General features: G+C 34.3%; 49 protein-coding genes and 2 pseudogenes (1 of these 51 running past the window's edge). 27 read left to right on the top strand and 24 right to left on the bottom strand.

What is annotated here, in order from left to right; translation table 11 throughout:
* From G525_RS0114215 to G525_RS21830, 13 genes and pseudogenes are all read right to left on the bottom strand, one after another.
* Positions 1 to 279, bottom strand: a pseudogene (locus tag G525_RS0114215) (transposase); the annotation flags it as partial.
* A gap of 91 nt (positions 280 to 370) precedes the next feature.
* On the bottom strand, positions 371 to 1,693 hold the full coding sequence (locus tag G525_RS21050; RefSeq protein WP_169514447.1) for a DUF2264 domain-containing protein: 1,323 nt from the start codon (positions 1,691 to 1,693) through the stop codon (positions 371 to 373).
* A 267-nt stretch (positions 1,694 to 1,960) separates the two neighbouring features.
* Positions 1,961 to 2,569 carry a sugar transferase gene (locus G525_RS0114225; RefSeq protein WP_027126757.1) on the bottom strand — a complete coding sequence of 203 codons (609 nt, stop codon included), beginning with the start codon at positions 2,567 to 2,569 and terminating at the stop codon, positions 1,961 to 1,963.
* A 5-nt stretch (positions 2,570 to 2,574) separates the two neighbouring features.
* Complete coding sequence (locus tag G525_RS0114230; protein WP_027126758.1) at positions 2,575 to 3,720, bottom strand: glycosyltransferase family 4 protein; 1,146 nt, start codon at positions 3,718 to 3,720, stop codon at positions 2,575 to 2,577.
* A 2-nt stretch (positions 3,721 to 3,722) separates the two neighbouring features.
* Positions 3,723 to 5,627, bottom strand: a complete 1,905-nt coding sequence (gene asnB / locus G525_RS0114235; RefSeq protein WP_027126759.1) for an asparagine synthase (glutamine-hydrolyzing) — start codon at positions 5,625 to 5,627, stop codon at positions 3,723 to 3,725.
* A 12-nt stretch (positions 5,628 to 5,639) separates the two neighbouring features.
* A complete protein-coding gene (locus G525_RS0114240; protein WP_027126760.1) occupies positions 5,640 to 6,788 on the bottom strand; it encodes a glycosyltransferase in 1,149 nt (382 codons plus the stop codon).
* Positions 6,778 to 7,872 carry a glycosyltransferase gene (locus G525_RS0114245; protein ID WP_027126761.1) on the bottom strand — a complete coding sequence of 365 codons (1,095 nt, stop codon included), beginning with the start codon at positions 7,870 to 7,872 and terminating at the stop codon, positions 6,778 to 6,780. The genes G525_RS0114240 and G525_RS0114245 overlap by 11 nt, the downstream gene beginning before the upstream one ends.
* Complete coding sequence (locus G525_RS0114250; RefSeq protein WP_027126762.1) at positions 7,872 to 8,795, bottom strand: ATP-grasp fold amidoligase family protein; 924 nt, start codon at positions 8,793 to 8,795, stop codon at positions 7,872 to 7,874. The genes G525_RS0114245 and G525_RS0114250 overlap by 1 nt, the downstream gene beginning before the upstream one ends.
* Positions 8,796 to 9,047: 252 nt before the next feature.
* Positions 9,048 to 10,472, bottom strand: a complete 1,425-nt coding sequence (locus G525_RS21060) for a DUF2264 domain-containing protein (RefSeq protein ID WP_211222933.1) — start codon at positions 10,470 to 10,472, stop codon at positions 9,048 to 9,050.
* Between the two features lie 70 nt (positions 10,473 to 10,542).
* Entirely contained in the window at positions 10,543 to 11,730 is a 1,188-nt protein-coding gene (locus G525_RS0114260; RefSeq protein ID WP_027126763.1) for a hypothetical protein, read from the bottom strand.
* Positions 11,731 to 11,780: 50 nt separating this feature from the next.
* Complete coding sequence (locus tag G525_RS0114265; RefSeq protein WP_027126764.1) at positions 11,781 to 12,872, bottom strand: glycosyltransferase family 4 protein; 1,092 nt, start codon at positions 12,870 to 12,872, stop codon at positions 11,781 to 11,783.
* Positions 12,869 to 14,401 carry a polysaccharide biosynthesis protein gene (locus tag G525_RS0114270; RefSeq protein WP_027126765.1) on the bottom strand — a complete coding sequence of 511 codons (1,533 nt, stop codon included), beginning with the start codon at positions 14,399 to 14,401 and terminating at the stop codon, positions 12,869 to 12,871. The genes G525_RS0114265 and G525_RS0114270 overlap by 4 nt, the downstream gene beginning before the upstream one ends.
* Positions 14,394 to 15,383: a glycosyltransferase gene (locus G525_RS21830; protein ID WP_051209955.1), complete on the bottom strand. Its 990-nt coding sequence runs from the start codon at positions 15,381 to 15,383 to the stop codon at positions 14,394 to 14,396. Before G525_RS21830 ends, G525_RS0114270 begins: the two co-directional genes overlap by 8 nt.
* A gap of 511 nt (positions 15,384 to 15,894) precedes the next feature.
* Here G525_RS21830 and G525_RS21835 point away from each other — a divergent pair.
* A complete protein-coding gene (locus G525_RS21835) occupies positions 15,895 to 18,417 on the top strand; it encodes an Ig-like domain-containing protein (RefSeq protein ID WP_051209956.1) in 2,523 nt (840 codons plus the stop codon).
* A 136-nt stretch (positions 18,418 to 18,553) separates the two neighbouring features.
* Here G525_RS21835 and G525_RS22110 read toward each other — a convergent pair.
* Positions 18,554 to 20,074 (bottom strand): annotated as a pseudogene (locus tag G525_RS22110) (IS1182 family transposase).
* An 879-nt stretch (positions 20,075 to 20,953) separates the two neighbouring features.
* Here G525_RS22110 and G525_RS22530 point away from each other — a divergent pair.
* Entirely contained in the window at positions 20,954 to 21,265 is a 312-nt protein-coding gene (locus tag G525_RS22530; RefSeq protein WP_211222934.1) for a DDE-type integrase/transposase/recombinase, read from the top strand.
* Between the two features lie 38 nt (positions 21,266 to 21,303).
* Positions 21,304 to 21,495 (top strand): hypothetical protein, encoded by a 192-nt coding sequence (locus G525_RS22905; RefSeq protein ID WP_425402525.1) that lies wholly within the window; start codon positions 21,304 to 21,306, stop codon positions 21,493 to 21,495.
* 709 nt (positions 21,496 to 22,204) lie between these two features.
* Here the strand turns inward: G525_RS22905 and G525_RS22295 are convergent.
* The gene (locus G525_RS22295; RefSeq protein ID WP_157491948.1) at positions 22,205 to 22,351 is read right to left on the bottom strand and encodes a hypothetical protein; all 147 of its coding nucleotides are present in this window, start codon (positions 22,349 to 22,351) and stop codon (positions 22,205 to 22,207) included.
* Between the two features lie 594 nt (positions 22,352 to 22,945).
* Between G525_RS22295 and G525_RS21865 the strand changes: the two genes are divergently transcribed.
* Positions 22,946 to 26,860: an Ig-like domain-containing protein gene (locus G525_RS21865; protein WP_084647766.1), complete on the top strand. Its 3,915-nt coding sequence runs from the start codon at positions 22,946 to 22,948 to the stop codon at positions 26,858 to 26,860.
* 50 nt (positions 26,861 to 26,910) lie between these two features.
* Here the strand turns inward: G525_RS21865 and G525_RS0114320 are convergent, their stop codons facing one another.
* The 7 genes from G525_RS0114320 to porX all read right to left on the bottom strand — a co-directional run bounded on the left by G525_RS0114320 (position 26,911) and on the right by porX (position 33,688).
* On the bottom strand, positions 26,911 to 27,291 hold the full coding sequence (locus G525_RS0114320; protein WP_027126772.1) for a hypothetical protein: 381 nt from the start codon (positions 27,289 to 27,291) through the stop codon (positions 26,911 to 26,913).
* A 2-nt stretch (positions 27,292 to 27,293) separates the two neighbouring features.
* Entirely contained in the window at positions 27,294 to 28,493 is a 1,200-nt protein-coding gene (locus G525_RS0114325; protein WP_027126773.1) for an alanine dehydrogenase, read from the bottom strand.
* A gap of 141 nt (positions 28,494 to 28,634) precedes the next feature.
* A complete protein-coding gene (locus G525_RS0114330; protein ID WP_157491949.1) occupies positions 28,635 to 29,714 on the bottom strand; it encodes a phenylacetate--CoA ligase family protein in 1,080 nt (359 codons plus the stop codon).
* A gap of 1,079 nt (positions 29,715 to 30,793) precedes the next feature.
* Complete coding sequence (locus G525_RS0114335) at positions 30,794 to 31,315, bottom strand: hypothetical protein (protein ID WP_084647767.1); 522 nt, start codon at positions 31,313 to 31,315, stop codon at positions 30,794 to 30,796.
* A complete protein-coding gene (locus tag G525_RS22400) occupies positions 31,278 to 31,421 on the bottom strand; it encodes a hypothetical protein (RefSeq protein ID WP_169514448.1) in 144 nt (47 codons plus the stop codon). The genes G525_RS0114335 and G525_RS22400 overlap by 38 nt, the downstream gene beginning before the upstream one ends.
* A gap of 166 nt (positions 31,422 to 31,587) precedes the next feature.
* Positions 31,588 to 32,031 carry a tRNA (adenosine(37)-N6)-threonylcarbamoyltransferase complex ATPase subunit type 1 TsaE gene (tsaE, locus tag G525_RS21100; RefSeq protein ID WP_051209958.1) on the bottom strand — a complete coding sequence of 148 codons (444 nt, stop codon included), beginning with the start codon at positions 32,029 to 32,031 and terminating at the stop codon, positions 31,588 to 31,590.
* A 103-nt stretch (positions 32,032 to 32,134) separates the two neighbouring features.
* Positions 32,135 to 33,688, bottom strand: coding sequence for a T9SS response regulator signal transducer PorX (gene porX, locus G525_RS0114345; protein ID WP_027126776.1), 1,554 nt, complete (start codon positions 33,686 to 33,688; stop codon positions 32,135 to 32,137).
* A 19-nt stretch (positions 33,689 to 33,707) separates the two neighbouring features.
* On the opposite strand from porX, the gene G525_RS0114350 reads away from it, so the two are divergent.
* From G525_RS0114350 to G525_RS0114450, 20 genes are all read left to right on the top strand, one after another.
* On the top strand, positions 33,708 to 34,961 hold the full coding sequence (locus G525_RS0114350; RefSeq protein WP_084647768.1) for an HD domain-containing protein: 1,254 nt from the start codon (positions 33,708 to 33,710) through the stop codon (positions 34,959 to 34,961).
* Positions 34,962 to 35,102: 141 nt separating this feature from the next.
* Positions 35,103 to 36,131 (top strand): UDP-3-O-(3-hydroxymyristoyl)glucosamine N-acyltransferase, encoded by a 1,029-nt coding sequence (gene lpxD, locus G525_RS0114355; RefSeq protein WP_027126778.1) that lies wholly within the window; start codon positions 35,103 to 35,105, stop codon positions 36,129 to 36,131.
* Positions 36,118 to 37,524: a bifunctional UDP-3-O-[3-hydroxymyristoyl] N-acetylglucosamine deacetylase/3-hydroxyacyl-ACP dehydratase gene (locus G525_RS0114360; RefSeq protein WP_027126779.1), complete on the top strand. Its 1,407-nt coding sequence runs from the start codon at positions 36,118 to 36,120 to the stop codon at positions 37,522 to 37,524. Before lpxD ends, G525_RS0114360 begins: the two co-directional genes overlap by 14 nt.
* 85 nt (positions 37,525 to 37,609) lie before the next feature.
* Positions 37,610 to 38,395: an acyl-ACP--UDP-N-acetylglucosamine O-acyltransferase gene (gene lpxA / locus G525_RS0114365; RefSeq protein ID WP_027126780.1), complete on the top strand. Its 786-nt coding sequence runs from the start codon at positions 37,610 to 37,612 to the stop codon at positions 38,393 to 38,395.
* A 41-nt stretch (positions 38,396 to 38,436) separates the two neighbouring features.
* Entirely contained in the window at positions 38,437 to 39,003 is a 567-nt protein-coding gene (gene efp / locus G525_RS0114370) for an elongation factor P (RefSeq protein WP_027126781.1), read from the top strand.
* Between the two features lie 70 nt (positions 39,004 to 39,073).
* Entirely contained in the window at positions 39,074 to 40,009 is a 936-nt protein-coding gene (locus tag G525_RS0114375; protein WP_027126782.1) for a UDP-3-O-(3-hydroxymyristoyl)glucosamine N-acyltransferase, read from the top strand.
* Positions 40,009 to 40,416 carry a nuclear transport factor 2-like protein gene (locus tag G525_RS0114380; protein ID WP_027126783.1) on the top strand — a complete coding sequence of 136 codons (408 nt, stop codon included), beginning with the start codon at positions 40,009 to 40,011 and terminating at the stop codon, positions 40,414 to 40,416. Before G525_RS0114375 ends, G525_RS0114380 begins: the two co-directional genes overlap by 1 nt.
* 69 nt (positions 40,417 to 40,485) lie before the next feature.
* The gene (sucD, locus tag G525_RS0114385; protein ID WP_027126784.1) at positions 40,486 to 41,358 is read left to right on the top strand and encodes a succinate--CoA ligase subunit alpha; all 873 of its coding nucleotides are present in this window, start codon (positions 40,486 to 40,488) and stop codon (positions 41,356 to 41,358) included.
* A 240-nt stretch (positions 41,359 to 41,598) separates the two neighbouring features.
* Positions 41,599 to 42,345: a 3-oxoacyl-[acyl-carrier-protein] reductase gene (fabG, locus tag G525_RS0114390; RefSeq protein ID WP_027126785.1), complete on the top strand. Its 747-nt coding sequence runs from the start codon at positions 41,599 to 41,601 to the stop codon at positions 42,343 to 42,345.
* A gap of 46 nt (positions 42,346 to 42,391) precedes the next feature.
* Positions 42,392 to 44,425: a hypothetical protein gene (locus tag G525_RS0114395; RefSeq protein ID WP_027126786.1), complete on the top strand. Its 2,034-nt coding sequence runs from the start codon at positions 42,392 to 42,394 to the stop codon at positions 44,423 to 44,425.
* A gap of 13 nt (positions 44,426 to 44,438) precedes the next feature.
* Positions 44,439 to 45,254 (top strand): prohibitin family protein, encoded by an 816-nt coding sequence (locus G525_RS0114400; RefSeq protein ID WP_027126787.1) that lies wholly within the window; start codon positions 44,439 to 44,441, stop codon positions 45,252 to 45,254.
* Between the two features lie 296 nt (positions 45,255 to 45,550).
* Entirely contained in the window at positions 45,551 to 46,408 is an 858-nt protein-coding gene (gene hisG / locus G525_RS0114410) for an ATP phosphoribosyltransferase (protein ID WP_027126788.1), read from the top strand.
* A gap of 42 nt (positions 46,409 to 46,450) precedes the next feature.
* The gene (gene hisD, locus G525_RS0114415; protein WP_027126789.1) at positions 46,451 to 47,737 is read left to right on the top strand and encodes a histidinol dehydrogenase; all 1,287 of its coding nucleotides are present in this window, start codon (positions 46,451 to 46,453) and stop codon (positions 47,735 to 47,737) included.
* Positions 47,734 to 48,771: a histidinol-phosphate transaminase gene (gene hisC / locus G525_RS0114420; protein WP_027126790.1), complete on the top strand. Its 1,038-nt coding sequence runs from the start codon at positions 47,734 to 47,736 to the stop codon at positions 48,769 to 48,771. The genes hisD and hisC overlap by 4 nt, the downstream gene beginning before the upstream one ends.
* 12 nt (positions 48,772 to 48,783) lie before the next feature.
* The gene (gene hisB, locus G525_RS0114425) at positions 48,784 to 49,905 is read left to right on the top strand and encodes a bifunctional histidinol-phosphatase/imidazoleglycerol-phosphate dehydratase HisB (RefSeq protein ID WP_027126791.1); all 1,122 of its coding nucleotides are present in this window, start codon (positions 48,784 to 48,786) and stop codon (positions 49,903 to 49,905) included.
* A gap of 78 nt (positions 49,906 to 49,983) precedes the next feature.
* Positions 49,984 to 50,580 (top strand): imidazole glycerol phosphate synthase subunit HisH, encoded by a 597-nt coding sequence (gene hisH / locus G525_RS0114430; protein ID WP_027126792.1) that lies wholly within the window; start codon positions 49,984 to 49,986, stop codon positions 50,578 to 50,580.
* Positions 50,581 to 50,600: 20 nt separating this feature from the next.
* Positions 50,601 to 51,335: a 1-(5-phosphoribosyl)-5-[(5-phosphoribosylamino)methylideneamino]imidazole-4-carboxamide isomerase gene (gene hisA, locus G525_RS0114435; RefSeq protein WP_027126793.1), complete on the top strand. Its 735-nt coding sequence runs from the start codon at positions 50,601 to 50,603 to the stop codon at positions 51,333 to 51,335.
* An 83-nt stretch (positions 51,336 to 51,418) separates the two neighbouring features.
* The gene (gene hisF, locus G525_RS0114440; protein WP_027126794.1) at positions 51,419 to 52,174 is read left to right on the top strand and encodes an imidazole glycerol phosphate synthase subunit HisF; all 756 of its coding nucleotides are present in this window, start codon (positions 51,419 to 51,421) and stop codon (positions 52,172 to 52,174) included.
* A gap of 113 nt (positions 52,175 to 52,287) precedes the next feature.
* Entirely contained in the window at positions 52,288 to 52,890 is a 603-nt protein-coding gene (hisIE, locus tag G525_RS0114445; protein ID WP_281170405.1) for a bifunctional phosphoribosyl-AMP cyclohydrolase/phosphoribosyl-ATP diphosphatase HisIE, read from the top strand.
* Between the two features lie 123 nt (positions 52,891 to 53,013).
* Complete coding sequence (locus G525_RS0114450) at positions 53,014 to 53,796, top strand: tRNA pseudouridine synthase A (RefSeq protein ID WP_035479774.1); 783 nt, start codon at positions 53,014 to 53,016, stop codon at positions 53,794 to 53,796.
* 25 nt (positions 53,797 to 53,821) lie between these two features.
* Here the strand turns inward: G525_RS0114450 and G525_RS0114455 are convergent, their stop codons facing one another.
* On the bottom strand, positions 53,822 to 54,241 hold the full coding sequence (locus tag G525_RS0114455) for a hypothetical protein (RefSeq protein ID WP_027126797.1): 420 nt from the start codon (positions 54,239 to 54,241) through the stop codon (positions 53,822 to 53,824).
* A gap of 99 nt (positions 54,242 to 54,340) precedes the next feature.
* Positions 54,341 to 54,565, bottom strand: a complete 225-nt coding sequence (locus G525_RS0114460; RefSeq protein WP_027126798.1) for a hypothetical protein — start codon at positions 54,563 to 54,565, stop codon at positions 54,341 to 54,343.
* 206 nt (positions 54,566 to 54,771) lie between these two features.
* On the opposite strand from G525_RS0114460, the gene corA reads away from it, so the two are divergent.
* From corA to G525_RS0114475, 3 genes are all read left to right on the top strand, one after another.
* Complete coding sequence (gene corA, locus G525_RS0114465; protein ID WP_027126799.1) at positions 54,772 to 55,842, top strand: magnesium/cobalt transporter CorA; 1,071 nt, start codon at positions 54,772 to 54,774, stop codon at positions 55,840 to 55,842.
* A 348-nt stretch (positions 55,843 to 56,190) separates the two neighbouring features.
* A complete protein-coding gene (locus tag G525_RS0114470; RefSeq protein ID WP_027126800.1) occupies positions 56,191 to 57,084 on the top strand; it encodes a mechanosensitive ion channel family protein in 894 nt (297 codons plus the stop codon).
* 97 nt (positions 57,085 to 57,181) lie between these two features.
* Positions 57,182 to 57,671: the 5' portion of a DUF2461 domain-containing protein gene (locus tag G525_RS0114475; RefSeq protein ID WP_027126801.1), read on the top strand. Its footprint extends 194 nt past the window's final position; the window shows 490 of its 684 coding nt (coding positions 1-490); it begins with the start codon at positions 57,182 to 57,184; the stop codon falls past the right edge of the window.

Consider the following 57,671-nt stretch of genomic DNA (forward strand, 5'->3'; position numbering starts at 1 on the left):
TAAGGCAGGGCTTCAAAGCTTTTTTTCAATGATCTCCTTGGCCATTTGATGGTCTAGTGCTAGTGTGGCATACATCTGTTTGAGCCGACGGTTCTCCTCTTCAAGCTCCTTGAGCCTCTTTAGTTCTTTGGAGTCCATGCCGGCATACTTGGAACGCCACTTGTAAAAAGCCGCAACGCTCACGCCGTGCTCACGACTGATCTCGTCTACGCTCTTTCCGTTGTCGAACTCCTTTAGGATCTTTGCGATCTGCTGTGGTGAAAATTTACTCTTTCTCATAATACTGTTTAAAATTAAGATAATTATTCTACTTTTAAACAGTTCGGTTTTAAGGGGAGCTTACACACTTACTAAAATAACTTAAATTTTATTACTGAAATAATAGATTTTCATTTGAGTAAAATCTATTTTCATATAGCGCTTTATGATTATTTGGCCTGGAGGGACGTCTTAAAATTAATTCTTTAAGTTCATTTTTAACTCCATATTTTATTAAGGGATATATTGTATCTAAATCATTATTATCAATCTCCAGCTCAATTGTTCCAGCATCTTTGTTTCCCATAATTGTCCAACCAATTGTTTTATTTGAGACTTGATAATCTGATATATCAATTGGTAATGGTTGACTATTACTTTCGAACAATGATATTTTTGAATCCGCATAAAAGGATACTATCAATGAACGTAAAGACCATAGACAACTACCCGCTCCGGAGTATCCGTCCAACAAACTTAAATCATCTTCAAAAAAACCCTGAGTAACTTTCCCTTGCTTGATCGCATTATTTTCAATAAAATATTTCCAAGTAGAATCTAATGCATTTAAAGCAAGACCAGGAGGTATAACTTCGGGAGATAATATTGCGCCTGCAACGATAGGTGCAGGTGCAGCAGCTCTATAGCAAACACTACGTCCCATCATAGGAAATCCATTTCTGCTAAACAAATATTTATAAAATTCAACGAATTCCCTATTAGAATCTCTTATAAAACCTGGATCAAAATCTGGATCAATTTGATTTAACCAGAACAAACTGTAGTGAATTGCCCAACCATTATAGTAATCAAAACCACTTGGTGCGTCAAAGAACCATCCCTTTCCTTTATATGTGTTTGATTTATATCTCTCATATAATCCCACTGAATACTCAATATTATCGGGAATATTTGCCCCAAGCCCTTCCATTACTTTAAAAATCATAATTGGAAAAAGATTCCAATTATTATCAACAAATTGTTTGCCTTCAGCTTCTATGAACCAATTAAATAATTGTTTCTTTTCTTCTCTATTAAATTTTTCCCAAACATAGTCCCTGCTCAGCCATAATCCTAAAGCAACGTCAGCTGCTTCAACCATTCTCTGATCTTTGTCGCCTATTTTGCCCCAATATTCAGGGTGGCTAGGATTAGTTCCACTAACAACTGCGTTTTTAAAAAGGCTTGAAAGTTTGTAATTATTTCCTTCGATATTTACAGATAGGTCGTTCGTTGATGACATATATGATGCTGCCAAAGGAAAAAAACGAGCAAAACCTTCCAAAGCATTCATCCTTGCACCATACCAACTATTTTCTCCGGGATAAAAAACCAAAGCGCCATCATTAGATTGGTATTCTAAATATCCCTTGAAGAAATATTTGAAAAGAGCTTCATAACGCTCAGAATAATTATTGTTATTACTTTCGGCCAAGAAAAGTTTTTTAATTTCTCATCATCCGCTTCATATTCGCTATATGGTTGAATATTGTTATCCCAATCTTCTACACTAAATCTTAAAACATAATAGTAGTAGCCTGAAATTACTAAACTGAGTGAAAGTGTCAGAAAGGCAATCCAAAAATATTTATTCTTAAAAATATTCATTTTACAAAATTAGTTTTTAATGTTTATAAGTTTCTACCACAATTTTATATTTTGAACGTTTCAGATTTTGATTTCTTTTAAAATTATTATTCTGCTATTCTTTGGAGCCTAAAAATTCCGGCATATCTAAAGTTTCTGAATTATTGATGTCTTTTCTGTTTAAAACCTTGTCTATGGTCTTTAATACAATTTTTAAATCCAAAGAAAACGATAGATGTTCTACATAGTAAACATCATATTCAAACTTCTGCTCCCAGCTTATCGTGTTTCTTCCATTTACTTGTGCCCAACCAGTGATTCCGGGAAGAACGTCGTGTCTTTTGTTTTGTCTTTCATTATAATACTTCAAATATTGTGGTAAAAGTGGGCGAGGTCCTATTAGACTCATATCACCTTTGAAAATATTCAATAATTGGGGCAGCTCGTCCAGTGAAAATTTTCTACAAAAATTTCCAATTTTAGTCACGCGCTCCAATGCAGGTAATAATTCTCCATTTTGGTCTTTTTTATCATTCATTGTTTTGAACTTAATGATAGTAAATAGAGAACCTTTTTTTCCGGTACGAGTCTGATAAAAAAAAGGTTTTCCATTATTAACTATAAAAAGAAGTATAATTAGAAGAATAAATATTGGGGAAATAATTATTAATCCAAAAAAAGCGGCCAAAAAGTCAAAAAGTCGTTTTAAAATTTTCTTATATATCATCTTTAGTGCAGATTATTGTAAAGATCTAATAATTCATTCCAAACTATATCTCTTTTGTATTTTTTAATAATATTTGGTCTAGCATTTTTTGCCAACATCATAGTCTTATCAGGATTGTTATATAATTCTAACATGGCATCCTTTAAGGCATTACTATTCTTTGCTGGTATGATCAATCCATTAAAATTATGCTCAATAATTTCATTGCATCCATTAATATCAGTCACAATACATGGCTTTTCCATACAACTGGCCTGTAAGACAACATTAGGAAATCCTTCTCTATAGGATGGGAATGTTAAAATATGGCTTAAAGCAACATAAGGTCTTATGTCTTCAATATTACCTACTTCGTGTATTTTGCCATTATTTTTGATTAATAACTCACTTTTCGGACTGATGGGATCTAATTCTTCCTCTTTATACCCCACCAAAATTAATTGGACATTGGAATGGGATTCAGAAATATTATTAAATGCTTCAACTAACTCATCAATCCCTTTATCTCTCACAATCCGTCCAATAAAGAGGAACACTGTGTCATTGTGATGAATATTAAGTTTGTCTTTGATTTCGTCTACACTCTCTTTGGACACATTCATTTGGTTATAATGTTCTGTATCAATGCCATTGGAACTTCCATTAGCTATGACACGCAACTTTTTTTCTTTGCAAAATTTTTCTTGAATTATAATATCCTTTAAAGCAAAAGAGTTAGGTAGAACTAGTGTAGAAGAGGAGTAGGTTATTTTTTCAACACTATTTAGCAGTTGACGTTTTAAACCTGTAGCTTCTAGTAACGGGAGTCCGGCTACTGTATGTATTCTATGGGGCACACCAGCTAATTTTGCCGCCAACATTGCCAATGTTCCCGCCTTTGGGGTATGTGAATGCACGATAAATGGCTTTTCCTTCCTGAAAATTCGGAACAACTGATAGAGTCCCTTCAAATCTTGAAAAGGAGTAATACTTCGCGTCATCTCTACAGGGATCGCTCTAATTCCTTCATTGTCATGAAGTCTATTGAAATCGCTATTATTACTTGATATGCCGATAACTTCGTAATAGTCACTCATAAAACGTAATTGTCCCTTTAATAATGCCCATAAAGATCCTGGAATAGTGGAAACGCGTATAATTTTTTTCATTCTTAATTAAGCATTAAATAGGTGTTTAAATACCATTTTTGAAAGGTGTAGAAGCACCATGCCTGCATACTCTTATCTTCTTTACCCGAAATATGATTATTAATTAAATTGCAAATATAATCATCATTAAAAATACCTTGAGACTCTAAGAATGCCGGGTCAATGTACGATTCAAGTTCTGCTCTCAGGCTTCCTCTTAACCAATCTCCAACTGGAACTCCAAACCCTTGTTTGGACTTCTCTAAAAACGAGGAAGGGAATTTATCGGCAAAAGCTTCTTTAAGAATGTATTTTTTATTCCACCCTTTTAAAAGATAGCTTTCAGGTAATGAATTCGCTAAATTCCATATTGTTTTATTAAGAAAAGGAGCTCTACATTCAAGAGAGTTAAGCATACTTGTTCGATCAACTTTTACCAACATATCACCTTCCAAACTAATGTTCTTATCTACCATTCTAAAATCGGTTAAGGTTTTAGGATTTTGTTGATTATATTTTTCCTTCAATTCAAAAAAAGTATCCTCAATATTAGTATTAGATTTTAGTAGTAGAGTTTTTTCTTGCTCTGTAAAAGCCAGTGAGATTATATTCCAATATTGATTGCCGTCATAATTGAATGCCTTTAACAACCGGTTCAATCTGAAGCGTTTACCTCTGTTGTCATCTTTAGTATTCAATAGTTGAGAAGATAATCTTAAAATTTGTTTATGTACCGCTTTTGGAACAATAGAGGTGTATTTATTGTTCAATCTCCCCATATAGTATTTATTATAGCCTCCAAACACTTCATCACCGCCGTCTCCAGTTAAGGCCACTTTAACATAATCACTTGCGTGTTTAGATACCAAATATGTCGGGAGCGCAGATGAGTCGGCAAATGGCTCATCAAAATTTAACAAAATCTCATCTATTCCATTTTTAAAATCACCTTCTTTAATAATAAATTCATGATGATTGCTATTAACAATTTTCGCTACAATCTTTGATTTGTCAGTTTCGTCATAATCTTTTCTGTCAAAACCAATTGAGAAAGTTTCTATTTTTTCATTGGAAATTTCAGCTAGACAATGAGTTACTACTGAAGAATCTACACCACCAGACAAAAATGTTCCTAAAGATACATCAGCAACAGATCTGCTCTCAACACTTTCCATAACTTTTGCATAAACTTCTTTTTTTGCAGCATCAAATGAAATGTCTTTTTTCTCAATGTGTGTTTGTTTTTCAATCTCATGGATTGAAAAATTATTAGAATTGAGATCAAAATCAATATAATGATTACTAGATAATTTAAACACCTCCTGATATATTGAATAGGGAGCTGGAATGTAAGTTAACCTAAAATAAACATTTAAAGCTTCTTTAGAAATATCTGGTTTGTATGGGAGATAGCTTAATATAGACTTTAATTCAGATGCATAAATAAAGTCAGTTTTTGTCTTTGCATAATACAAAGGTTTCTCTCCGAAGAAATCCCTTGCAATGAAAACTTTGTTTTTGGCCTTGTCATGAATACTAAAAGCAAACATACCATCCAATTCCTTAAAAGCATCTACACCTTTTTGTTCATAAAGTTTTAGAATGACTTCAGTATCACTTGTTGTTCTAAATGTAACACCTGCATTTTCTAAGTTTTGCTTCAAAGCTCTATAGTTATATATTTCGCCATTAAAAACAATTCCAATTTTATTATCATTGGTGTACATGGGTTGTTTTCCTGTATTTAAATCTATAATAGACAAACGACGCATCGCCATAGCAACAGATGTTGATCCAGTAGAATCCATATAAAAGCCATCATCATCTGGTCCACGATGGAAAATGAGATTATTCATTTTGTATAATTCACTTTTAAGTAACCCTTTATCCTTATTACTGTTATTTATAATTCCGTTTATTCCGCACATAAAAGAGTTGAATTAATTTTTTATAAATTGGTTAAAAATAGAATAGACATTATCAATTTGGTAGTCTTTCGATCTTTTTAAGCTTAATCTACTGTACTTTTCCCGTTGTTCAGGATGATTTCTGTAATATTCTAGAGCTTTATGAAGACCTAAGTGATCATCGTTATTTACTAGAAGACCATATTTTGCAATGTAGAATTCTCCATTTTTAATTTCAATATCTTCATTTTCATTTAACAATTCTAGCGGACCAGACAGACAATTAGTTGAAATACAAGGAAGACCAACAGCCATAGCTTCTAACAATGCGTTTGGAAATCCTTCTGTGAAAGATGATAGGACAAAACAGTTGCTGTTTCTAAAATAATCATCTACATTCTTGACCTTCCCTCCAAGATTTATTTGTTCTATTAAGTCATGTTTAATGATTTCTTTTTCTAAATATTCGTGTAATTCACCTTCACCAAGAATAATTAAATGAACATTATTACGTAGGTTTTTTAAAGCACGAATAATCATAACGTGATTTTTTCTCTTATTTAAGGTGCCAGCCGTAACAATCCTTAAATATTTTTCGTTTTCGTTTAAAGCCTCTGGTGATATTGTCTTTGAAGGGATCTCAATAGGATTATATATAACATCCATTGGTATAGTAATTCCGAAATTGTTTTTTAAATCTTCATTAATATGCGTTGAGTTTGAAAATAAAGCATCGCATCTATTGTAGAGAAGTGGATAAAACACCTTTGAAATAGATAATGATAACTTACTAGTGGTATTGTCAGATGGGAACCCGCGCTCACTAATGATAGTTTTTACTTTTTTATTAAGTATTGAAATGATCCCGTTTAATAGGTTTGGAAATGCAAGGAAAGAAATAGAAATACTTGTTTTGTTATTCTTTATGAATTGATAGTACTTTTTTAAGAATATAAAAAAATCAAAAAACCTTAAATAATATGGTCTGTCGGTTCCATTTTTGGAGAGTAGAATGACATTGACTTCCTTTGGAATAGGAAAATGAATGACATTATAAAAAAGCACCAAACTTACGTCATAATCGTTTTTTAATTTCTTAAGCAATAAGCTCACTACCTTTTCTGCACCACCGCTACCAAATGAAATCATAAGTATGCAAAGGTTTAAATTTTTATTTTTCAAGTCGCTGTTGTTTTAAAATATTGATGAACAATTGTTCATATTCTGAAATAATTTTCTCTTTATTAAATTTTTTATAAACAGAATCAGAAATAATTTTTGGATCCCACTTTTTGTCACCATTAAGTCTTTCCAGAAATTCTTCTTCAGAATTTACTAAAAATCCATTAACTCCATTTTCTATAATTTCTCTTGTACCTCCAGGTGCATTAAAGGCTATTACTGGGATGCCCAAGACACAACTTTCAAGCAATGCATTGGGAAAACCTTCGGAATGGGAACCTTGCAAAAATATATCATTATTTAAAATGATTTCATTTACGTTATCCGAGTAAGATATATGCTTGATTTGAGCTGTGAGTCCTAGAAAATCGGCTTTTTCCAAAATTTTATTTTTTAAAGGACCATCGCCAACTACAGTATAGATAAAAGGAAAATTCAGTTTTGAAAGTATATTCAAGATTCTTAAATGACCTTTAATTTCAGTTAACCTACCAATTGTCAAAAACATTGTAGGTTTGTGTTCATTGATATTTTTATATTTTTCAAAACTTGATTGAGTGATTGGATTATGTATAATTTGTATTCTTTTTTTATCATATTTATAGCAATCTAAAAAATCATTTTTCATATCTATAGACTGACAAATTATATAATCTAATCTAGTAATTCCATAATCACTCAATATAGTCAATTTATGGAAAATTGATTTTGTTTTTTTTGTATTAATCTTAGATGATATTTTATTGATTGCGGATACTCTTCCTACGAATTGGATTTTCGGGAATGCCACGGATATTAGTCCCATTAAGGCATTCATATGACTTATGGAACTTACAACAATATCAGGTTTTTCATGCATTAAAATTCTACAAATCGCAAGAATTGCTTTTAGAATACGATTTTTGTTCAAATAAATAATATCACCGTTTTCGACACTAAATTTGCTATCCTTTTTATAGCCAATTACGATTAATTTAGTAATAAATCTATCTTTGTTAAGATTTTGTGATACGAAAGAAATAACCCTTTCTGCTCCACCAGCATATAGAGTAGGGAGGATGAAGAAAATTTTTTTTTTTGGCATTACTTTTTCTCAATATTTAGTGAATTACCGAATTTTAAATCATATTCTGATGGGGTAAATTTACCATGTCCAGATTCACTATGGAATGTTAATTCTCCAAAATATATTAAATTATTGACAGAATAGAAATCAACTCTTACATAAATAAAGTCCTTCGCAATTGTTTCTGCCAAATTTCTCATTTTTTCAAATGATTCTGGTTTTTCTTCTTTTTTACCATTTTTATATTTCCATACGCATGGTATAAAATTCCAATTTGGATCATATAAATTTCTTTTATGTTCTATATGACGATCAATATCCACTTGAATAAAAGCAAGTTCACCGTTAAAACAATGAAATTTATAATCAGAAGGAATACTTCCATCATCATAAGTCAGTAGTTTTTCAACAATAATTCGAGGTTCAATATTTTTATATTGCCACTCTCTTGAGCTGTAAAAGTAATTTTCTTTTAGTAATCTACTAAATCTTTTGCGTGCTTGCGGCCAATTTATAGACTTTTTATCTTTTACTATAATTCCTCCAGAACTGTCATGGTTTGTTTTTATTATAAAGCTTGTATTCGGTAAATTATCTGGTTTAATATCTTTTGGATCTTTAGTTTGAAAGATTAATGGTATCAAATATTCTGCCCCAATTGTATTTTCAATATAGGATCTCACTTTAAATTTATCTGCTACAGTAGTGTGTAAATCTTTTCTATCGTAAAGTTTGAGCCAATTTATTTTCTCATTTAGAGTTTTAGGATTTTTTAAATCTAAATCGTAGCCCATTTTTTTTCTAAATCTTCTTTTTATTATATATTCATCTGATATGTGTTTTAGAACAAATTCATATATTTTATAAATAGGTCTAACAGCATAATATCCAAATTCTGAATTTCTATAAATTCTAGCTACTTTATAATTAACACTTTTCATTTTGATTAGAATTTAATTTGGGTTAATGATTTCTTTATTATATAATTTAGTCAAAACACTTAAAAATTGAAAGAAAGAAAATTTAATTTAATTAAATTGTTTGAGTATTAGATTGAACAACAATAATTACGTCAATCGTTCTAGAAGCAAATGACAAGATAATATTTCACTATAATACTAACTTTCGACTTCTTGTTTTGAATATTTAAAATTTCACTTTATATTAAAAATTAAGTTTTTCTTAATACGAGATTATTTAATAATAAATAATTCAGCATCGGTAGAGTAAATATTATTTTCATACAATGCTTTGGTATTATCTGGTCTCCATGGTCTCTTTGTTATAAGTTCTTTAAATTTATTTTTAAATGAATACTCTAATAATTCATATGACTTTAGAGAATCATTTTTATTTAACCTTAATGATATTTTATGGTTTGATTTATCGCCAATAATAGTCCAACCTACAGTTTTGTTGGTGATTTCAAAATTTGATACTTCTACAGGTAATAATTGCTCATCTGCTTTGAATAGTGGTCTGGATCTATCAACGTAAAATGCAACAATTAACGACCTCAATGACCATAAACAGCTTCCTGTACCACTATAATTATCTAAGATACGGAGATCGTCATCATAATATCCTTGAGTCATTATTCCATCTTGAAGTGCGTTGTTTTCAATAAAGTGAATCCACGTTAAATCCAATGTTCGCATTGCAAAACCAAGAGAAATTTCGTTAGGTGATAATATTGTGGCGGAAATGATTGGCGATGGAGCAGCCAATCTGTAACATACACTTCTTCCCATCATTGGGAAACCATTTTTACCAAAAAAAAATTTATAAAACTTCACAAATTCAGAATGTGTGCTTTTTATAAAGTCATGATCGAAATTTGGATCTATCTGATCTAACCAAAAAAGAGCATAGTGAATGGACCACGCATTATAGTAATCGATTCCTTTTGGAGGGTCATCATACCACCCTTCTCCTAAATAATGCTTGTTTTTATAAGTTTCGAATAGCTCATTAGCATATTTTAAGTCTTTTTTATTCGAAGCTCCTAAAGATTCAAGTACTTTGATTATAGTAACAGGAAAAAGTTTCCAATTATTATCGCCAACCTTTTTATTGATCGACAGCTCTAACCACCTTACTATTCTATATCTTTCGTCACTTGTAAGATTAACCCATATTTGATCTTTACTAATCCATAATGACAATGCAATATCCGCAGCCTCTACAATACGTTGGTCGTAATCGCTAACATCTCCCCAATATTCTAGGCAAATTGGATCCGTACCGTTCAACAGCCCTTTTTTTAGAATGTTAACAAGATTATAGGAGGTGTCATTCAAAATTACATTTTCTGAACGATTGGAAGATAGCCAAGATGCTGCCAAAGGAAAGAATCTTGCAAAACCTTCTAAGCCATTAATTTTTCTTCCTCTACCGCTAATTTCTCCCGGATAATTAACATAAGCACCTTTAGGAGATTGATATTTTATATGCCCGTAGGCGAAGTATTTAAAAAGTTCTTCATATCGATATTCAGTAGTATTTTTCTTATTTAAAAATGTTTGCTTAAATGCAGAGTCAATATTTTTGGAATTTTCATAGGCTGTTATGCTCTCAGACCAGCCCTCAACAGCCATCGTAGAAATCTTTCCCTTCAAATAAAAGAATATTATGGCGATTAAACATACAAGTATTACTGATACTAGTCGTTTATGATTATTTATGGTCCTAAACTTTTCTATCATTATCTATCTTAAATCTTTTATTTTTTATAAAACTTAACTGGTGAGAAGATTCTTTGCTGTTATCGATAATATAGCCTACAAAAGCAAACAATACAACAAGATAAGGTTGATTTATTACTGTTTGGAGGCTTAGCATTGAAATATACAAAGCTATCAAAAGTGACATTGAAAATAATTTAAGATGTAACTCTAAAGTAAAAGTTTTAACCATATAAAAAGACAAAACAAAAATGAAATATAAAAATGTGAATAATCCTGCATCCACCCAAACCCCAAGGTAAGTGTTGTGTCCACTCGCTTTTGAGGCAAAACTTAAACCGTTGCCAAGTAGTGGATTTTTATAAAGATAGTACATTAAGTTTTCGAGTAGATATCCTCTTCCCGAGCTATCCACCTTTTCGACATTTAAGGTTAAAACATTAATAATATTATCAACTTTAACGATTTGGGCCTGCGATAAATTTAATTCCTTCGTTTGAGATTTTATACTAAATATCCCTAAGTAGAACAGAACAATTCCCAGTCCCAATAGAATAATCCTCATACCTGTGAAAAATTTATAATTGAGTATGAAAAATATAACGATGAAAGCTAATAGTCCTGTTGTAGAGAATGTAATAAATATACTATAAAAAATAGCTATCAAAATCAAAATCTTGACAGCCTTAAAAATATTGTAAGGAGGGGTATAAAATTTATTAAAAAGAATGTAGGCTATTATGCTTGCTAAGGCAGCGTTATTAGCATCTCCGTATAGACCCTCTGCGCGATCTATATCTCTTCCAACCACACCTGCTATATCGTAATTAAAATTTATTTTATAAAAATAAATTGTAAAAAAGGAAGATATAACCATGGAGATAGTTAAAATCTTATAAAATATCTTGAGCTGATCGGGATTACTTAATAAATAGTAAAAACCTATAAAATACATTGGAGCAACTAGTGTTGACAGTATATTTGAGTCAAACCCATAAATTCCTGAAGCTAAAATCGCAAATGAATAGTATACAAGATAGAATGTCAGCCATAATTGGTTTGTTTTTGAGAGACGACCAGTATTTACTTTTAAAATCACAACACCCAAAGTAATCAAAAGAATATTAAAATATGCCAGGTTTTGAGCGATACTAACCGATAAAAATTTAGTTACAAAGCCCTGAATATTCAAACAGCTACTTATTAATGGGAAATAAAAACATATGTAAATAATAAACTTATTCATGATTCATAAACTAATTTATTTAATAAAGACTCGTAGCGCTCAGTAATTACGTCAATATTAAATTTATCCATAGATTTTATGCCTTCATTACTCAATTTATTTCTCAATTCTTCGTTTTCAATAAGTTTCAGCAAACCTTGTTGCATCTTTTCAGTATTTTGATTTTCAATCAGTAAGCCATTTTTATTATTCTCAATAATATCCGATGGACCTGTTAAGCAATTGTAAGCTATGCATGCCATTCCTTGAGACATTGCCTCCAATAGTGCCATTGGTAAACCTTCATATTTAGAGGATAATATAAAAATGGAAGATTCATTCATAACATCAGAAATATTATCTATGAAACCGGTAAAAATCACTTTATCCAATACTTTTGCTCTTTTTGCAAGTTGAGTGAGGTGATTTAATCCTTCCTCTCCCGATCCAGCAATCTTTAAGCGCCAATCAGGATGATTTTTGAATATTGGAACCATTAGTCTTATTAAATTGTCAAAACCTTTTCCATCATATCGATTTAAATTACCAGCCGCCAAAATGATTTTCTTTCTTAAGTGGTTGTTTTCAGTAATAGGTTTAAAACTACAAGGATTTGGCATAACGTAAACTTCAACACCTAATTTTTTGTAATGCGGCACATCCAAATAAGTCAAAACAGTTAATAAATTGGCTAATCTATAAAGATGTTTTCTTGTTATAGTTGTAATAGAACTTCTCTTTTTGTCATATCCTAAATAAGAAGTATGCTCTTGCGCAATTATTTTTATCGAATAGAATTTAGCAACAAGTATTGTAATAAAGTTGGTTGAGGTCGAAAATGAAAGTATAAGATCTGGTCTTTGGGATTTGCTCTTATAATGTCCTAATAAATAAATCATGCTATTTAAAGTATGATTTTTTATTAATTTATTAGATTTTAATTGTACTCTTTTAATATTTGGTGTCAGTTCATAAGCCTCATTTCCTTTGTAGAAGGTTATGAGTGATATGTCATATCTTCTGTTTTTTGCTAAACTATTTACTATTAGTGCCAAGACCCGTTCGGCGCCACCACCACCTAAGGATCCGATTATAAAATCTATTTTCATATCTTTATTTTTATGAGACTTAATAATCGTTTTGAAACATTTCTGAACCCTAAACTTGATAGATAAATTACAGGCGTATATATTAAGACGACTAATACTAAAATTTTTAGAGAATAAATTACTATGTTAACAAAATTGATATTACCCAAATATATAAACTTCTGAAGTTTATAAGTTGTAATCAAGGTAAAAATAAAAGATAATATTAAAATCAAAAAATGTCTCCAATATTCCCAAAGGTTTGCTTTAAATCCATATTTATATAAATAGTAGGGCCGCCAGAGTAAGATGACGATTGTAAAAGCTATTGTCGTTCCCAATAAAACCCCAGCTAAATCGAAATATTGAAGTAGAATTAGCGAGGTTCCAAGATTAATAATACTTTGAATTACAGGAGCCCAAATATCTTGATACAAACCATGGGCATCTTTAAAATGATCTACTGGAATTCTAATTTGCATTATAAACATATTTAACAGAAATAGCAGTAGTACATATTTGCTTAAAACATATTTTTCGCCAAGCCAATACAAAATAAAAGGTTCTGTCACATAATAGAGAACAATTACAGACACACCTCCAATATAAAAACGTAATGCCATCATTTCCCAGAATACTTTATTTATGTTTTTTTTGTTATTTTCTGCAACGAGATTTCCTATTCCCGCCGCTGTTCCCGAAAATGCCGTGTTAACCAATTGTAAGAGTCGGCTAAATATCATTTGATAATTGCCAAAAAAAGCAACTGTTTCAATACTTATGAATGCAAAAATTAAAATTTGGTCCGTACCACCTGTAACAAATGCACCTAATTTATGAAATGATACCTGCTTAACTTTCTTAATGATTACTGGGTTATCCTTGAGTATCGAATTTGTTGTTTTTTGATTCAAATTTAACCATGGATATATTTGTTTTATTTTCTTGCGTAATACATAACTATTAACTACGTAGTAAGCTAATTCTAAAGAGACCCATCCATAAACACTCTCAAAATAGTAAACTATGAAACACTGGATAAAAATTTTTATAAGATTAATAGATTGTGAATATGAAGTTATTATATAATCTTTTTGATCTGCTTGAAGTAGGATGGTATGATAGTTGAAAAAGAAGTTTAAGCCCATTCCAAATAGAAAAGTGTAATAAGTATAATAAACAACAGCTAAAGGGGCTCCAAGCGAACTAAATATTATAGGAAAAAATAGCGATAATAAAAATCCTCCAATTATAATGAATAACCCGATTTTTTTATAAAGATGGCCAAACAAACTTATCAGTTCATTTATACGCTCATTCTCTTTGTCAAATATCGGTTTGTATAAACTAAAACCAACTGCCGCTCCGATGCCTAATTCTGCTAAATTTAAAAAGCCTAAAAAACTACGGAGTGTTTCAGATAAGCCCATGAATTCATCTCCTAAATTATCTAAGAATAATTTTCTTGAGACGAATTGTAAAACCAAAAATATTAAGTAGAAAAACATGCTAAATTTCATGTTTTTCAATGCATGATTGACTCTAGACATTTTTAAATACTTGAAGGATTTCTCTTTGAATCTTAATTCTCTTTTTATTTGTTAAAAGGAATATTCGATAAATAATGGGAGGCAGGTTAATAATAGCATATGGATAAACATTAAATTTTGATGAATCGTAATTTTTTTTCATTATTTTCCTGATATTTTTACGATGCTTACCCGCCTTATCTAATTCGTTATTTCTGGTCAAACCGTCATAATGGTAAGTTAAAAACTCTAATAAGTATTGTTTAGCTAAATCTTGTATTTCATCATTGTATTGAAGTGTATTTTCTACGACATAACTTCCCGCATTTATGGAATTTAATTTTTTTATTGAATAGTTACTCCTTATAACACTTGTTAGGTTTTGATCATTATAAACATATAATGGAATTTCAATATATCCCAGATAAGAAATCTCATTTAAAATATCTATTGTGTAGTAAACGTCTTGATGAAGAACATTTTCTATAAAAAAACGATTTTTCAAGATTGAACGATGATATAGCCTCCGCCAAACAGAAAATCCGGTATTACTAATTATTCTTTTTAAAGCTATAATCCTTTCTTCAATTCTTCCTCCGACAGGATTTTCAGGAATTGAGTTTTCCTCTGTTATATGTGAGGTCGTAAAATTGGTTTCGACTACTTTTAAATCGTTTTCTAAAGCAAATTTGAGTAGCTCATTAAACATATTAGGTTTTACCCAATCATCACTATCTACAAACCCAATATATTCTCCGCGACTTTTTTTAAGCCCTAAATTTCTAGCTATGCTCGATCCCCCATTTACAATGTGGTAAACTACTACACGATTATCTTTTAAAGCGTATTGATCACAAATTGACCCACTCTCGTCAGTGGAACCATCGTTTATTAAAATTATTTCAAGGTTTTTATAAGTTTGATTCAGAATTGACTGTATACATCTGTCTATAAATTTTTCAACATTATAAACAGGAACAATAATAGAAATTAAAATGTTCATTTTTCAGTTTGGGTTATAATCATAAGTCAATTTTTAAAACGCGTTAAAGGCTTAGAAATAAGAGCTTACAAAATTTAATATTAACCATGAATTTTTTCGGGTGGAGGATTTTCTTGGTTATTAAACTTAATAAGAGGGTTAAGTTAATTTTGGCAAATATCAATATTTTTTTTAAAAGATTAATGATAAACTTGAAAAGTAAAGGTTTTTAACGATGTAGCGCTAGTTCATTAATGAAGGTAGGAACTTTGTAGGATTTCTCTTTGTTTTGTTAAAGTTTAGAAGTAGAGATCCAATTTTCAATATTGCGCGTACTTATAACAGATTATTATGCTGTTAGTCGGAAATTTCTTTTTTATTAAACCTTAATTCAAATTTTTTAAAATTTAAGAAATTATATAGGTTTTATAATTTTATAAACGTTCCAAATATAATTAGATAACAAATATGTACATTTTTACCTTTTATTTTTTTAATTAATCAACATCCCATTACTGTAATTCTTTATTTTATGAAATTCTCTATTAAGCTCACTAATGCTTCTATTAGTATTATTTTCTTTTTTTTAACGATATTTTCCTCTCAAATAATATCAGCTCAAAAACTAGCATTTCCAACTGCTCGCGGTGCAGGTGCCTATGTAAATGGAGGTAGGGGACTAGAAGTCTACCACGTAACTAACCTAAATAACAGTGGTAAAGGTTCTCTTCGAGATGCATTGTCTGAGGGCAATAGAACAATCGTATTTGACGTAAGTGGCGTTATACGTCTCACAAGTCCATTAAATTTACAGAATAAATCGAATATCACTATTGCTGGACAAACTGCACCGTTAGGAGGTGTTACGATTGATGGTGATTTGGTTCATTTTTCTGGTGCGGAAAATATAATAGTTAGACACATTAGATTTAAAGGAGGGATTGATTCTAAAGCCTATGAAAGAGGACCTACCAATAGCTTTCAATCCAAAGGGAGTAGTTTGAATCAAATTTTTGATCATTGTTCTTTTGCATTTGGTTTTTTTCAAGCAGCCTCTTGGTATGAAGGTGGAGGAAATTATGAAGTTGATAATGTAACAGTGCAGAGAAGTTTTTTTGCTGAGAGTTCAAGAGGTGTTATGGCAGGGACTATTTCAGGTGGTAAAACGAGAACTGGGAAATTTTCATTTCTTTCAAATGCTTTTTATAATATAAGTCATAGAGTACCCAACATCTCGGGAGATAACGGAAGAATTGATGTCATTAACAACATTGTGTGGTATGTAAAGCATAGATTGATGCAAGCTAATGGTAGTATAGTTTTAAATCATTTAGGGAATTATTATAATTATAATGATACACCAGCTACGAATTATATGTTTCATAATTTTGGTTCAAATACAAATGTGCTACCGAAGATATATACTAATGGTAACACATATGTTGCAAAAAACACTTTAAGACCAATCTCAAATTCAATTTCTCAAATAAATTCTAACAATTCATTAGCGTTTAAATACTTTGTTGGTAAAAATTACGGAGATCAACTTCCAACATCATATTTCACTAACAGACAACATGTTTTAAATGGAGAGCCTTTTAAAGTGTTATCTGGAGACGAAGCTTATATAGACGTTAAAAATAATGTAGGCTGCAATGCCAGACTTAATGAAGATGGAAGTGTGAGTGATAATTTAGATGTTTTAGATGTTGAATGGCTCAATAATATAAAAAATGGTATCCATTCTAAAAAACCATTAAGTCAAAGTCAATGGAAGGTTCCTAAAATAAACTCTATAAAAAGGCCAGGTGATTTTTACAGTTCAAATCCACACATACCAGAAACATTTTTCAAGGCCCACGTTCCTAAAGGTCAAAATCACAATGATATAGCCCCGAGTGGTTATACTTGGTTAGAAGAGTATTTGAATAGAGTAGATGGACATAACTTCGTTATGAGCAGCCAAAAGGTGGCAATAATACCAAGTTCCGGAGAAATTAAAATTTCTGATGAAATACAGTTAACCGTAAAAATTACACCTACAAATGTTGAAAATAAAACTGGAAAATGGCACAGTAGTGATTCTAGGGTAGCTACAGTTGATGCTACTGGATTAGTCACAGCAATTTCTGAAGGTAACGCGAACATTACATTCAAGATAAATGAAAGTAATATGATGGCTACGGCTGAAGTAAGCGTTTTGCCACAACCGGAAGAAGAATCATCAAAAGTAGATGCAGGGCAAGACCAGAGCATATGCATTAGAACTACTGGTGCCACATTAACAGCTACTGGGGGTGCAACATATATTTGGAGTACGGGAAATAAAACCGCAAGTATTAAAGTTTTTCCAAATAAGACTACAACTTATTCAGTAACTGCGTTTGACAGCAATGGAAAAAAAATTGGAATGGATAATGTTGTAGTAAAAGTTAACCAAAGGCCTTATGTAAGAGCTGGAAAAAATGTAACAATAAATCAAGGAGAAAGTACTACATTAACCGCCACTGGTGCAAGTACTTATTTATGGAGTAATGGAGCAACTACCGCAAGTATTACTGTGAGTCCTGATAGAACGACCTTCTATTCTGTCGTGGGGACGTCTGCAGAGGGATGTGTGAATGATGATAGACTTCTGGTCATGGTAAAAAACACAACCTACTATGTGGATAAAAATAATGGGGTTGTTTCCTATAAAGCGCCATCGGGAGGAAGTAATTCTTCACCTAGGCCATCTATGACATCAGTCTCGGTAGGCGCCTCTGGAAAGCTTGGTAAAATTAACGGAGCAGGAAATACAGATGCTTTTGACTTTTTAGTTCATCCGAATCCTACTAATGGAGAACTTCACATTAATATTTCTGGTTTGACTCATATTTCCAATATTGAATTATATGATCTTTCGGGCAAATCTTTTTATAACGAAGTTATTTACGACATTGATCAAAAAAATTATATTAAAACATTAGATTTATCTGACTACACATCTGGAATTTACTTATTACGTTTGGTAGATAATGAAAGATCAATTATTAAAAAGATTATTTTGAATTAGCGTAACTTTATTTTGAATATAAGATTTAGGTCGTCTAAAAAGAAATTTTTAGGCGATTTTTATTTTTGGTTCAATTTAACTTTGTATGATTGTTAAAATAGCGTCAATGTAAAATTGAAAAAGTTGGCTTACATGGTTAATCTATACTTTTTAAAGTTGTGGGCCATTGTGCAATTATACCTATTTCGACATTTACTTTGTCGATTCCTCTTAACATAAATTGCTTAAAGTTCATGTTCTGTTTTATATTGCCAAAAACAGCTTCCACATCCCAATAACGTTGTTTTCTTTTAGCAATGCCCTGTTCACTTGTTAAAAGTGTCCTCGCTTGGGATTTCAATCGTATCAGGTTATGATTACATTCGATAATTCGATTATATTTGGATTTATGGCAAAGACTTCTTAATGGGCATCCATTACAGTTTTGGGCTTGATGCCTATGAAGTTCTTGCTCAAAACCAATTTTTGTTTTCTTTTTATAACTGCCAATATTGGCCATCGCTTTTCTTATGGGGGCAATAATAGGTGTTCGTTTCTATGTAGTATTGGAATTGGTCTGAATGTAAAGGGTTGATTTTCCCTTTCTTTTTGTCCTGCTGTTCATTATGGAAGTAATTATATTTTACATAAGCTGTTATTTAACTGTCTTCCAGACCCGGTATAGTTTTCTTCGCTTCCATAGCCTGCGTCAGCTGTAGGTGTATCTGGTTTTTCGCTGTAGTTCTCAATATGGCTATTGAGGTGGCTTTTTAATGTTACATTGTCTGCCGCGGTCCGTGCCAAGGTATAATTGGTGATGTACTGATTGTTTGTGGAAGCTTGAATGTTATAAGCTGACTTGAGCTGTCCGTTCTGCAAGTAATCATCTTTCATGCGCATAAAAGTGGCATCCGGATCTGTTTTACTGTAGCTGTTCCTTTCTTTCAAAATGGCTTCCTGTTTTTCATATTTGGCCAATTTTTTTTCGCGTAATTTAGCTTTTGTTCTACTTTTTTGTCTATCTTCTTGCCTTGCAGGGCATCGTTTATTTGGATAATGGTCTCTTATATTTTATCAACATTGATAGCTTCAAAGTCTGGTGTGTCCGTGATGTATTGCTCGTCTTTGTAAACCTTTTCCACATAAGACCATAACTCTTTTAACTGCTTTTTGATGCGTTCTTTACTTGTTTTATGGACTTGCCACCAAACAAATGTATAACGATTGGCATTGGCCTCAATCATGGTGCCATCTACAAAGATATTTTTTAGGACCACAACGCCATGTTCTGCCAAAAGCAATACGACCTGATGGAATCTTCTTTAGATGCCCTTGTAGGCGTTTCCCTCTAAAATCATTTATGGTATTATGGTCGGGCCTGCTTTGTCCACTGAGCCACATAAAGTGAATATTCTCGTGCAAAACCTGTTCTATTATTTCGCGAAGAATAAAAGTTACGTAAATACGCATAAATAATAATTTTGAGTAACATGCGTGGATGGTAACTGGATGTCCCACCACCTTTATAGCTCTTTTCGGTTCACTCATATCTACTTGGTCAATAATCATATTTTGAATGCGAACCAGGATGATTGATGGGAACTAGATCATCATAACTTGGTGGTAAAAGACTTAATTGGTCATGGTCATAGATCTTGAAAACTCTTTTTCTGCTAATTCTTAAAGTTAAGAATTTACTAGAAAGACTGCAAAAAATGAACTACCTTTTCAAACAGTCTCTTTTGTTTATATATTCTTGTCCCGTCCTGAAATAGCGATACACTAAAACCTTAGTGTAATGAAAACATCAGAAAACGTTGGGTATACGAGACGTACCCAAAAAGTCTACCCACTTTCTTTTAAGCTCCAGTTAGTTGAAGAAATAGAACAAGGTCTTCTTACAACAAGCCAAGCAAAGACCAAGTATGGTATTCAAGGAGATTCGACCGTAACAAAATGGTTACAGAAATATGGTAACTTTGATTGGGAAAACCAAGTTCCGATAACAATGTCACCCCCACCCCCCCCCGCCCCCCGAACAAAGAATACTAGAACTCGAGGCCAAGGTCAAGCTGCTTGAAAAGTAGAAGGCCAGGGCCGAACATCTAGCTGAACGTTCTGATAAGAAAGCAATTATATTTGATATGCTGGTAGATCTGGCTGAAAAGGAATATCAAATAGATATCAGAAAAAATTACACACCCGAGTTATCGACCTCTTCAAGGAAGAGCACAAAGAAACAGTAGTTTCTACCTGTGATTTGCTCGGGGTAAATAGGCAGGTATATTATAGATCAAAAAAGGCTAGGCACCATAAACAATCTATCGCCCAAAAGGTAATAGCGATGGTGGGGAAGATCCGTATCATTATGCTCAGATTGGGAGGTAAAAAACTATATTTTTTACTAAAAGATCAATTGTCTCCCCTAGAAGTGGGAAGGGACAAGCTCTTTAGAATATTACGAGCCAATCATATGCTGATAACACCCAAAAAACGATAGCATATTACAACAGACTCCCACCATCGGTTTGGGAAACATAAAAATCTTGTAAGTGCCTTGGACATAGAAAGGCCGGACTCTGTATGGGTAAGCGATATAACATATGTAGGAACCAGAACAAATCCATCGTATCTGGCATTGGTTACGGATGCATATTCAAAAAAAATTGTGGGCTATAATGTATCGACCTCCCTTTCTGTGGATGGTTCATTAAAAGCCCTGAAAATGGCTCTGAACAATCGAAAACAAAGACAGTACCCTTTGATACACCACTCTGACAGAGGATTGCAATATTGTTCTAATGACTATCAAAAACTCTTGAACGATAATGATATCACTCCAAGTAGGACCCCTACGAAAATACAATAGCAGAGCGGATAAATGGCGTTTTAAAACAAGAGTTTGACATAGCAAAAAACGTTAAGGACTTTGGTTTAAAGCAGAAACTTATTGCAAGTGCAATAAAAATATATAATCTTGTAAGGCCACACTTGTCCCATTACATGTTAACCCCGATGCAAATGCACCAACAAAACAAATTGAAAAGAAAACAATACAAATCAAAAAAGCTGAACAATGACGTCATTGTTCAGCTTTAATTAATAAATTTAATCCTTTATTAATCTGTATCGGTTATTTAGGACAAGACATATTCTACTTAATTACTTGTGGCGACAGTGTCTTTCAAGAGTTCGATACACCACTTATTATCCATAGAATTTGAGATACTCCAATTAAGGATTTTTCTACTATATACGGCAATTATTGCATTCATATATATAACCCGCGAAACATAGGAATATAATTGATGTCGGTCTGCCATAGCTGATTGGTACGATCTATTTTAAGTTCTCTTAGCAGATCAGGGAACTTATAGCCTTTATGGTCTCAGATGTTGGTTCTAAGCTTTCTGTAGATGGCTTGTAGTCCCATGACCATGTACCGACGTCTTATTCTTGTGACGTCCGAGATGAAAACTCAGGTAGTCGATAATGTTCTCTACCCCATAGTAAGGGTGCTCCAAAAACCAGGCATCTATTTCCTTCACTATTCTTAAATTGAGCAGACTCTCGCTCTTGGGCTTATAATAAAGATTGGAGCGATGATTATTATGAATATTACATTGTTGAATAAGACTCAGCCTTGGATGGGTTTTTACTAATTTTTGTCTTCTTTTAGTAGTACTCATTTGTCCAGGACATTGTTTTAAAAATGGTTTTTCTATTGTAAGTGACGTATTTTACTGTGAAGGGGATCCGATTCGAATCCTCTTTTTCAGATTTGGATACAAAGACCAGATCGGCATTTTTAAAAACTCCCGCTTCCAACTGGATATTTGTGTAGGGTGCAGTTAAAATTTGGCAGCAAGTTCTTCCAGCCTTGTTGTTCTTTGATCGCTTCAACAGCTACTTTGACCTTGAAAGACGTACTGAGTTTTCTTCTTGATGTTTTCATATTGACAGGGTTAAATTACAACTTAATGTCCTGTCCTATATTTGGGGAGTATTATAAAATCCTTTGTACGAGAGATTGTGTTTAACTTCATTTAATGATAATTAATCAAATTGGATTATATATTTATGAAAGGGCTACTTACTTATCTATAAAAATATCATATTTATTCTCAAGTGATTAAGATTTAATCCTTCCCTTAGTATAACAGTTCAGTATATAATGTCTGTAAAGTGTTTAGAGATGCTTATTCCATTTTTTTTAAAGTTTGAAATGTGAATAGTATATATATATAACTTTTTCTTAATTAAAGAAAAAACTATCATAACTCATTAGATATAGAGGTGTTTTGTAGGTTTTTTCTCTTAGGTGTTAAAATGTATAATATAAAATCCGAGACATTCTTTTGAACGTATATATAATTCATTTCATCGTTAATATATTTAAAATATAAGATTAATCTTACCATAATGATCATTAAATCGAATATTTGGGTATTTTGACTTTATTTAATTTTTTATTTTTTTACTTGCTTAAAATTATTGAATTAAAACAATTGAAAGTTCAATAAAACTAAACTTTATTAACCCCAGAGCCATGAAATTCCCAAACTACCTAACAGGTTACATTCGTAACAAAACCACCTTATGCTTATTTTTTATGTTTATCTTTTTATCGGAATATTCTAATTCACAACAATTGGCATTTCCTTCAGCTTATGGATCGGGGGCGTACGTCACCGGTGGTAGAGGAAAAGATGTGTATCATGTGACAAATTTAAATGATAGTGGTTATGGTTCTTTAAGAGATGCACTATCTCAAAGTAATCGTACGATTGTATTTGATGTAAGCGGTGTTATTAAATTGAAAAGTAGACTGGTTGTGGAAGATAAATCGAATATAACTATTGCTGGTCAAACTGCCCCTGAAGGAGGCATCACAATTGATGGAGAGGTATTTAGATTTCAACGAGTAACAAATTTAATTGTGAGGTATATTAGATTTAAAGGAGGTATTCGTTCTACAAATTATGAAGGAGGAGCTACCAACAGTTTCCAGTCAAAAGAGGGGAGTAAAAACCAAATATATGATCATTGTACATTTTCTTTTGGTTTTTTTCAAGGAGGTTCATGGTATGACGCTGGAGGATTATATTCAAGTGAAAATTTAACGGTACAAAGATGTTTCTTTCCTGAAAATGACAGAGGAGCATTAGTTGGAGCACTGACTGGAACAACTTCTACCACAAAAGGTGCCTCATTTTTATTTAATTGTTTTTATCATGTTAGTCATAGAACCCCAAACATTAATGGTGACCTGGCCAGATTTGATGTTATCAATAATGTAGTATGGTACGTAAGGCATAGGCTAATGCAGCCAGGAGGTAGTCAAAGATTAAACCATATTGGTAACTATTATCATTATAATAACACAAAAATAAGTAAGGATAGATTACAAATGTTCGCAAACTCGGATTCTAATCTCCCCGAAATATATACAAATGGAAATATGTATGTTGCACCCCAAGGAATTGAAGGGCCTGGTGTAGAGAGTGTTACTGAACTAAATTCTGATAATCGATTATCTTTTAAAGGATTTTATAACGGAGGACTACAAGTTCCCATGAACCATTTCGTATCAAAAATGCATCCTTTAAACGGAGAACCCTTTAAAATTTTATCTGCTGAAGAAGCTTTTATAAATGTTATTAATAATGTTGGGTGTAACGCTAGACTAAACTCAGATGGTAGTGTAAGTGATAATACTGACATTTTGGATAAAAGATATATTCATAACATGAAAAACAATGTGATGTTACCGCCTAAATTATCATCAGATATGCAAAATTGGATAGTTCCACCTATTCCCTCAGTAGTACGTGGAGCAGAATTTTACGGTACAAATTCCCATATACCAGAGATATGGTTTTCCATCAATGTTCCAAAAGGCCAAGATCACAATGATATTGCGCCAAGTGGATATACGTGGCTAGAAGAGTATTTGAATCAGGTAGATCGTCCAAATAATGTAATTGATGTTCGTGATGTTGCCATTATACCTTATGAAGTAAATGTCCAACTTGCAAAAACACACCAATTAAATCCAATTTTCACTCCAGCAAATGCTACTATTAAAGATGGGAAATGGAATTCAGATAACGTTCATATTGCTACAGTAGATACTAATGGTGTGGTAACAGCCATTTCAACAGGTACTGCTACAATTACTTTTATGAGTGCAGATGGAGGTTTCAAAGCTACTTCCCTTATAACGGTTTTTCCTCCAGCGCTCCAGGCGAGCGCAGGTATTGACCAACGGATGTGTAATGGCGAAAGTATTACTCTTACTGCAACAGGAGGTGCTTCCTATAAATGGAATACAGGAGAGACTGCAGCAAGCATTACTGTTAATCCAAAAGCTACAACCACATATACAGTAACTGCCTATGATAGCACAGGGACCAATTCTGATTCTGATGACGTTAAGGTTACGGTAAATCCACTTCCTAAAGTAAATGCTGGGAATGACATCACTATAAAATTAGGGGAAAGTACAACATTGACCGCAACTGGAGCAACCACTTATAGCTGGAATACCAAAGCCTCTGGTGAGAGCATTACAGTAAGTCCTAAGGCAACTACTACCTATACTGTAACAGGTATATCAAACGGCTGTGAGGCGACGGACAGTGTAAAAGTTATCGTTATAGACACTGTGGAATTAATTGCAAATGCCGGTACAGACCAAAAAATCTGTGCAGGCACAAGCGCAACCTTGACTGCAACGGGAGGTACTACATATAATTGGAATACCGGCGAGACTACAGCAAGCATCACTGTAAATCCAAATGAGACTACCACTTATAAAGTGACAGCATTTGACAGCACAGGAAACAAATCTGATTCTGATGACGTAAAGGTTACGGTAAATCCGCTTCCAAAAGTAGATGCGGGGAGGGATATTACAATCACATTGGGAGAAAGTACGACATTGACCGCTATTGGAGCAACTACTTACAAATGGGATACAGGCGACACAACTGCAAGCGTCACCGTAAATCCTAAATCAACTAGAACATATTCTGTGATAGGAACGTCCAACGGCTGTGAGGCTACGGACAAGGTAAAGGTTACTGTACTTAATCCAATCAAGGTTGTTGCCGACGCCGGTGCTGACCAAAACATCTGTGCAGGAACCACTGCAACCTTGACGGCAACGGGAGGGACTACTTATAAATGGAATACCGGCGAGACTAGCGCAAGCATTACGGTAAATCCCAAAACCACTACCACCTACAGTGTCACTGCCTATGATAACTCAGGCAAGAATTCTGATAAAGATGAAGTGGTCATAACGCTCAATCCTCTTCCTAAAGTGGATGCAGGTAAGGATATTACTATTGCTCTTGGAGAAAGTGCAACTTTAACTGCAACTGGGGCCACCACTTACAGATGGAGTACTAAAGCCTCTGGTGCGAGTATTACTATAAACCCTAAAGAAACCACTACCTACACTGTAGTAGGGAAAACAAATGATTGCGAATCTAGGGATACAATTATTGTAACGGTTGTGCAACCAGAAACAGCCGTTGTAGCCGATGCGGGAGCTAATAAGGTGATTTGTCCGGGCTCTATTGCCACATTGACGGCAACAGGTGGAGATCGTTACTTGTGGAGTACAGGTGAGAAGACTGCAAGCATTGATGTGAGTCCGACTTCTACTACCAAATATTCGGTTACGGCTTACATTGCAGATGCATCCAATAGAGATGAAGTTACAGTTTTTGTAGGCCCAAGTCCTAATGTTAGTATTACAAACGGGAGTGAAGCAACCATACTTGAAGGCGAATTTATAACCTTATCTGCTACCGGAGCCAATACTTATAAATGGAGTAATGGTGCGACCCAGCCCAATATTGCTGTAAGGCCCAATGTCAGTGAAACCTATGATGTGGTCGGATATATTAATGATTGTTCTTCACAAAAATCAATTACCGTAAACGTCTTTGAGAAAGTGGTAGCCAATGCCGGAGAAGATGTAGCTATTTGTCTTACCGAAAATACTGTTCTAACTGCAGATGGTCCGGCTAATAGTGAGTATTTGTGGAGCACGGGAGAGACAAGTAAGAGCATTACTGTAGAGCCTTCAGAAGATACGGAGTATTCTGTAATGGTGTATCATGCCTTGGATTCTGATACAGACAGCGTCATGGTTATGGTGAATAATTGTAATGCTCATCAAATTGTTGAAGATACTCAGGAATTAGAGTTTTTGATCCACCCAAACCCAACCAATGGCGAACTTCACATAAACATTTCAGGGTTGACTAGTTTCTCAAGTATCAATTTGTATGATCTCTCAGGTAAATCTCTCTACAATGAAATCATCAATGAAGGTGATCAACAGAAGTATATTAAAACGTTAAACCTATCCAATTATGCATCTGGTATTTATCTGCTTCAATTGGTCGATAACCAAAAAGTAATCACTAAAAAAGTGGTGTTGAGATAACGCCACTTTATAAAATAATTAAGATTTGAGCCACGGTTAACTACTGTGGCTCACTTGTTTTTATTGGGAACGATCACTTCTATGGTTGCTAAAGAATCACAGTTTTTTATTTGTAATTTAAACTCCTGCTCTTTATAGCTGTTTTCGATAATGTAGGTTTTACAAGCTTCACTTTTGGTGTCGCTCTCTGAAAAATTGACTGAGCCGTGTCTGATCATATCAGAAACTATGGTGGTGTCCATTTCAAAAGATCGCATGACAGATAATGCGTCCTCAGTATAATGTTTTTGTTTGTGGGAAATGTTTTTTGTGGTTCTTGAATTAGGACTATAGTCACAAGAGGTTTTTTTTCCACTTAAGAAAAATGCTAAAATAATTAGACCTATGGAAAAACCTCCCAAATAATAACCTACTCTATGGATAAATTTCATTCTTAAAAAATTAATAGATTGACGTCGCTGTATTTTAAATCAAACCAATCGGCAACCGATTTATTTGTCAAAATACCGTGGTAAAAGTACAATCCATTTTTTAAACCGCGATCGAAACGGAGCGCATTTTCAATGCCGCCGTCATCTCCAATTTTTAAAAGGTAAGGAGTAAACATGTTACTTATTGATACCGAGGCTGATCGGGAATAGCGTGCCGGAATATTAGGGACACAATAATGTACAATCCCATTGCGTTCAAATGTTGGTTGGTCATGTGTCGTGACCTCACTTGTCTCAAAACAGCCGCCCATATCAATACTGACATCAATAATAACCGCTCCCGTTTTCATGCAATTCACCATGGCTTCCGTGACCACAATGGGCGCTCTGTTAGCGCCTCGTACTGCGCCAATAGCCACATCACAACGTTTTAAAGCCTTGATCAGATTTTTTGGCTGTAAGGTTGAGGTGTAAAGTGTTCTGCCTAAATTGGACTGTAAAGCCCTTAGTTTTGTAATTGAATTGTCGAAAACTTTCACATTGGCGCCTAAACCTATTGCAGAGCGTGCAGCAAATTCGCCAACGGTCCCAGCTCCAATAATAACAACCTCAGTGGGTGGCACCCCGCTGATGTTTCCAAACATCAATCCGTTGCCTCCATTTATATTTGACAACATTTCCGCTGCAATTAGAATCGATGCTGTACCGGCTATCTCGCTTAAAGAGCGGACGGCAGGGTAGGAGCCATCATCGTCCTTAATGAATTCGAAGGCCAACGCGGTAATACGCTTTGTAGCCAAGGTTTCAAAATATTTTTTGCTCTGTGTTTTTAATTGAAGTGCTGAAATCAGCAAAGTCTGAGGATTGATCAACTTAATTTCATCTATCGAAGGAGGTTCCACCTTTAAAATGATAGGACAGGAATACACTTTGGCAGCATCTTTGGTGATTTCTGCTCCAGCTTCGCTATAGGCTCTGTCCTTAAAATTGGCACCATTTCCTGCACCGGACTCGAGCATGACCCTATGCCCGTTGGTAACCAGCGCGGACACGGCATCAGGGGTCAAACACACCCTTTTTTCTTGAAAATAAGTTTCTTTTGGGATGCCTATAAATAGATTTCCTTTCTTCTTAAAAATTTCTAGGGTTTCTTCCTGAGGAAGTAATTGTGCTCTGGTGAAGGGGGAAAGGATTTTGCTCATTTGAGTTCGAAATAAGAAGTCAAATTACAAATATTTTTTTGATTGTAAAGATTGAATTTTAACTATTGTTCTAGGAGATTATTATAACTGTGGTTTATTTATAACCCAGAGAGATGTTGCTGAGTTATTTTTTTTCTTTTTTTACACATCTAGCTCTGAATATACGTACATGATTTTTCCGGTTGCTGTTAAATTTATTTGATCCTTGAATTCAATATGAATTTTAACGTCTCCCAGCTCATTCTCAATTTTTTCGACTATTTCATTGAGTTGCAACATTGAATATTTAGAAGATTTCACAATTTTAATCTCTATAACCTCCATGGATTTTTGAATAATTTGAAAATTTTTAATTCCATCTTTATTGAAAAATAAAGATGTAAAAAACTGACCGTCAACTCGTGTTTTATCTCTTTTATGAATGACTCCTAAGGTTCTGCCTGTAACGTTGTCAAGTTTTAAAGTTCCAAACTCACAATCGTCACCTTTTATTCCACGATCTCCTATCTTATAGCGAATTAGAGGCATATAGAAATTGTTCAAAGTGGTGATGACAATATTCCCTTCTACTCCTTGATCAACAGGAACGTCATTATCATCTAGAATTTCTACAAATACATTGTTGTAAAATACAAAAAGACCTTCTAAATCATATATTTCTGAAGCAATTGCTGATCCTTCGCGTGAGCCATAAAAGTTGTAAACATGCGCATCATTAAAAGCTTTTTTAATTTCAGTTCTTATTTCTGGATATAATGGGCCAGTTGTAGTTTGAACCACTGGTGTAAAGTTAATCTTGATTTTATTTTTATTTATGAATTTTGCAATGGCGTAAATAGAATGAACATAGGCTTTTATATATTTTGGTCTAATTTTGTTTAAATTTTGTATGTAATTTTCAATTATATCATCACTTAAAATGAAAGTATTTAGAACTGTGGAATTTTTTACAAAGAATTTAAAGCTGAATGTACTTTTCATCTCATGCATGTCTCTTAAGGCTCCCCATAGATCGACCGAACTTTCATAAATATTTATTTTATTCAAATACATAGAATATAGATAAGATCCCATTCCGTTGTTAGATTGATCTTTGGTTTGGTAAAATTCTAACGGTTCCCCTGTTGACCCTCCTGATGAGTTTTTATAAACATCAGACATTTTTTTATAATTTGGGTTAACAAGAAAATGTGAATTTTCTCTAATAATATCCTTTGACATAATTGGAACTTTTTGAAATTCCGAATAAGTCAATTGCTTTAAGTTTATAAAATGTAATCCTTTGTAATATTCGATGTCTCTAAAAGCTGTTTCTAACACTTTAACAAGCTTGGACTTTTGATACTTATTGTTTTCTACGAAATTAGATATATCTCTAGACTTTAGCTCGTTATGAATGAGCACTTGCTTTTTGTTGAAAGTGTTTTTATATAAAAAAACCAGAGTCTTTCTAAAAAAATTGTCCATAACCGAATGCTGTAATTAAATAATCAAACTCTGTTCTTTTAAACTAGAGTGACAAAGTTAAAACAAATAATTACTAATTCTACACTAATTAATGGAATAAGGCCTGACTTTTTTGTTGATTTATCACATGAAACTTTTCATTTAAAACTATCACATTTTAACAGCCATATCGATTTTAAACTCCTATAATTAGCTGTAAATAATAGAACAGAAAATTATATTGTGAGTTAAACCTGTAGATATAGAAAAGACCAAAATGTAAATTTATGTAATTTCGATGCCACAGAAGTAACTGAGGCGATCAAGTAAAAAAAAGTTTTTTAGCTCTTGATGCAAAAAAAATCTAATTGGAAGAGTTGATTTATTAATTGTTGATTTGAGCTTTGAATCTATAGCTCCTTAGAAATTTTCGAATACCTAGCATAATTGCTTTAAATTAAATCGGTGAGTGAAAATTGAGAAAAAAGAAAGGTCTGGGGTAAATGTTGCCTGCTGAAACTACTCAAAAGGCATTAAAACTTCATTCCAAGACTGAGTTCTGTGAAAATTTTTAATATCCAATAACTACCGTCTTTATTTTAGCTATAGAGCAAGAGCTTGCTCGCTATGGGAGTTATGAAAGATAACTAAATTTATTAGAGAATACATTGAATACTGATAGAAGGAGAAGATATTAATAAGAAAAACGTAACTTCTCAATTTACGACTTGATATCATATTTTTAAATTATACTATAAATTTTTTAAACTGTCACATTGTTATTTTGAAGTCTAAAAGTAATGAGATTTTATTTTAAATAGTTTTCCGGTATTAACCAAATAAGACGGTGTCGATTAAAAATACTCTTTGATTTTCCCATAAAATCCTTTAGGTTTAATTTTAAATTCATCTTCCAGATCCTGCATGGTCTTGCCAGCATCGTTAATTTTGTTAAACATTTTTGCCCTAATCAGATAAATTGAAGGGACAATTATTGCCATGATGGGAATTAAAAATAGAATTTGCTTGCTGTCAACATAACTCAAATCTTCATTAAAAATGGTGAATATTTGGTAAGCAAACATTGCTATCGGAACTAGTAGTACATGGTACCACCAATGTCGGCAAGTAAAAAACCATATTAATAATAAAAAAAGTGGTATAAACTTGTTGGATAGTGTCCAGGCTAAAACAAACACACTGCCATAATGTTTACTATCATATGTAAATAAAAAAGTGTCCCAGACTTGTTGGTCTGGAACACTTTCATATAAATAAAACAAATAAGGTGTAGCAGCGATTAACGTAGCTGTAATACTACCTAAAATAAAACTCTTTTTATCCGTGTTTCGGAACGATAATTCTATTTCTTTCAATTTGTGTTGTTGTTTGTTCATTTAAATCAATAAGATTTGAAGCTTGTGCAGTGAACAATGCACCTCCGAAAATTGCTAAGGCAATCATGTACTTTTTTGTTTTCATAATTCAAGGGATTTAATTAATTATTTGATTCAAAATTAGGTTTAACATGGCATAAAAACTGTTAAACAAATGTTAAAACAAATCGCTCAAGTCCCTTGAACGTTACGGTTTTACCGTACTTTTCAAAATTGGCGCGGGGTGTAGTTGCAAGATTTTTTCACTTTATTTACTGCATTTTCACTTTTTCTTGGTTTAAGTTAGTTTGGGTAGTTAGTTTTAGAGTTCTTGAACCATCTATATTTACTAAAAGTTCAATTTTATTGGAATTTTCAGGGATCAAATTACCCAATTTTTCTGGCCATTCAACAAAAATCCATTGATCAGAATATAAATACTCTTCTATGCCAAAATTTAGAGCTTCTTCTTCATTTTTAATCCTGTATAAATCAAAATGATAAATTAAACCTTTATCTATTTCATAGTCATTGACAATTGAAAATGTTGGACTACTGACGCTAGAAATACTTCCTAATTGTTTTGAGAGTACTTTGATCAACGTCGTTTTTCCGACGCCCATATCGCCATAAAATAAAAGCGTTTTGGAAGTCATGTTTTTTAAAACGCCTTCAGCCACTTTTTCAATATCTTCAATACGATAGTTGAACTCCATGTTTTCTACTTCTGAAATTGGTTTATTAAGCAATATTAATAATTAATTATGACAAAAACTAATGAAATAAGTAGTTCATCGGGTTTTTGTGTATTACATGGATTTATTTAGGGTTCAAAACTACAAAGGGAATAATCATTTCTTCTAGGGATACGCCACCATGCTGGTAAGTATTTCTAAAATAACTCACATAATGATTATAGTTATTGGGGTAAGCCAAAAACAGATCACCTTTGGCAAAGATAAAGGAGCTGCTCATGGTTATAGCAGGTAATAACACAGATTTAGGGTCTTTTATAACGAAGACATCCTTAGACTCGTACGTCAAACTTCTTCCAGTTTTATATCGCAAATTCAAACTCGTGTCTCTATCGCCAATAACTTTAGACGGATTTTTAACATTAATGGTACCATGATCTGTAGTTAAAATTAATTTAAAGCCCATTTGTTGTGCTTTTTGAATCATTTCCAATAATGGTGAGTTTTTGAACCAACTTAAGGTAAGAGATCGATAAGCCTTGTCATTGGAAGCTAATTCTTTAACGACATCCATTTCGGTTTTGGAATGCGAGAGCATGTCCACAAAATTATAGACAATAACGGATAGGTCATTGTTTTTTAGGGATTTGAAATTATCAACCAATTTTTTTCCTGATTGGAGGTTGGTGATTTTATGATATTCCGTTTTTAAATTCTGAAGTCCCAACCGTTTCATTTGCGCTTCTAAGAACTCAGCTTCGTAAAGATTTTTACCACCATCGTCCACATCATTTTTCCAATATTCAGGATGTCGTTTTTCCATTTCGCTGGGCATCAATCCTGAGAAAATAGCATTCCTAGCGTATTGGGTGGCCGTTGGTAGAATGCTGTAAAAAGAGCTTTCAGACGTCTTTTTGTAATAATTGCTCACATTAGGCTCAAATGCCTTCCATTGATCATAGCGTAAATTGTCAATCACAATTAGTAATGTCGGCTGTTTGTCACTCAATTCTGGTGCTATTTTGTCTTTGAACAAAGTATGAGACATCACTGGGGCATCGGTATTTTTTTCGAACCAATCCGTGTAATTTTTTTCTATAAACTTTCCAAATTGTGCATTAGCTTCGGTCTTTTGAGATTCTAGAATCTCTGTCATTCCTACATCTTCAATATCTTCAAGTTGTAGTTCCCAGTAAATCAATTTCTGATATAAATCAACCCACTCCTCATAACTATTGACCATAGACATGTCCATGGCAATTTTTCTGAATTCCTGTTGATAATTGGATGTTGTTTTTTCTGAAATCAATCTCGAATGGTCCAAATTCTTTTTTAAACTCAACAGAATTTGATTGGGATTCACCGGTTTAATAAGATAATCTGCAATCTTATTTCCTATGGCTTCTTCCATTATATACTCTTCTTCACTTTTGGTAATCATCACTACAGGAAGATTGGCGCGACGTTCTTTGATCTCATTCAGTGTTTCTAAACCCGTAAGTCCTGGCATGTTCTCGTCTAAAAAGACAATGTCAAAGTTGGTGTCGTCAATAATCTCCAATGCTTCGGTTCCACTTTTACAAGTAGTGATATTATAGTTCTTTTTTTCTAAAAAAAGGATGTGGGGTTTTAGTAAATCAATTTCATCATCTACCCAAAGAATATTTATATGGTTCATGTATATTTGTTTATAATTAATGATTAAACTCTCAAGTTTGGATAAAGTAAACAAACTCAAAATATTTAACGACCCAATTTACGGATTTATTACGATACCAAATTCGTTGATCTTCGATTTGATTGCCCATAAATATTTTCAAAGACTGCGACGCATTTCTCAAATGGGAATGTCTTATTTAGTGTATCCGGGAGCACATCATACAAGATTCCATCATGCTATGGGATGTATGCATTTAATGCAGAAGGCGATCAATGTACTTCGTTTTAAGGGTGTTGAAATTTCTGAAGAAGAAGAAAATGGATTATTGATTGCAATTCTTTTACATGATATTGGCCATGGTCCTTTTAGTCATGCCATGGAACATAGCATAGTAACCGGTGTTTCTCATGAAGCAATTTCCCTTCTTTTTATGGAGCGTTTGAATATAGAATTTAACGGAAGTTTAACTCTGGCCATTCAAATCTTTAAAGGAGAATACCACAGAAACTTCATGTGCCAACTTATCTCGGGACAATTGGATATGGATAGGACAGATTACTTAAAACGCGATAGTTTCTATACAGGTGTTGCTGAAGGTAATATAAATGCCGAACGTTTGATTGCGATGCTCAACGTTGTGGAAGACGAATTGGTGGTGGAAGAAAAAGGCATTTATAGCGTTGAGAAATTTTTGGTGGCCAGAAGACTCATGTACTGGCAAGTCTATTTGCATAAAACAAGTGTTGCTGCTGAGCAGTTGCTGATGCGTGTTTTGAAACGCGCAAAGGAATTAACCGATAGAGGTTTTGATCTGAAAGCGAGCAGGGCTTTGGATTACTTTCTGAAAAACGAAATCAATAACTCCAACTTTTCTACAGAAACTCTTGATGTTTTTGCGCAATTAGATGATTATGATATTGTTTCAGCAATGAAGGAATGGCAGCATCATGAAGATTTTGTATTGAAGAATCTTTGTGATATGATCATCAATAGAGATTTGTTAAAGGTAAAATTAAAGAATAAGAAACGCAAGATTGAAGGTGTAAAAGTACACAAAGATAAATTAATGAAGCGTTACAATATAAGCGCAGAAGAAGCAGATTATTTTGTATTTACAGGCCAAATTACCAATCAGGCATACGAATTAAAATCTCAGAACATCAATATTTTGCACAAATCAGGCAAAATTCAGGATATCGTAAAAGCGTCAGATCAATTGAATTTAAAGGCGCTCTCTAAGCCAGTAACCAAATACTATATGTGCTATCCTAAGCCAGAATCCATTTCATAAATAATTTTAATAAAGTCGATTTTAAAGGAACAATATGGATCTTATGGAATGATTAGATTTTTAAAACCGTTAATAACTCCATAATAAACAACTTTACAACAAAGAACATTATATGGTACATTTTTTCTATTTTTGCGGTTGATGAAATTTACAGCATTACAAATAGCAGGAATATTAGAAGGCGATATCGTGGGCAATCCGGATGTTGAAGTTTCTAAACTCTCAAAAATAGAAGAGGGTGTTGAGGGGTCATTGACTTTTTTGGCCAATCCAAAATACAAATCTTATATCTATTCCACAAAGGCATCCATAACCATAGTAAATAAAACCTTTGAACCTGAAGGCGCTATTACGACAACACTCGTAAAGGTTGAAGATGCCTACAAATCATTTTCAAAATTATTGGAGTACTATAATCAAGTAAAACTTAATAAATTTGGCATTGAACAACCTACTCATATTGCTGAAAGCACGGTGTATGGAAAGGATGTCTATATTGGAGCTTTTACCTATATTGGAGAAAATGTCACCATAGGGAATAATGTCAAAATATTTCCTAACTCATATATTGGTGACAACGTCAAAATTGATGATAACTCTGTATTGTTTGCTGGAGCTAAGGTGTATTCTGATTGTATTATCGGAAAAAACTGTGTGATCAATTCAGGTGTAATTATTGGTGCTGATGGATTTGGATTTGCTCCAAATGAGAATGGTGAATACACAAAAGTACCCCAAACCGGGAATGTGATTTTAGAAGATTTTGTGGATGTGGGTGCTGCTACAACTATTGATAGAGCAACCTTAGGATCAACAATAATTAGAAAAGGTGTAAAACTCGACAATCAAATCCAAATAGCACATAATGTTGAAATTGGCAGAAATACGGTTATCGCTGCCCAAACGGGAGTGGCAGGGTCTACCAAAATCGGAGAAAATTGTATCATTGGAGGTCAGGTAGGTATTGTGGGACATATAATTATTGGAAATAATGTGAAAATACAGGCCCAATCAGGGATTGGAAGAAATGTTAAGGATGATGAACTTCTTCAAGGTTCTCCAGCATTTTCTTACGCCGACTATAATAAATCTTACGTGTATTTTAAAAACTTGCCTAAAATCATCAAAGAAATTAATGAAAATGATAAAAAAGTAAATGGGAATAGTTAAGACAGAAATTAAGCAAAAATCAATCCAGAATAGAGTCTCCCTTTCGGGCGTTGGATTGCATACAGGGAAAGATGTAACCCTGACGTTTTCACCTGCACCAGTTAATTCTGGTTTTTCATTTAAGCGCCTTGATCTCGAGGGCACACCAGTTATTGAGGCCGATGCTAGTTTTGTGACCAATACACAACGCGGTACATGCTTAGAAAAAAACGGCGTTGTTATTCAAACTTCAGAGCATGTTTTGGCAGCTTTAGTGGGAATGGACCTCGATAACGTGTTGATAGAATTAAGTTCTTCAGAACCACCCATTATGGATGGCTCTTCAAAGTTTTTCGTAGAAGCACTTGAAAAAGCAGGAATTGTCGAACAAGATGACTTTAGGGAAGAATACGTCGTGACTGACGTAGTTTCTTATATTGACGAAGAATCTGGAAGTGAAATCATCATCATGCCTGCCAAGGAGTACCAAGTGACCACTATGGTCGATTTTGGCACTAAAGTCTTGGGAACCCAAAATGCAACCTTAAATAATATCCAAGATTTTAAAGAAGATATTTCAAATGCAAGGACTTTTAGTTTCTTACATGAAATTGAAATGCTTTTAGAGAATGGTTTAATAAAAGGAGGCGATTTAAACAATGCCATTGTTTATGTGGACAAGGAATTATCCCCTAAAACAATGGAAAAATTGAAAGTTGCTTTCAAAAAAGACTCTATTGCCGTAAAACCAAATGGCATTCTGGATAATTTGACTCTGCATCATCCAAATGAAGCGGCGCGACATAAATTATTGGATGTAATTGGAGATCTGGCACTCATTGGGATTCCATTAAGAGGCAAAGTCATTGCTAATAAACCTGGACACTTTATCAACACCCAGTTTGCTAAAAAAATGACCAAAATGATAAGAATTGAGAGAAGGAGCAATGTTCCTACAATCGATTTGAATCAGGAGCCATTGATGGATATCAACCAAATTATGGACATGTTGCCACATAGGCAACCGTTTTTGTTGATTGATAAAATTTTTGAGCTTACCGACACTGGCGTTATCGGAATGAAAAACGTCACGATGAATGAGCCGTTCTTTGCAGGCCATTTTCCTGGAGCTCCAGTAATGCCAGGGGTTCTTATTGTTGAAGCAATGGCGCAAACCGGAGGAATTCTAGTCTTAAGTACTGTGCCTGATCCAGAAAACTACTTAACTTTTTTCATGAAAATTGACAAGGTTAAGTTCAAGCAAAAAGTGGTTCCCGGTGATACTTTAGTTTTTAAATGCGATCTCATTACGCCTATCAGAAGAGGTATTTGTCACATGCAAGGCTATGCCTATGCTAATGGAAAACTTTGTGCTGAAGCAGAATTGATGGCGCAGATTTCTAAAATTAAATAATGTGAATAACCCTTTAAATTATTCAATTAAAACGAGATAGTTGCTGAGTCAATTAAAAGAACATAAAAAAATTAAAAAGAAGGAAATGAATCAACCACTAGCATATGTACACCCTGGAGCCAAAATAGCAAAGAATGTTGTGATTGATCCTTTTACAACGATACATAATAATGTGATTATTGGTGAAGGCACCTGGATAGGGAGTAACGTAACCATTATGGAAGGTGCTCGCATTGGAAAAAATTGTAATATTTTTCCGGGAGCAGTGATTTCGGCAGTTCCTCAAGATTTGAAATTTCAAGATGAAGACACCATCACTCAAATTGGAAACAATGTTACTATAAGAGAATGTGTGACCATCAATCGAGGCACTACTGACCGAATGAAAACCGTGATTGGTGATAATTGTCTCATTATGGCTTATTGTCATATTGCCCATGATTGCATTGTGGGTAATAATTGCATTTTTTCAAATAACAGTACACTTGCCGGACATATTACAGTTGGAGATTATGTGGTTTTGGCAGGAATGACTGCTGTGCATCAGTTTTGTTCCATAGGAAATCACGCTTTTGTTACTGGAGGTTCTTTGGTGCGTAAAGATGTCCCTCCATTTGTTAAAGCAGCGCGAGAGCCGTTATCTTACGTAGGAATCAATTCAGTAGGCTTAAGAAGAAGAGGTTTTACTGCGGATAAAATTAGAGAAGTACAGAATATATACCGTATTCTTTACCAAAAGCACTACAACAATACCCAAGCTTCAGAAATTATAGAAGCTGAAATGGAAGCCACGCCAGAACGTGATGAAATATTGCAGTTCATCAAAAATTCTCACCGCGGCATCATGAAAGGATATTTTAAATCAAACTAGTTATTAATTATTAAAATAAACCCGCTTTGGTGGGCAATATTATGGCAACTACATCAGATATAAGAAATGGATTGTGCATCAGGTACAATAATGACATTTATAAAATTACAGAGTTTTTACACGTAAAACCAGGAAAGGGTCCAGCGTTTGTTAGAACAAAGATGAAAAGTGTAACCAATGGTAAAGTTTTGGAAAACACGTTTTCAGCAGGACATAAAATTGACGAAGTAAGAGTTGAAACGCACAAGTTTCAGTATTTGTATAACGATGGTGAATTTTACCATTTTATGAATCAAGAAGATTATTCGCAAATCAGATTGTTAGAAGCTGCTTTAGATAGAGCGGATTTGATGAAAGAAGGCGAGGTGGTCACTATTCAAATCAATACTGAGGATAATATGCCCCTCTCTGTAGAGATGCCCGCAACAGTTATCCTAGAGGTTACTGCAACGGAACCTGGTATTAAAGGAAATACGGCAACTAACGCTACAAAGCCTGCTACGGTTGAAACTGGTGCTGAAGTAAACGTACCTTTATTTATTAATGAAGGTGATAAAATTAAAGTTGAAACTGAAAAAGGAACTTATAAGGAGCGTATTAAAGAGTAGTTGTCGGTTGTCCGTTTTAGGTTAGCAGGCATAATCAGTGATTCACTACAACAATTAAATATTAAAAAGGATGAAGTTCCCAAAAACACATACGTTAAAGCAAATTTCAGAAATCATCAATAGCAGTTATGTTGGCGATGACAATTTTCCTGTGTTGGGAATGAATGAAATCCACGTGGTGGAACCTGGTGATATCGTATTCGTGGACCATCCTAAATATTATGATAAAGCTCTGAAATCTGCTGCTACTATTGTGTTGATCAATAAAGAAGTAGATTGCCCTAAAGGCAAAGCACTTCTTATCAGTGACGATCCTTTTAGGGATTTCAATAAATTGACCCAACATTTTAAACCTTTCCAAAGTGCTTATAAAAGTATTTCTGATTCGGCGAAAATCGGAGAAAATACGATTATACAACCAAATTGCTTTATTGGCCATAATGTAATTATTGGTGACCATTGCTTGATACATCCTAATGTTATCATTTATGATGACACGATCATCGGTAACAATGTGACCATCCATGCCGGAACAGTTTTAGGAGCAAGTGCTTTCTACTACAAAAATCGTCCAGAAGGTTTTGATCAATTAATTTCAGGCGGACGCGTAGTTGTAAAGGATAACGTCCATATTGGAGCGCTTTGTACTATTGATAGAGGCGTAACAGGAGACACTGTTATTGGTGAAGGATCTAAGCTCGATAACCAAATTCAGATTGGTCATGACACATCCATCGGAAAAAAATGCTTGATTGCTTCTCAAGTAGGAATAGCTGGTTGCGTCATTATAGAAGATGAAGTGACTATTTGGGGTCAAGTAGGTAGCACAAGTGGTATTACGATAGGAAGTAAAGCTATTGTTCATGCCCAAGCAGGAATCAGTAAATCTTTGGAAGGTGGTAAAACCTACTGGGGTAGACCGGCACAAGAGGCTAAAGCTGAATTAAAAGATAAAGTTTATATAAAGAGAATTCCAGAGATTCTAGAACAGTTAAAACATATATAATGTCACCAAAGGAAATTGTCAAATCATTTTATGAATCAGATTTTGCCAACGATCAAAATTTGCTCTCAAAATACATTCATAAAGATTGCCAGTTGCATTGGAACAGCAGCACCGGCTACAGGGTCTTAGATTATAAGGGGTTAGATCTGTTTTTTAAAAATATCGTTTCATCCTATCATTCCATAAATTCCCAGATCAGTCATTTATTGCAGGATAATGAGCAGGTAACCATCCGGTATACTATGTTCGTAAATACCATTGAAGATCCTGAAAATGAGCAACCTTTGGCAAATTTTATCAGTATTTGGGAAGTGAAGGACGGAAAGCTTTATAGAGGCTATGAAATAAGTCAAGCAGCGGATGACAACTTAGAAAGTTACAAATCATATTCAGAAATAAAAGTTTAACAAAGGCTTCATAAATGCTGCCAAATAGATTACTTTTGCGTAGTCTTAAAAATTTAAAATATAATATAAATGAGCGTTTTAGTAAATAAAGATTCGAAGATAATAGTTCAAGGTTTTACAGGCAGTGAAGGGACTTTTCACGCTGAACAAATGATAGAATACGGAACTAACGTAGTTGGTGGTGTGACTCCTGGTAAAGGCGGTCAAACCCATTTGGACAGACCTGTTTTCAATACTGTCGAAGACGCAGTTAAGGAAGCTAAGGCAGATACTTCAATTATATTTGTTCCACCTGCTTTTGCTGCAGATGCCATTATGGAAGCGGCTGACGCTGGTATTAAAGTCATTATCTGTATCACTGAAGGAATTCCTGTTGCTGATATGATAAAGGTCGCAAGCTATATTAAAACTAAAGAGTGTCGTTTAATCGGTCCAAATTGTCCTGGTGTTATTACTCCAGGTGAAGCAAAAGTTGGTATTATGCCAGGTTTTGTATTCAAAAAAGGTAAAGTAGGGATTGTTTCTAAATCAGGAACTTTAACTTATGAAGCAGCTGACCAAGTTGTAAAACAAGGTTTAGGGATTACAACGGCTATTGGTATTGGTGGAGATCCTATCATTGGAACAACTACTAAAGAGGCTGTAGAATTATTGATCAATGATCCAGAAACAGAATGTGTGGTAATGATTGGGGAAATTGGCGGACAATTGGAAGCGGATGCCGCTCATTGGTATAAGGAAAGTGGTAGTAAAAAACCAATTATCGGGTTTATTGCTGGAGAAACTGCACCTGCAGGACGTACTATGGGACACGCTGGAGCAATTGTTGGAGGAAGTGATGATACGGCCCAAGCTAAAAAGAAAATTATGAGAGCATGCGGAATTCATGTAGTGGATTCTCCTGCTGAAATTGGTAAGAAAGTAGCCGAAGTTATGGCATAACCATCAGATACAATTTATTAAGAACCTCACATTTTTGTGGGGTTTTTTTATTTGGAACAGCTTCTTATCCTTATATTTGAAAAGAGAATGATCAATCTAAGGAGCGTGCTACAAGTCAAATGAATAGTGCATTCTCTACTAAATTTATAATTATGAAATGAGCATGACAAAAATTCGATCACTAAAGAATGAAGAGTTGCGAATTACATATAACCACTAAAAAGCAATAAATATCTATATATGAAATTATTAGAAGGAAAAACAGCAATTATTACAGGAGCCAGTAGGGGAATAGGAAAAGGCATTGCCCAAGCGTTCGCGGAACAAGGTGCCAACGTGGCGTTTACATACAGTTCTTCAGTTGAGTCAGCAAACGCCCTTGAAGATGAATTAAATCAATTAGGCGTTAAAGCTAAAGGGTACCAAAGCAATGCGGCCAATTTTAATGAATCTCAAAAATTGGCGGATGAGGTGTTGGCTGAATTTGGAAGTATTGACATTTTGGTAAACAATGCAGGTATCACCAAGGATAACTTATTGATGCGTATGGGTGAAGAAGATTTTGATAAAGTTATTGAAGTCAATCTGAAATCAGTTTTTAATATGACCAAAGCTGTTCAGCGTACCATGTTAAAGCAGCGCAAAGGGTCTATCATTAATATGAGCTCAGTAGTTGGGGTTAAAGGAAATGCTGGTCAGACCAACTATGCAGCTTCAAAAGCTGGTATTATTGGGTTTTCTAAATCGGTAGCTCTAGAGTTGGGGTCTCGTAATATCAGAAGTAATGTCGTTGCGCCAGGGTTTATAGAAACTGAAATGACCGCCAAATTAGATGAAGAAACAGTAAAAGGGTGGAGACAGGCTATTCCATTGAAACGCGGTGGAACTCCAGAAGATATCGCCAATGTGTGCGTGTTCTTAGCGAGTGACATGAGCGCTTATATCACCGGACAGACCATCAATGTTGATGGTGGCATGCTGACTTAGCAATTTTCCACGGAAGTGGAAACTCGAGATTTCAACCTCTTATTTAATGACTACAGAAACCCTACTATACATCATATTAGCTGGAATTATAGCGCTTTCATTAGCGCTTTTTCAGTATGGTTATAAGTTAAAGAAGCGCACAAGGGTTACCACATTTTTAACGTTTTTACGATTTGTAACATTATTTTCTGTTCTTCTGCTATTGATCAATCCAAAATTCGATAAAACGACGTATTATACTGAAAAACCAAACTTGATTGTTGCTTTGGATAATTCAGAATCGGTTAAATTTTTGGGTCAAGATCAAAACACAACGGACTTTGTTTCTCGGCTTAAAGCTGATGTTGCGTTGAACGACCGTTTCAATCTAGAGTTTTTTAGTTTCGGAAAAACCATCCATCACTTGGCAGACCTGACGTTTGACGAAAAACAAACCAATCCAACGCTATTGTTTGATCGTTTTTCTCAAGTTTATGGAAACTCTATCGCGCCATTGTTAATGGTTACAGATGGGAATCAAACCTATGGCAACGATTATGAATTTATGGCCAAAAATTATAAGCAAGTCATATTTCCTGTTATTTTGGGAGACACAACGCGTTATACTGATTTAAAAATTGAACAGCTTAACGTTAATAAGTATGCGTATTTAAAAAATAAATTTCCTGTAGAAATTATTGGAGTTTATAATGGGGAGGATGAAGTGCGTACGCAGCTAATAATATCTTCCGGCAATACGACGGTCTATACTGAGAATTTAATCTTTAACAAAGAGCAGTCAAGCCGCCTTATCAATCTAAGTTTACCGGCAAACAATTCAGGCGTCCACAGTTATAAGGCCGAGTTAATAGCGCTTCCCAATGAAAGGAATACGGTCAATAATATTAAGAATTTTGCCGTGGAAGTGATCGATAGAAAAACGAAGGTCGCGATTATTTCTGATATCATCCACCCAGATTTAGGCGCTTTAAAAAAAGCGATGGAAAGTAATGAACAGAGACAAGCTTCTATTTTGAAACCTTTGGAATTTATGAATTTATCTGATGATTTTCAGCAAGCTATCATCTATCAGCCAAACCAAAATTTTAAATCGGTGTATGAGGAAATCGAAACACTCAATATCAATACGTTCACTATTCTAGGAACAAAAACAAATTGGTCAGAGCTTAATAAATTGCAACCTTACATTCAACAAAAGGTCACCAATCAATACGAGGATTTTCAAGCTGCCTTAAATTCCAATTACAATGTTTTTATTGTTGATGATTTAAAATTTTCAGATTTTCCACCGTTACAAACGGAGTTTGGTGCGACAGTTATTTCTGTACCTACAGAAGTTATTTTATATAAATCGGTTAATGGCATCCAATTAAACGAGCCCATGTTGTTGACTTATGAGGTCAATCAAAAAAGAACCGCGGTTTTAAATGGCGAAGGCATTTGGCGATGGAGGGCGCAAAGTTACTTAGGTGATAAAGCCTTTACCAATTTTGATAATTTCATTGGAAAAATCATTCAATATCTTGATTCAAACCAAAAGCGCTCTCGGTTAAATGTCTCTTATGAATCGTTCTATGAAGGTAATGACAATGTGATCTTGACAGCTCAATTTTTCAACAAAACCTATGAGTTTGACAACTCAGCAAATCTTGAAATTACCGTTAAGAACAAGGAGGATGAACACTCTCAAACGGTGCCATTCATTCTGAAACAATCTAACTATCAAGTGGATTTAAGTGGCTTGAAGGCTGGTGATTATACATTTTCTGTAGAGACACAAAATGAGAACATGTCTAAATCAGGCGAGTTCAAAATTTTAGATTATAATGTTGAACAGCAATTCTTGAATGCAAATGTCTCAAAACTTCAAAACTTGGCAACAACTAATCAGGGATTTTCATCTTTTATTAACGATACAGATGCGCTCGTTGAGCAGCTCTTAAAGGACGAAAGGTTTGCCACGGTCCAAAAAAGCATCAAAAATGTTGTACCTTTGATCGATTGGAAATTTCTACTGGCGATCATCGCGTTAAGCCTTTCTTTGGAATGGTTTGTTAGAAAATACAACGGCTTAATTTAATTAAAAACTATTTATGGAAAGATTACCTAAAATTGCAATACCTGCAATTATTGCTGCAATTGTATTAATTATAATACTTGCAAAATCTGCTGTTACTGTTACTTCAGGACAAGCAGGCGTTTTATATAAAACCTTTGGCGGTGGTGTTGTAACAGATGAACCAGCTCTTGGAGAAGGTTTTCACTTGATAGCCCCTTGGAATAACGTCTTTATCTACGAGGTTAGGCAACAAGAGATTCTTGATAAAATGAGTGTACTATCTTCAAATGGATTGGACATAAAATTAGAGGCCTCAGTTTGGTTTCAACCAGCATACGAAAGTCTTGGTAAATTACACCAAGAAAAAGGTGAAATGTATAAAGAGCGGATTCTGCTACCAGCTATACGTTCAGCAGCAAGAAGTGTTGTAGGTCGTTATACGCCAGAGCAATTGTACTCTAGCAAGCGTGATGCCATTCAACAAGAGATTTTTGAGGAGACTCAGAAATTTGTAAAAGATCAATACATTCAGTTGAACGAAGTTTTAGTACGTGATGTCACTTTACCTTCAACAATAAAAGATGCCATAGAGCGCAAATTGAGACAAGAGCAAGAATCTTTGGAATATGAATTTAGACTGGTAACCGCTTCTAAAGAAGCAGAAAAGGTTATTATTGAGGCTCAAGGAAAGGCAGATGCCAATAGAATCTTAAGTGCATCATTGACCGATAAGATCCTTCAGGATAAAGGTATTGAAGCTACAGTTAAACTCTCAGAATCCAATAATAGTAAAGTTATTGTAATTGGTTCTGGAGATTCTGGTCTGCCTATTATTTTAGGAAACCAATAATAAATTATAAAATATTTATCTGTATTTTCTTAAAAAGTATTAGGATGGTAAGATATATTTTTAAATATTTGTAAAACATAAAAATGAACATGACATTTATTCAATCACATCATCACCATCATCATATTTGCACTCAAGCGAAATGAAGATGTATTGAATAAAATCAACATATTTAAAACCGTTTGAGTAATCAAACGGTTTTTTTATTCTTGCCAAGGCCGGAAACTTGCCCTAAAGATTTACTCAAACAACACTTAAGTTTAATATAAAAAATACCCGCTTTGGTGGGCAACACGATGAGTAAATTAAAAATAGCAGTTCAAAAATCGGGACGTTTACACGACGATTCCATGAAAATCCTTAATGACGTAGGTATTTCCATAGACAATGGCAAAGATCAGCTTAAAGCTTCAGCCAAAAATTTTCCTTTAGAGGTGTTCTATCTTCGCAACGGTGATATTCCACAATATCTTCGGGATGGTGTGGTGGACGCCGCCATCATCGGTGAAAATATTCTGCTTGAAAAAGGTGCAGATGTATCAGTCATCGAAAAACTTGGATTCTCAACCTGTAAAGTGTCAATCGCAGTTCCTAAATCTTTTAAATACAAAGACATAAAAGATTTGGAAGGCAAACGCATTGCGACTTCCTATCCTAATACAGTACAACAGTTTCTTGATAAAAATAATATCAACGCACAACTACATATTATCAACGGTTCGGTTGAAATAGCACCAAATATAGGTCTTGCAGATGCTATTGTAGATATAGTTTCAAGTGGAAGTACACTCTTTAAGAACAATCTAAAAGAGGTAGAAGTCTTATTGAAATCGGAAGCTGTTCTAGCGGCATCCCCACTGATTTCTGATGAGAACGCCGCGATCCTTAAAAAACTACGATTTAGGTTTCAATCTGTTTTGAAAGGTCGCCAGTCAAAATATGTGCTTTTAAATGCACCAAATGAAAAACTCGAAAAAATTATCAGTGTACTTCCAGGAATGCGAAGTCCTACAGTACTTCCATTGGCTCAAGAAGGATGGAGTTCTATACATTCCGTAATTAACAAGAATGAATTCTGGGAAGTTATTGACGAGCTTAAGGCCAATGGCGCCGAAGGAATATTAGTTTGTCCAATTGAAAACATGGTCATCTAATACTATTTAATTCCTTGTTGGAAATCTCAAATAATTGAAAATATGCAAATTATAAAAAACCCTAATAAATCTTCTTGGTCAGCGTTGATTAAAAGACCAACCCAGTCTGTAGAAAGTATAGAAGATACTGTTGTTCAAATTTTTGACGATGTTAAAAGAAATGGTAATGTGGCCATCCAAAAATACACCGCTCTATTTGACGGGGTGGATTCAGAAGTCGTTGAAGTCTCAGAGGCTGAAATCGCATCAGCATCTAAGAACATAACGACAGATTTGAAAGATGCGATTAGATTGGCAAAAAAAAACATAGAAACCTTTCATAAGGCTCAGGAAACAAGCAGAATTGAAGTCGAAACTATGCCAGGTGTTCACTGTTGGCAAGAAAAAAGACCAATCGAAAAAATTGGTTTGTACATTCCAGGGGGAACGGCACCATTGTTTTCAACGGTTTTAATGCTTGCCGTTCCCGCACAAATTGCGAGATGCAAAGAAATAGTTTTATGTACGCCTCCAAATAAGAATGGAGCTATTGCCAATGAAATTTTATATGCTGCACAATTATGTGGTGTGACGAAAATTTACAAAATTGGAGGTATTCAAGCTATTGCTGCCATGACTTTTGGATCAGAAAATGTCCCACAAGTCTATAAAATTTTCGGTCCCGGAAATCAGTTTGTTACCGTAGCCAAACAATTAGCGACAAAATACGGTGTTGCCATTGATATGCCGGCTGGTCCAAGTGAACTTTTAATAGTTGCCGATGATAGCGCAAATGCAGCGTACGTGGCATCTGATTTATTGAGTCAAGCTGAACACGGCGCTGATAGTCAAGTGATTTTGGTTTCTAATTCTGAAACTTTAATTGCTGCTGTAGAAATTGAGATAGCGTTACAAATGGCTGTCTTATCAAGGAAATCCATGGCAGAGAAGGCTATTGAGAACTCTAAATTGATTTTAATTACAGAAGATAAAGAAGCCTTAGATTTTGTTAATGCTTATGGTCCGGAGCACTTCATCGTGTGTTCTCAAAATGAAGCTTTGTTTGTTGATGGCATTAGCAATGCAGGCTCTGTTTTTGTGGGCAATTACACCCCTGAAAGTGCGGGCGACTACGCTTCGGGCACCAATCATACCTTGCCAACCAACGGTTTTAGTAAATCGTATTCTGGTGTCAATTTAGATAGTTTTTTGAAAAGCATGACCTTTCAGAAAATAAACAAAGAAGGCTTGTTAAATATTGGAAAAACAATAGAACTCATGGCCCATGCCGAAGGTTTGCAAGCACACAAAAACGCAGTTTCCATACGATTAAATGATTTAGAGCAATGAACATTCAAGATTTAATTAGACCTTCAATCAAAGCAATAAAGCCTTATTCTTCAGCTCGCGACGAATTTAAAGGTAGTAAAGACAACTTGATTTTCCTGGACGCTAATGAAAACCCTTATGATAATGGAGTCAATCGCTATCCTGATCCACAACAAAGTGAATTAAAAGCCCTAATCTCTAAAATCAAAGACGTTCCTTCAGAATGTATCCTTTTGGGGAATGGGAGTGATGAAGTGTTGGATTTACTGATTAGAATGTTCTGCGAGCCAACTAAGGATAATATTTTGATCCTTCCACCAACTTATGGTATGTATGAGGTCTTGGCAAACGTCAACGCGGTTGAGACTATTAAAATAAATCTTTCTGAGCCTATGTTTCAGCCAAAACCGACCTCAATTTTGGATGACGCAACGATTAACAGTAAATTATTGTTTTTATGCTCACCAAATAATCCAACAGGAAATTGCTTTGAGACTTCCACTATCGCGTTTTTGCTTGATAATTTTAAGGGCATCGTGGTGATCGACGAGGCTTATATTGATTTTTCCAAACAGGAAAGTTGGCTGAATCAATTGTCAAAATATCCAAATTTGGTGGTTACGCAAACCTTGTCCAAAGCGTATGGAATGGCTGGGATTCGATTGGGGATTTGCTATGCTTCCGCAGAAATCATTTCAGTTTTAAATAAAATAAAGCCTCCTTATAATATCAATGAACTCACGCAAATTAAAGCGATTGAAAGTTTAGGTGACTTAACATTGGTAAATAATCAAATTAGCTGTTTATTAGAAGAAAAAGACGCTTTAATTAAAGCATTTGATGAAGTTTATTTTATTGAAAAAATCTTTCCATCTGACGCTAATTTTGTGATGGTAAAAGTTGATGACGCCAATACACGTTACCAACAATTGATTGACAACGGCATTGTAATTCGCAATAGAACCTCACAACCTTTGTGTGACAATTGCTTAAGATTTACCATTGGAACAAAACAAGAAAACGACATACTGATTAAAATTTTGAAAACTTTATAACCGCTATATGCTATGAGGAAAAAAGTATTATTTATAGACCGTGATGGAACTATTATTATAGAACCGGAAGATTACCAAATTGACAGTTTTGAGAAGCTTTTGTTTTATCCTAAAGTGTTTCAATATTTAGGTAAAATAGCCAGAGAATTGGATTATGAAATTGTTTTGGTAACCAATCAAGATGGGCTTGGCACTAATTCTTTTCCGGAAGATACCTTTTGGCCAGTTCATAATTTCATGATTGAAACCTTCAAATCTGAAGGCATCGAGTTTAACGAGCAATTCATTGACCGCACTTTTGACAAAGACAATGCACCAACACGAAAACCAAGAACCGGTTTGTTGACCCAATTCTTTTCTGAGACCTATGATTTGGAGAATTCCTTTGTGATTGGTGATCGGTTGACCGATGTTGAATTGGCTAAAAACCTGGGTGCTAAGGCAGTTTTCATGAATTCGACCTCGGATAATGAACCCTCTACTGAAAATTTTCGTAAGTATATTGCACTGGAATCTACCGATTGGGAACAGATATACAATTTCTTGAAAGCAGCCGATAGAACGGCCAATCTTAAACGCAACACCAATGAAACCAAAATTTCGATTAACTTAAATTTGGATGGAACGGGCGTAAGTAACATTGATACAGGAATTGCGTTTTTTGATCATATGTTGGACCAAATTGCCCGTCATGGACAATTGGATTTGGATATTAAGGTAAAAGGGGATTTGGAAGTTGATGAGCACCATACCATTGAGGATACCGGCATTGCTTTAGGTGAAGTTTTTGCTAATGCTTTAGGGAATAAGCTCGGTGTGGAACGTTACGGGTTTTGTTTGCCGATGGATGATTGTCTGGCGCAAGTGGCCATTGATTTTGGAGGACGAAATTGGTTAGTTTGGGATGCGGAATTTAAACGAGAGATGATCGGGAAGATGCCAACAGAAATGTTTTTTCATTTTTTTAAATCGTTTACTGATGGCGCCAGATGTAATTTGAATATCAAAGCAGAAGGTGAGAATGAACACCATAAAATTGAAGCTATTTTTAAAGCTTTTGCCAAATCTATTAAGATGGCAATAAAGCGCGATATGGATAAAATGATTTTGCCTTCCACTAAAGGTGTCCTATAATTTAAGAATCAAATTTTTAGTACCAAAATCCAATACTTAGTTTGGAATTTGGGATTTGGAATTTTAAAAATGATTTCAATGAATATTGTAATAATAGATTATGGTGCCGGCAATACTAAAAGTGTCCAATTTGCCTGTAACCGATTGGGATATAACCCTATTTTGAGTAATATACCAGATGTAATTAGTTCTGCAGATAAAGTAATCTTTCCGGGTGTGGGGCAAGCAGGTAACGCCATGGAAATGCTTAAAAATTCACAGTTGGACTTGACCATCCCTCAACTGAAACAGCCTGTTTTGGGCATCTGTCTAGGAATGCAATTGCTCTGTAATTCTACAGAAGAAGGTGCAACCAAAGGCTTAGGCATTTTTGATGTGGATGTCAAACGCTTTTCCAATCAGAAAAAAGTTCCACAGATGGGTTGGAACACCATTTTTAATCTTGAATCAAATTTATTTGAAGGGATAAAAAATGATGCTTATATGTATCTTGTGCACAGTTATTTTGCAGAATTGGGCAAACATACCATTTCGCAAACCAAGTATGGCGTAAATTATAGCTCGGCACTCAAAAAAGACAATTTTTACGGGGTACAATTCCATCCAGAAAAAAGTAGCACTGTGGGAGCAGAAGTATTGAGGAATTTCCTCAATTTAGGAAATCTAGAATCATAGATCATAAACAGTAAAATAGTATGAGAATAATACCCGCAATAGATATCATAGACGGCAAATGTGTACGTTTGACGAAAGGCGATTATAGTACAAAAAAAATCTACAATGAAAATCCGCTTGAAGTTGCCAAACAATTTGAAGCTTCTGGAATTGAATATTTACACCTCGTCGATCTCGATGGCGCTAAGGCAAAACAAATAATCAACTACAAGGTATTGGAGCAAATCGCTTCAAAAACAAGTTTGAAAATTGATTTTGGTGGCGGCCTCAAATCTGATGAGGACCTGCATATTGCCTTCAACTGTGGCGCCAAACAAATTACTGGTGGAAGTATTGCCGTAAACGACCATCGTACTTTTGAGTCTTGGCTCGAAAAATATGGAACAACTAAGATTATTTTGGGAGCGGATTGCAATAACAGGAAAATTGCCATTAGCGGTTGGCAAGAAGAAAGCAGTTTAGAAGTTATTACGTTCATTAAAAATTACCAACGCCGAAAAGTGCAATACGTTATTTGCACGGATATTGCAAAGGATGGTATGTTGGAAGGACCTTCATTTGAGCTTTATAAGGAAATTATCCAAGAGTGTTCAAACACGAGCTCCGATCAATCGATAAAACTTATTGCTTCTGGTGGAATTTCGCACATTGATGAGCTTCCCAAACTAAAAGAATTGGGCTGTGAAGGGGTTATTATTGGAAAAGCCATTTATGAAAACAAGATCAGTTTGCAGGAATTGGAGCGGTTTTTTTAGACAATTATCCAATTGTTGATATCTTATTCCTATTAAATCTTATTGAAAACCTCATTTAAATCGCTGTTGTAACAGTAAATATTATGCTTACTAAACGAATAATTCCTTGTTTGGACATTAAAAACGGACGTACTGTCAAAGGCATCAATTTCGTCAACCTCGTTGATGCTGGTGACCCTGTGGTTTTAGCCAAACAATATGCTGAAAAAGGTGCTGACGAATTGGTGTTTCTTGATATTTCAGCAACTTTAGAAGGGCGAAAGACCACTTTGGAAATGGTATTGAAAGTGGCAGAGCAAGTCAATATTCCTTTTACGGTGGGTGGCGGAATTTCATCTATTGAAGATGTCGATTTGCTTTTAAAATCTGGCGCAGATAAAGTCTCTATCAATTCATCCGCAATTAAGCGGCCTGAACTGATTAATGAACTGTCTGATAAATTTGGAAGCCAATGTGTGGTGGTTGCCATAGATGCTAAACAAATCGATGGACAGTGGAGAGTGCATTTAGCTGGTGGCAGTATCCCAACATCCTTGGACCTTTTTGAATGGGCGAAAGAAGTAGAATTAAGAGGCGCGGGTGAAATTCTTTTTACATCTATGGACCACGATGGCACTAAAGATGGTTTTGCCAACGAAGCGTTGGCAAAATTGTCAACGGACTTAAACATTCCTATTATAGCTTCAGGTGGTGCCGGAACAATGCAGCATTTTGTGGACACCTTTAAAATAGGGAAATCTGATGCAGCTCTTGCCGCAAGTGTATTTCATTTTGGTGAAATAGAAATCAAGGATTTGAAAGCAGAATTAAGAAAAAATAATATAGAAGTGAGAATTTAAAAAAATAGCCACTAATTCACGAATGCTTTTCTTATGTATGATCAAAATCCAAGGTTGCATATTTGTTAAATCAATCGTGAGCCATTTAAAATTAGAATCAGGACAAAATCAAAATAACCATGAATTTAAAATATAACTCAGATGGCTTAATTCCGGCCATAATCCAAGATGCTTCAACTAAAAATGTCCTGATGTTGGGCTATATGAATGCCGAGGCCTTCCAGAAAACCCAAGAAACTAAAAAAGTTACTTTTTATAGCCGCAGCAAACAACGTTTATGGATTAAAGGAGAAGAAAGCGGTAATTTCCTCAATTTGGTTGCATTAAAAGTGGATTGTGATAACGACACTTTATTGATTCAGGCAAATCCACAAGGTCCAACTTGCCATAAAGGAACGGACACTTGTTGGGATGAACCGAATGTCTCTAATTTCGGTTTTATTTCTAAGCTGGAAGCAACTATAGAAGAGCGGCGCACGAATGCTAAAGCTGAAGAATCGTATGTGGCATATCTATTTGCAAAAGGCATTAACAAATTGGCTCAAAAAGTAGGTGAGGAGGCAGTAGAAGTGGTTATAGAGGCTAAAGACAATAATGATGATTTATTCTTAAATGAGAGCGCTGATTTGCTGTTTCATTATTTGATGCTGCTCCAAGCCAAAGGTTTTAAGTTGGAGGATATTGAAACGGTCCTCAAAAACCGTGAGAAAAAATGATTCCGAATTTACCTCTGAACCAAAGCTCTCTTTTCAATAGTTATATTTTAGAAACGAAATTATATTATACGCCCTCTTAGAACTACTTATTATAGGAGCTATGTTGTCAAAAACTTCGGAATTATGAATCAGAATTATTTTTACCTTATTACCATTCAATATTTAGGTTTTCGCTATCATGGTTGGCAAAAACAACCAAAGCTTAAAACTGCACATTTGGCCATTGATAAGACCTTAAATTTCGTTTTTGAAAAGAATAAAAAATTCAAGACTCTGGCCGTAGGTAGGACCGATGCCATGGTATCTGCAACTGAAACGGCATTTGAACTGTTTATGGAGGAACCCATTTCAGAATTCGACGCATTTTTGGAATTGTTCAATTATTATTTGCCACAAGATGTGCGGGCATTGGCTATGACCGAAGTTTCAAAGGATTTTAATGTCATCCATAACGCAAAATTGAAGGAATATGTTTATTTGTTTGCCCATGGTCAGAAAGCACACCCGTTTTGTGCTTCTATCATGACCACATTTAGAGATGTCTTAGATATTGAGCTGATGACTAAAGGTGCCAAGCTCTTTGAGGGTACCCATAATTTTAAATCCTTTTGTTCTAAAATTTCCGAAAATGGGCTTTACACGAGAACCATATTCTCTTGTAATCTGGTAGAAAACGATATGTTCAGTGCCAGTTTTTTTCCGTCTGAGTCCTACCTACTTAAAGTGGAAAGCGAAGGTTTTGGTTATAACCAAGTGAGAACCATGATGGGAGCCTTAGTGAAATTAGGAATACATGAGTTCACTCTAGATGATATTGTCAAGAATTTGCAGCCAGAAAGTGTGGAGCAGATCGATTATATTGCTCCGGCTTCTGGATTGATCTTAAATAGAGTGGAATTTGAATAGTACGCCTTACGATGCGATATAGGATTTATTTTAACCAAGCTTTCGTGACAGCACGTTTTGAAAACCAAACCATAAATGCTGCAATAACAATAATGGTCAAGCTTAAAAAAATATCTCTTGGGTTAACAACAGTCAATACATAAAATTGCTGAAAGCCAACCGCAAGAAAAGAAATGATAAATAGCATATAGGCCCATCTTTTTCGTAGCAGTAAGGAGATACTTCCAAAAAGTCCAGCAAAGACTGCAATGGCAAACACTGAAATGTACCACATCGGAAGATCCCAAAATAATTTTTGGTTGTTATTTGAAATACCTGCAAGTTGCTCATCGCTCAAAAAAGCTTGCATAAGATAAATTGAAACGCCAAAAGCATTCCAGAGAAATGCGATGATGGCTACGATCCAAAAAAAGAGAGGGGGTTTGGTTGAAGACGAAAAATTCATAAACTATTGCGTTTTTAGTAATTGATAACACAACAATTTATGAATTTTATTTTTATGAACAGTAACTATTTTTTCTTTAAGACTCTTTGATAGTGAAATTTAATCTTCTATCACGTGAAGTACAGGGGTTTTATTGACCCATTTGCCGTTTTTTGATTCTCCTAAAACATACACTTCTTTTGTCAATTCATACTCTTTAATTGTACGAAGCATATGCTCTTTGGTATCTCTATGGATTTTAATTCCTGTTGTTTTACCTTTATTTCTTATTTCTATATACCAACCGTCTCTAAATTTGATCGGTCTTGTAGGTGGTCTTCCCATTTATATTAATTGTTTGAAGTATTAACTTGCATATTAAACAAAAAATTGCCAATAAGCAAACCTTAATTGAATTTTTCAAAAATAGACTGTTTTTATTGTAAATTGGCAAGAATGTGATAGTAATTCTATATTCATTAATTGAGCAATGCTATCAGGGAAAAAATCTCTACATTTAATGCATAAACGACTACAAGAAATTTCAAATAATGAAATCTAAAAGGAAAAAGAAGTCTTACAAAACTGTTAATCGCTCACCCGGTACGGTACATTACAGAGGCAAGAAGCAATCTACGGTAACGGCTATTGACATCATCAATTATAGCAAAGAAAACTACCATAAGCTTGAAGCTCAAGATGTAGAGAAAGCATTTCATTTTAAAGGAAATGATCAAGTTACTTGGATTAATGTTAACGGACTGAACAACACCACAGAAATTGAAAAGCTGGGCAATCATTATGACTTGCATCCATTAACCTTAGAAGATGTCGTTAATACAAACCATCGTCCTAAATTAGACGAGTTTGATGACTATTTATTTATCATCTTAAAAATGCTCTACTTCAAAAATGGGGATGATTTAATCTATGAGCAACTGAGTATAGTCGTGGGAGCGGATTATGTATTGACATTTCAGGAATCTGATGGCGATGTTTTTGATGATTTAAGAGAACGGATTTCAGCTGGTAAAGGTCGGGTGCGGAACTTAGGTTCGGATTATTTAATGTATGCACTCATGGATGCTGTTGTAGATAATTATTTGACGGTGATTGAAGCTTTTGGGGATAAAATTGAAGATATTGAAGATCTAATTTTTGAGACTGATACAGAAAATTCTCAAACGCCCAATACAATCCAAGCATTAAAACGTGAGGTTTTAAAAATTAGAAGGTCTGTATTTCCATTGCGTGAAGTCATTAACCGTCTCGATAAAATGGAGCACGCCATAATTGAAGAAAAAACCCATAATTTTTTGAGAGATTTATATGATCATATTGTTCAGGTCAATGAAAGTATTGAGGTATATAGAGAGATGGTTTGGAGTTTATTGGATATGTATATGACGATAATAAGCAATAAAATGAACGAAGTCATGAAAGTCCTGACCATTATGGCCTCTATTTTTATTCCATTGACTTTTATTGCAGGGGTCTACGGAATGAATTTTGACAATATTCCCGAACTACATTACAAATACAGCTATTTTATCCTTTGGGGTGTTATGATTCTAGTATTTATAGGAATGTTAGTCTATTTTCGAAAAAAGAAATGGCTTTAATATAATTTACCGCTTACACTACTTTCGTAAAAAAATGAAGACAAATTTGTGAAATATTTATTTTGAGCGTATATTATAGGAAATGCACACGATAACATCACCTTATATCCCAATACGCTATTTCAGACATTGAAAGTTTCTCAAACTTTTAAATAATCTTATACTTTTCCAAATAAAAACCTTTGGTATCCATCCAAAGACCCCACAATTGGAAACCCCATAGATCAATTGGTCGCTAGATCATTGAAAAATGAAAATTAGTAGGATAATTATTCTTAACATCTTCTCTAAAGATCAGAGTACAAAATCAACATAAATATTCATTAAATTAACAATAAAGCGCATTATATGAAAGACGAAATAAATAAATCCTTTGACTTATTATTGGATAAACTTGTAGGATGGATGAATTCCATTGTAGAAAGTCTTCCCAATTTAATATTGGCCACGATTGTACTTCTGGCCGCTTATTTTTTGTCTAAGTACGTCAGTAAGCTGACCATGAGATTAGTAGGGAGTAGGGTCAAGCAAAAATCGGTGAGCAATATTATTGCAAGATTGGTCACCGTAGTAGTCATTATGGTGGGTCTGTTTTTGGCACTGGGGATTTTAAACCTCTCTCAAACACTTACTTCTTTGATTACCGGTGCAGGTGTTCTTGGTTTGGTGATTGGTTTGGCCTTACAAGGTACGTTATCAAATATCATTTCTGGAATTGTCATTTCCTTCCGAGATAAAATTCAAATTGGTAATTGGGTAGAAACTAATGGCTTTACAGGGGAGATTATGGATATCAATCTGAAAAATCTGACTTTAAAAGAATCGGATAATAATATGGTGATGATTCCCAATAAAAACATTTTGGATAATCCCATGAAGAATTATTCATTAACACCTCATATCCGTGTAGACCTTTCTTGTGGCGTTGGCTATGAGTCGGATTTAGAGTTTGTGGAAAAGTTAACCAAAAATACCTTGGAAAAAACATTCGAAAAAATTGACGACAGCAAACCTGTGGAGTTCTTTTTTACTGAATTTGGAGACAGTTCTATAAATTTTAGATGTCGCTTCTGGGTTGAGGGCACTAAAAACGTCCACAAACTAAATGCAACCAATAAAGCTATGATTGCCATTAAAAAAGCCTTTGATGCGGAAGATATCAACATCCCATTCCCAATCAGGACCTTGCAATTTGATAATAAACTTGCTATGGAAAATAATGAGAATGAAAAGCAGGCCTGATCCATTCTAAAAATTTAAAATCTCGAATAGACCAACCTAAAGTCCCAATTGTATTGGGGCTTTTTCGTACATTTAAAACATTAAAATATATTTGATTATGCCCGAAACAAAGACATTCTCCAAAGATTTATTGGATTTTCTTAAACGATTAAAGGAAAATAATGATCGTGATTGGTTTGCTGACCACAAAGATGAGTTCAAAAAATTGGAAACAAGTGCAAAAAGTAAATTTAATGCGCTTTTTGAAACTCTAAAAACACATGATGATATTGATAGGGTTAAGATTTTTCGCATTTATAGAGACGTCAGGTTTTCAAAAAACAAAGCCCCATATAAAACACATTTCAGTGGCTCCTTCAGTAGAAGGAAACCAGAATTGCGAGGTGGCTATTACCTCCATATTCAACCCAATGATGAATCGTTCATTGCAGTTGGATTTTGGGATCCTTCCAAAGAGGATTTATTGCGAATAAGAAAGGAATTTGAAATGGACGACGAAGAAATCCGTACCATTATTGGCAACAAAACCTTCCACAATATTTGGGGAGATTTTACAGGTGATGCGCTAAAGACTGCACCTAAAGGCT

This window comes from Gelidibacter mesophilus DSM 14095 (genome assembly GCF_000423005.1).
Classification (GTDB): Bacteria; Bacteroidota; Bacteroidia; order Flavobacteriales; family Flavobacteriaceae; genus Gelidibacter; species Gelidibacter mesophilus.

What these genes read in the sequence shown, in the direction of transcription:
- G525_RS0114450 (WP_035479774.1), top strand. Translation starts at nt 53,014, where the DNA reads ATGAATCAGAATTATTTTTACCTTATTACCATTCAATATTTAGGTTTT.
- G525_RS0114270 (WP_027126765.1), bottom strand. Translation starts at nt 14,401, where the DNA reads ATGTCTAGAGTCAATCATGCATTGAAAAACATGAAATTTAGCATGTTT.
- fabG (WP_027126785.1), top strand. Translation starts at nt 41,599, where the DNA reads ATGAAATTATTAGAAGGAAAAACAGCAATTATTACAGGAGCCAGTAGG.
- G525_RS0114245 (WP_027126761.1), bottom strand. Translation starts at nt 7,872, where the DNA reads ATGCCAAAAAAAAAAATTTTCTTCATCCTCCCTACTCTATATGCTGGT.
- G525_RS0114330 (WP_157491949.1), bottom strand. Translation starts at nt 29,714, where the DNA reads ATGTCAAAGGATATTATTAGAGAAAATTCACATTTTCTTGTTAACCCA.
- G525_RS22400 (WP_169514448.1), bottom strand. Translation starts at nt 31,421, where the DNA reads ATGAAAACAAAAAAGTACATGATTGCCTTAGCAATTTTCGGAGGTGCA.
- G525_RS0114320 (WP_027126772.1), bottom strand. Translation starts at nt 27,291, where the DNA reads ATGAAATTTATCCATAGAGTAGGTTATTATTTGGGAGGTTTTTCCATA.
- lpxD (WP_027126778.1), top strand. Translation starts at nt 35,103, where the DNA reads ATGAAATTTACAGCATTACAAATAGCAGGAATATTAGAAGGCGATATC.
- G525_RS0114230 (WP_027126758.1), bottom strand. Translation starts at nt 3,720, where the DNA reads ATGAAAAAAATTATACGCGTTTCCACTATTCCAGGATCTTTATGGGCA.
- asnB (WP_027126759.1), bottom strand. Translation starts at nt 5,627, where the DNA reads ATGTGCGGAATAAACGGAATTATAAATAACAGTAATAAGGATAAAGGG.
- G525_RS0114360 (WP_027126779.1), top strand. Translation starts at nt 36,118, where the DNA reads ATGGGAATAGTTAAGACAGAAATTAAGCAAAAATCAATCCAGAATAGA.
- hisF (WP_027126794.1), top strand. Translation starts at nt 51,419, where the DNA reads ATGCTTACTAAACGAATAATTCCTTGTTTGGACATTAAAAACGGACGT.
- G525_RS0114395 (WP_027126786.1), top strand. Translation starts at nt 42,392, where the DNA reads ATGACTACAGAAACCCTACTATACATCATATTAGCTGGAATTATAGCG.
- G525_RS21865 (WP_084647766.1), top strand. Translation starts at nt 22,946, where the DNA reads ATGAAATTCCCAAACTACCTAACAGGTTACATTCGTAACAAAACCACC.
- hisA (WP_027126793.1), top strand. Translation starts at nt 50,601, where the DNA reads ATGAGAATAATACCCGCAATAGATATCATAGACGGCAAATGTGTACGT.
- G525_RS22295 (WP_157491948.1), bottom strand. Translation starts at nt 22,351, where the DNA reads ATGAAAACATCAAGAAGAAAACTCAGTACGTCTTTCAAGGTCAAAGTA.
- G525_RS0114375 (WP_027126782.1), top strand. Translation starts at nt 39,074, where the DNA reads ATGAAGTTCCCAAAAACACATACGTTAAAGCAAATTTCAGAAATCATC.
- corA (WP_027126799.1), top strand. Translation starts at nt 54,772, where the DNA reads ATGAAATCTAAAAGGAAAAAGAAGTCTTACAAAACTGTTAATCGCTCA.
- hisB (WP_027126791.1), top strand. Translation starts at nt 48,784, where the DNA reads ATGAGGAAAAAAGTATTATTTATAGACCGTGATGGAACTATTATTATA.
- tsaE (WP_051209958.1), bottom strand. Translation starts at nt 32,031, where the DNA reads ATGGAGTTCAACTATCGTATTGAAGATATTGAAAAAGTGGCTGAAGGC.
- hisC (WP_027126790.1), top strand. Translation starts at nt 47,734, where the DNA reads ATGAACATTCAAGATTTAATTAGACCTTCAATCAAAGCAATAAAGCCT.
- G525_RS0114350 (WP_084647768.1), top strand. Translation starts at nt 33,708, where the DNA reads ATGATTAAACTCTCAAGTTTGGATAAAGTAAACAAACTCAAAATATTT.
- G525_RS0114265 (WP_027126764.1), bottom strand. Translation starts at nt 12,872, where the DNA reads ATGAAAATAGATTTTATAATCGGATCCTTAGGTGGTGGTGGCGCCGAA.
- G525_RS0114250 (WP_027126762.1), bottom strand. Translation starts at nt 8,795, where the DNA reads ATGAAAAGTGTTAATTATAAAGTAGCTAGAATTTATAGAAATTCAGAA.
- G525_RS0114455 (WP_027126797.1), bottom strand. Translation starts at nt 54,241, where the DNA reads ATGAATTTTTCGTCTTCAACCAAACCCCCTCTCTTTTTTTGGATCGTA.
- G525_RS0114460 (WP_027126798.1), bottom strand. Translation starts at nt 54,565, where the DNA reads ATGGGAAGACCACCTACAAGACCGATCAAATTTAGAGACGGTTGGTAT.
- hisG (WP_027126788.1), top strand. Translation starts at nt 45,551, where the DNA reads ATGAGTAAATTAAAAATAGCAGTTCAAAAATCGGGACGTTTACACGAC.
- hisH (WP_027126792.1), top strand. Translation starts at nt 49,984, where the DNA reads ATGAATATTGTAATAATAGATTATGGTGCCGGCAATACTAAAAGTGTC.
- G525_RS21830 (WP_051209955.1), bottom strand. Translation starts at nt 15,383, where the DNA reads ATGAACATTTTAATTTCTATTATTGTTCCTGTTTATAATGTTGAAAAA.
- lpxA (WP_027126780.1), top strand. Translation starts at nt 37,610, where the DNA reads ATGAATCAACCACTAGCATATGTACACCCTGGAGCCAAAATAGCAAAG.
- G525_RS21835 (WP_051209956.1), top strand. Translation starts at nt 15,895, where the DNA reads ATGAAATTCTCTATTAAGCTCACTAATGCTTCTATTAGTATTATTTTC.
- porX (WP_027126776.1), bottom strand. Translation starts at nt 33,688, where the DNA reads ATGAACCATATAAATATTCTTTGGGTAGATGATGAAATTGATTTACTA.
- G525_RS0114400 (WP_027126787.1), top strand. Translation starts at nt 44,439, where the DNA reads ATGGAAAGATTACCTAAAATTGCAATACCTGCAATTATTGCTGCAATT.
- hisD (WP_027126789.1), top strand. Translation starts at nt 46,451, where the DNA reads ATGCAAATTATAAAAAACCCTAATAAATCTTCTTGGTCAGCGTTGATT.
- G525_RS0114470 (WP_027126800.1), top strand. Translation starts at nt 56,191, where the DNA reads ATGAAAGACGAAATAAATAAATCCTTTGACTTATTATTGGATAAACTT.
- efp (WP_027126781.1), top strand. Translation starts at nt 38,437, where the DNA reads ATGGCAACTACATCAGATATAAGAAATGGATTGTGCATCAGGTACAAT.
- G525_RS0114380 (WP_027126783.1), top strand. Translation starts at nt 40,009, where the DNA reads ATGTCACCAAAGGAAATTGTCAAATCATTTTATGAATCAGATTTTGCC.
- sucD (WP_027126784.1), top strand. Translation starts at nt 40,486, where the DNA reads ATGAGCGTTTTAGTAAATAAAGATTCGAAGATAATAGTTCAAGGTTTT.
- G525_RS0114325 (WP_027126773.1), bottom strand. Translation starts at nt 28,493, where the DNA reads ATGAGCAAAATCCTTTCCCCCTTCACCAGAGCACAATTACTTCCTCAG.